Origin of the sequence: Streptomyces sp. NPDC002701 (genome assembly GCF_042889045.1) — a bacterium.
In the GTDB taxonomy this organism is placed as follows: Bacteria; Actinomycetota; Actinomycetes; order Streptomycetales; family Streptomycetaceae; genus Streptomyces.
In genome coordinates this window covers 939,491-995,457 of sequence record NZ_JBIAQL010000001.1, presented here as the reverse complement: position 1 = coordinate 995,457, position 55,967 = coordinate 939,491, and the positions used below count along the sequence as shown (strand labels likewise).

54 protein-coding genes and 2 riboswitches (2 of these 56 running past the window's edge) are annotated in these 55,967 nt (G+C 72.2%); of the genes, 20 read left to right on the top strand and 34 right to left on the bottom strand.

Features of this window, described 5'->3' with window-relative positions:
• A protein-coding gene (locus ACFYXC_RS04255) for a phytoene desaturase family protein (protein WP_389546609.1) crosses the window boundary here: on the top strand, window positions 1-1,322 show its 3' portion. Its footprint begins 193 nt before the window's first position; 1,322 of the gene's 1,515 nt are visible here — the last part of the coding sequence; its start codon lies beyond the left edge, outside the window; it ends in the stop codon at window positions 1,320-1,322.
• Between the two features lie 48 nt (window positions 1,323-1,370).
• Here ACFYXC_RS04255 and ACFYXC_RS04250 read toward each other — a convergent pair whose 3' ends face one another.
• From ACFYXC_RS04250 to ACFYXC_RS04225, 6 genes are all read right to left on the bottom strand, one after another.
• Window positions 1,371-2,342, bottom strand: a complete 972-nt coding sequence (locus ACFYXC_RS04250) for a hypothetical protein (RefSeq protein WP_389546606.1) — start codon at window positions 2,340-2,342, stop codon at window positions 1,371-1,373.
• Between the two features lie 57 nt (window positions 2,343-2,399).
• Complete coding sequence (metF, locus tag ACFYXC_RS04245; protein ID WP_389546603.1) at window positions 2,400-3,323, bottom strand: methylenetetrahydrofolate reductase [NAD(P)H]; 924 nt, start codon at window positions 3,321-3,323, stop codon at window positions 2,400-2,402.
• Window positions 3,324-3,479: 156 nt separating this feature from the next.
• Complete coding sequence (gene thiE, locus ACFYXC_RS04240; RefSeq protein ID WP_389546600.1) at window positions 3,480-4,142, bottom strand: thiamine phosphate synthase; 663 nt, start codon at window positions 4,140-4,142, stop codon at window positions 3,480-3,482.
• A gap of 104 nt (window positions 4,143-4,246) precedes the next feature.
• Complete coding sequence (locus tag ACFYXC_RS04235; protein ID WP_388919588.1) at window positions 4,247-4,618, bottom strand: Rv2175c family DNA-binding protein; 372 nt, start codon at window positions 4,616-4,618, stop codon at window positions 4,247-4,249.
• Window positions 4,619-5,021: 403 nt separating this feature from the next.
• Window positions 5,022-6,185, bottom strand: coding sequence for an NAD(P)/FAD-dependent oxidoreductase (locus tag ACFYXC_RS04230; protein WP_389546795.1), 1,164 nt, complete (start codon window positions 6,183-6,185; stop codon window positions 5,022-5,024).
• Window positions 6,186-6,317: 132 nt separating this feature from the next.
• Window positions 6,318-6,719: a hypothetical protein gene (locus ACFYXC_RS04225; RefSeq protein WP_389546598.1), complete on the bottom strand. Its 402-nt coding sequence runs from the start codon at window positions 6,717-6,719 to the stop codon at window positions 6,318-6,320.
• 51 nt (window positions 6,720-6,770) lie between these two features.
• Window positions 6,771-6,883, top strand: a riboswitch (TPP riboswitch).
• Between ACFYXC_RS04225 and thiO the strand changes: the two genes are divergently transcribed.
• The 5 genes from thiO to ACFYXC_RS04200 all read left to right on the top strand — a co-directional run bounded on the left by thiO (window position 6,881) and on the right by ACFYXC_RS04200 (window position 12,241).
• Window positions 6,881-8,197: a glycine oxidase ThiO gene (gene thiO / locus ACFYXC_RS04220; protein ID WP_389546596.1), complete on the top strand. Its 1,317-nt coding sequence runs from the start codon at window positions 6,881-6,883 to the stop codon at window positions 8,195-8,197. Its footprint overlaps the riboswitch before it by 3 nt.
• A 2-nt stretch (window positions 8,198-8,199) precedes the next feature.
• The gene (gene thiS, locus ACFYXC_RS04215; RefSeq protein WP_389546791.1) at window positions 8,200-8,400 is read left to right on the top strand and encodes a sulfur carrier protein ThiS; all 201 of its coding nucleotides are present in this window, start codon (window positions 8,200-8,202) and stop codon (window positions 8,398-8,400) included.
• 3 nt (window positions 8,401-8,403) lie between these two features.
• The gene (locus tag ACFYXC_RS04210) at window positions 8,404-9,198 is read left to right on the top strand and encodes a thiazole synthase (RefSeq protein ID WP_389546593.1); all 795 of its coding nucleotides are present in this window, start codon (window positions 8,404-8,406) and stop codon (window positions 9,196-9,198) included.
• A 153-nt stretch (window positions 9,199-9,351) separates the two neighbouring features.
• Window positions 9,352-11,307: a Stk1 family PASTA domain-containing Ser/Thr kinase gene (gene pknB, locus ACFYXC_RS04205; protein WP_388919573.1), complete on the top strand. Its 1,956-nt coding sequence runs from the start codon at window positions 9,352-9,354 to the stop codon at window positions 11,305-11,307.
• 64 nt (window positions 11,308-11,371) lie between these two features.
• Window positions 11,372-12,241 (top strand): deoxyribonuclease IV, encoded by an 870-nt coding sequence (locus ACFYXC_RS04200; RefSeq protein ID WP_389546589.1) that lies wholly within the window; start codon window positions 11,372-11,374, stop codon window positions 12,239-12,241.
• A 15-nt stretch (window positions 12,242-12,256) separates the two neighbouring features.
• Here ACFYXC_RS04200 and ACFYXC_RS04195 read toward each other — a convergent pair whose 3' ends face one another.
• From ACFYXC_RS04195 to ACFYXC_RS04170, 6 genes are all read right to left on the bottom strand, one after another.
• Entirely contained in the window at window positions 12,257-12,748 is a 492-nt protein-coding gene (locus ACFYXC_RS04195) for a Pycsar system effector family protein (protein WP_389546586.1), read from the bottom strand.
• Window positions 12,745-13,821: a hypothetical protein gene (locus ACFYXC_RS04190; RefSeq protein WP_389546583.1), complete on the bottom strand. Its 1,077-nt coding sequence runs from the start codon at window positions 13,819-13,821 to the stop codon at window positions 12,745-12,747. The genes ACFYXC_RS04195 and ACFYXC_RS04190 overlap by 4 nt, the downstream gene beginning before the upstream one ends.
• On the bottom strand, window positions 13,818-16,004 hold the full coding sequence (locus ACFYXC_RS04185; protein ID WP_389546580.1) for a hypothetical protein: 2,187 nt from the start codon (window positions 16,002-16,004) through the stop codon (window positions 13,818-13,820). The genes ACFYXC_RS04190 and ACFYXC_RS04185 overlap by 4 nt, the downstream gene beginning before the upstream one ends.
• Window positions 16,001-16,738, bottom strand: coding sequence for a hypothetical protein (locus ACFYXC_RS04180; RefSeq protein ID WP_389546577.1), 738 nt, complete (start codon window positions 16,736-16,738; stop codon window positions 16,001-16,003). Before ACFYXC_RS04180 ends, ACFYXC_RS04185 begins: the two co-directional genes overlap by 4 nt.
• A gap of 105 nt (window positions 16,739-16,843) precedes the next feature.
• Window positions 16,844-17,548 carry a Crp/Fnr family transcriptional regulator gene (locus tag ACFYXC_RS04175; protein ID WP_389546574.1) on the bottom strand — a complete coding sequence of 235 codons (705 nt, stop codon included), beginning with the start codon at window positions 17,546-17,548 and terminating at the stop codon, window positions 16,844-16,846.
• A gap of 184 nt (window positions 17,549-17,732) precedes the next feature.
• Window positions 17,733-18,365 carry a sulfite oxidase-like oxidoreductase gene (locus ACFYXC_RS04170; RefSeq protein WP_388919567.1) on the bottom strand — a complete coding sequence of 211 codons (633 nt, stop codon included), beginning with the start codon at window positions 18,363-18,365 and terminating at the stop codon, window positions 17,733-17,735.
• A 183-nt stretch (window positions 18,366-18,548) separates the two neighbouring features.
• Here ACFYXC_RS04170 and bfr point away from each other — a divergent pair, with 183 nt between their 5' ends.
• Window positions 18,549-19,028 (top strand): bacterioferritin, encoded by a 480-nt coding sequence (gene bfr, locus ACFYXC_RS04165; RefSeq protein ID WP_388919564.1) that lies wholly within the window; start codon window positions 18,549-18,551, stop codon window positions 19,026-19,028.
• Window positions 19,029-19,058: 30 nt separating this feature from the next.
• Here the strand turns inward: bfr and ACFYXC_RS04160 are convergent, their stop codons facing one another.
• Entirely contained in the window at window positions 19,059-19,292 is a 234-nt protein-coding gene (locus tag ACFYXC_RS04160; RefSeq protein ID WP_388919561.1) for a bacterioferritin-associated ferredoxin, read from the bottom strand.
• 182 nt (window positions 19,293-19,474) lie between these two features.
• Window positions 19,475-20,827 (bottom strand): class II 3-deoxy-7-phosphoheptulonate synthase, encoded by a 1,353-nt coding sequence (locus ACFYXC_RS04155; protein WP_389546569.1) that lies wholly within the window; start codon window positions 20,825-20,827, stop codon window positions 19,475-19,477.
• Window positions 20,828-20,921: 94 nt separating this feature from the next.
• Here ACFYXC_RS04155 and ACFYXC_RS04150 point away from each other — a divergent pair, with 94 nt between their 5' ends.
• Entirely contained in the window at window positions 20,922-20,984 is a 63-nt protein-coding gene (locus ACFYXC_RS04150; protein WP_384770181.1) for a trp operon leader peptide, read from the top strand.
• Between the two features lie 133 nt (window positions 20,985-21,117).
• Entirely contained in the window at window positions 21,118-23,046 is a 1,929-nt protein-coding gene (locus tag ACFYXC_RS04145) for an anthranilate synthase family protein (RefSeq protein WP_389546567.1), read from the top strand.
• Here ACFYXC_RS04145 and ACFYXC_RS04140 read toward each other — a convergent pair.
• The 5 genes from ACFYXC_RS04140 to ACFYXC_RS04120 all read right to left on the bottom strand — a co-directional run bounded on the left by ACFYXC_RS04140 (window position 22,989) and on the right by ACFYXC_RS04120 (window position 28,201).
• Entirely contained in the window at window positions 22,989-23,999 is a 1,011-nt protein-coding gene (locus ACFYXC_RS04140) for a 2-hydroxyacid dehydrogenase (protein ID WP_389546788.1), read from the bottom strand. The genes ACFYXC_RS04145 and ACFYXC_RS04140 overlap by 58 nt on opposite strands.
• 250 nt (window positions 24,000-24,249) lie before the next feature.
• Window positions 24,250-25,278, bottom strand: coding sequence for a 6-phosphofructokinase (locus tag ACFYXC_RS04135; RefSeq protein ID WP_388919552.1), 1,029 nt, complete (start codon window positions 25,276-25,278; stop codon window positions 24,250-24,252).
• A 143-nt stretch (window positions 25,279-25,421) separates the two neighbouring features.
• Window positions 25,422-26,099: a response regulator gene (locus tag ACFYXC_RS04130; RefSeq protein WP_389546564.1), complete on the bottom strand. Its 678-nt coding sequence runs from the start codon at window positions 26,097-26,099 to the stop codon at window positions 25,422-25,424.
• Complete coding sequence (macS, locus tag ACFYXC_RS04125; protein WP_389546561.1) at window positions 26,096-27,376, bottom strand: MacS family sensor histidine kinase; 1,281 nt, start codon at window positions 27,374-27,376, stop codon at window positions 26,096-26,098. The genes ACFYXC_RS04130 and macS overlap by 4 nt, the downstream gene beginning before the upstream one ends.
• A 39-nt stretch (window positions 27,377-27,415) precedes the next feature.
• The gene (locus ACFYXC_RS04120) at window positions 27,416-28,201 is read right to left on the bottom strand and encodes a lysophospholipid acyltransferase family protein (RefSeq protein ID WP_389546558.1); all 786 of its coding nucleotides are present in this window, start codon (window positions 28,199-28,201) and stop codon (window positions 27,416-27,418) included.
• A gap of 162 nt (window positions 28,202-28,363) precedes the next feature.
• Here ACFYXC_RS04120 and ACFYXC_RS04115 point away from each other — a divergent pair, with 162 nt between their 5' ends.
• Together ACFYXC_RS04115 and ACFYXC_RS04110 are read left to right on the top strand one after the other, a co-directional pair.
• The gene (locus ACFYXC_RS04115) at window positions 28,364-29,173 is read left to right on the top strand and encodes an alpha/beta hydrolase (protein ID WP_388919541.1); all 810 of its coding nucleotides are present in this window, start codon (window positions 28,364-28,366) and stop codon (window positions 29,171-29,173) included.
• A complete protein-coding gene (locus tag ACFYXC_RS04110) occupies window positions 29,166-29,855 on the top strand; it encodes a hypothetical protein (protein ID WP_389546555.1) in 690 nt (229 codons plus the stop codon). Before ACFYXC_RS04115 ends, ACFYXC_RS04110 begins: the two co-directional genes overlap by 8 nt.
• Window positions 29,856-29,899: 44 nt before the next feature.
• Here the strand turns inward: ACFYXC_RS04110 and ACFYXC_RS04105 are convergent, their stop codons facing one another.
• The 6 genes from ACFYXC_RS04105 to ACFYXC_RS04080 form a co-directional block, all read right to left on the bottom strand.
• Window positions 29,900-30,664, bottom strand: coding sequence for an endonuclease/exonuclease/phosphatase family protein (locus ACFYXC_RS04105; RefSeq protein ID WP_389546553.1), 765 nt, complete (start codon window positions 30,662-30,664; stop codon window positions 29,900-29,902).
• Between the two features lie 281 nt (window positions 30,665-30,945).
• Window positions 30,946-31,899, bottom strand: coding sequence for an ROK family glucokinase (locus ACFYXC_RS04100; protein WP_388919532.1), 954 nt, complete (start codon window positions 31,897-31,899; stop codon window positions 30,946-30,948).
• A gap of 53 nt (window positions 31,900-31,952) precedes the next feature.
• Entirely contained in the window at window positions 31,953-32,465 is a 513-nt protein-coding gene (locus tag ACFYXC_RS04095) for a DUF5304 domain-containing protein (protein ID WP_388919529.1), read from the bottom strand.
• Between the two features lie 58 nt (window positions 32,466-32,523).
• Window positions 32,524-33,723 (bottom strand): ArsA family ATPase, encoded by a 1,200-nt coding sequence (locus ACFYXC_RS04090; RefSeq protein ID WP_389546548.1) that lies wholly within the window; start codon window positions 33,721-33,723, stop codon window positions 32,524-32,526.
• A 122-nt stretch (window positions 33,724-33,845) separates the two neighbouring features.
• The gene (locus tag ACFYXC_RS04085; RefSeq protein ID WP_388919524.1) at window positions 33,846-34,313 is read right to left on the bottom strand and encodes an SRPBCC family protein; all 468 of its coding nucleotides are present in this window, start codon (window positions 34,311-34,313) and stop codon (window positions 33,846-33,848) included.
• Between the two features lie 183 nt (window positions 34,314-34,496).
• Window positions 34,497-35,309 (bottom strand): metallophosphoesterase, encoded by an 813-nt coding sequence (locus tag ACFYXC_RS04080; RefSeq protein ID WP_389546545.1) that lies wholly within the window; start codon window positions 35,307-35,309, stop codon window positions 34,497-34,499.
• A 297-nt stretch (window positions 35,310-35,606) separates the two neighbouring features.
• Between ACFYXC_RS04080 and ACFYXC_RS04075 the strand changes: the two genes are divergently transcribed.
• Entirely contained in the window at window positions 35,607-37,403 is a 1,797-nt protein-coding gene (locus ACFYXC_RS04075; RefSeq protein ID WP_389546542.1) for an AMP-dependent synthetase/ligase, read from the top strand.
• Window positions 37,404-37,557: 154 nt separating this feature from the next.
• Here ACFYXC_RS04075 and ACFYXC_RS04070 read toward each other — a convergent pair whose 3' ends face one another.
• On the bottom strand, window positions 37,558-38,700 hold the full coding sequence (locus ACFYXC_RS04070) for a glycosyltransferase family 4 protein (RefSeq protein ID WP_389546539.1): 1,143 nt from the start codon (window positions 38,698-38,700) through the stop codon (window positions 37,558-37,560).
• A gap of 123 nt (window positions 38,701-38,823) precedes the next feature.
• On the opposite strand from ACFYXC_RS04070, the gene ACFYXC_RS04065 reads away from it, so the two are divergent.
• Entirely contained in the window at window positions 38,824-40,059 is a 1,236-nt protein-coding gene (locus ACFYXC_RS04065; protein ID WP_388919515.1) for a glycosyltransferase 87 family protein, read from the top strand.
• 32 nt (window positions 40,060-40,091) lie between these two features.
• On the opposite strand, the gene ACFYXC_RS04060 is transcribed toward ACFYXC_RS04065, so the two are convergent.
• The 5 genes from ACFYXC_RS04060 to ACFYXC_RS04040 all read right to left on the bottom strand — a co-directional run bounded on the left by ACFYXC_RS04060 (window position 40,092) and on the right by ACFYXC_RS04040 (window position 45,619).
• On the bottom strand, window positions 40,092-41,336 hold the full coding sequence (locus tag ACFYXC_RS04060) for a hypothetical protein (RefSeq protein ID WP_389546535.1): 1,245 nt from the start codon (window positions 41,334-41,336) through the stop codon (window positions 40,092-40,094).
• 32 nt (window positions 41,337-41,368) lie between these two features.
• Entirely contained in the window at window positions 41,369-42,379 is a 1,011-nt protein-coding gene (locus ACFYXC_RS04055) for an NlpC/P60 family protein (RefSeq protein ID WP_388919509.1), read from the bottom strand.
• Between the two features lie 229 nt (window positions 42,380-42,608).
• Window positions 42,609-43,640, bottom strand: coding sequence for an NlpC/P60 family protein (locus ACFYXC_RS04050; RefSeq protein WP_389546530.1), 1,032 nt, complete (start codon window positions 43,638-43,640; stop codon window positions 42,609-42,611).
• A 354-nt stretch (window positions 43,641-43,994) separates the two neighbouring features.
• Window positions 43,995-45,344, bottom strand: a complete 1,350-nt coding sequence (locus ACFYXC_RS04045; RefSeq protein ID WP_389546528.1) for an NYN domain-containing protein — start codon at window positions 45,342-45,344, stop codon at window positions 43,995-43,997.
• 35 nt (window positions 45,345-45,379) lie between these two features.
• Window positions 45,380-45,619 (bottom strand): hypothetical protein, encoded by a 240-nt coding sequence (locus tag ACFYXC_RS04040; protein WP_389546525.1) that lies wholly within the window; start codon window positions 45,617-45,619, stop codon window positions 45,380-45,382.
• Window positions 45,620-45,774: 155 nt separating this feature from the next.
• On the opposite strand from ACFYXC_RS04040, the gene ACFYXC_RS04035 reads away from it, so the two are divergent.
• From ACFYXC_RS04035 to ACFYXC_RS04005, 7 genes are all read left to right on the top strand, one after another.
• Window positions 45,775-46,524, top strand: a complete 750-nt coding sequence (locus tag ACFYXC_RS04035; RefSeq protein ID WP_388919497.1) for a rhomboid family intramembrane serine protease — start codon at window positions 45,775-45,777, stop codon at window positions 46,522-46,524.
• Window positions 46,521-46,802 carry an Lrp/AsnC family transcriptional regulator gene (locus ACFYXC_RS04030; RefSeq protein ID WP_388919494.1) on the top strand — a complete coding sequence of 94 codons (282 nt, stop codon included), beginning with the start codon at window positions 46,521-46,523 and terminating at the stop codon, window positions 46,800-46,802. Before ACFYXC_RS04035 ends, ACFYXC_RS04030 begins: the two co-directional genes overlap by 4 nt.
• A gap of 118 nt (window positions 46,803-46,920) precedes the next feature.
• Window positions 46,921-47,247: a small secreted hydrophilic protein gene (locus ACFYXC_RS04025; RefSeq protein WP_389546522.1), complete on the top strand. Its 327-nt coding sequence runs from the start codon at window positions 46,921-46,923 to the stop codon at window positions 47,245-47,247.
• A 70-nt stretch (window positions 47,248-47,317) separates the two neighbouring features.
• Window positions 47,318-48,772, top strand: a complete 1,455-nt coding sequence (locus ACFYXC_RS04020) for an ATP-binding protein (protein WP_389546785.1) — start codon at window positions 47,318-47,320, stop codon at window positions 48,770-48,772.
• A gap of 58 nt (window positions 48,773-48,830) precedes the next feature.
• Window positions 48,831-49,493, top strand: a complete 663-nt coding sequence (locus tag ACFYXC_RS04015) for a response regulator transcription factor (RefSeq protein ID WP_388919486.1) — start codon at window positions 48,831-48,833, stop codon at window positions 49,491-49,493.
• A 72-nt stretch (window positions 49,494-49,565) separates the two neighbouring features.
• Window positions 49,566-50,984, top strand: a complete 1,419-nt coding sequence (locus tag ACFYXC_RS04010) for an SLC13 family permease (RefSeq protein ID WP_389546518.1) — start codon at window positions 49,566-49,568, stop codon at window positions 50,982-50,984.
• A gap of 29 nt (window positions 50,985-51,013) precedes the next feature.
• On the top strand, window positions 51,014-52,258 hold the full coding sequence (locus ACFYXC_RS04005; protein WP_389546515.1) for a glycerate kinase: 1,245 nt from the start codon (window positions 51,014-51,016) through the stop codon (window positions 52,256-52,258).
• Here ACFYXC_RS04005 and ACFYXC_RS04000 read toward each other — a convergent pair.
• The 3 genes from ACFYXC_RS04000 to ACFYXC_RS03990 all read right to left on the bottom strand — a co-directional run.
• Window positions 52,171-53,598: an aminotransferase class V-fold PLP-dependent enzyme gene (locus tag ACFYXC_RS04000; RefSeq protein ID WP_389546512.1), complete on the bottom strand. Its 1,428-nt coding sequence runs from the start codon at window positions 53,596-53,598 to the stop codon at window positions 52,171-52,173. The genes ACFYXC_RS04005 and ACFYXC_RS04000 overlap by 88 nt on opposite strands.
• Window positions 53,599-53,779: 181 nt before the next feature.
• A riboswitch (SAM riboswitch) is annotated at window positions 53,780-53,896 on the bottom strand.
• A 174-nt stretch (window positions 53,897-54,070) separates the two neighbouring features.
• A complete protein-coding gene (gene trpD / locus ACFYXC_RS03995; protein ID WP_388925146.1) occupies window positions 54,071-55,135 on the bottom strand; it encodes an anthranilate phosphoribosyltransferase in 1,065 nt (354 codons plus the stop codon).
• Window positions 55,136-55,252: 117 nt separating this feature from the next.
• Window positions 55,253-55,967, bottom strand: partial view of a cytochrome bc complex cytochrome b subunit gene (locus ACFYXC_RS03990; RefSeq protein ID WP_388925142.1) — the end only. 944 nt of this gene lie beyond the right edge of the window; the window shows 715 of its 1,659 coding nt (coding positions 945-1,659); its start codon lies off the right edge, out of view; the stop codon is at window positions 55,253-55,255.

Sequence of the window (55,967 nt, the reverse complement as noted above, 5' to 3'; positions counted from 1 at the left end):
ACCTGTTCGTCAAGACCGGCAAGGAGCCCCTGGAAGCCCGCGTCGACCTGGTCCAGGTCGATCCGGCGGCCCGGCACGTCTTCGCCGACGGCACGGAGGTCTCACTGCCCAACGCCTCGCGCGCGGGGGTCGTCTCGGCCCTGGACGAGGCCATGGGCGCGGGCGCGGGTGAGCGCTGGGGCGATTTCCTGGTCCGGGCCCGCGAGGCGTGGGACCGGACCCGGCGCCCGCTCCTGGAGGAGCCGCTGTGGCGTGACTGGCAGATCCTGGGCGAGCGCGAGCCCTACCCGGCCCTGCGGCAGCGGCGCCTGCTGCGTACGCGTACGGCGGGCCGCCTCGCGGAGGTCGGCGCATGGGAGCTGGGCGATCCCCGCCTCGCCGCCCTGCTGGAGAGTTACGCGCTGGGGTACGGCCTCGACCCGCGCGCGGTGCCGGCGAGCGCGGCCGTCCTGCCGTACATGGAGCACGCGTTCGGCGCGTGGTACGTGCGCGGCGGGATCCGCGAGCTGGCCCGGGCCGTGTACGAGCGGTGCGTGGCACGCCGGGTGGAGTTCGTCTTCGGGGCGACCGTCGAGCGGATCATCGAGAAGGACGGCCGTGCGGCGGGCCTGGAGACGGCCGACGGGACGGTCGTGGAGGCGGACTTCGTGGTGGGCGGTCCGCCGGAGCTGCTGCGGAGCCTCATGGGCCGCGGCGAGCTGTACGGCGGCGAGGCACCCGAACCGCACCCGGGATCCCGGTCCCGCGGCAGGGCCGTGGTCTGCCTCGCGCTGCGCGGACCGCGCGAGGCGGGCACGGCACACCGCACGGTGGTGCACAGCACGGACCGGGCCGGGGAACTGCACCACACCTTCGGTACGGGTGCGCCGCCACCGCACCCCACCGTGTGGGTGGACCGTCCGGACGATCCACGACTGCGCCCGGACGACGCCCACGAGTCCATGGTCCTCACCGCGACGGTGCCGTCCCTGGCGCGGTACGACTGGGCGGCGGCCGGTGCGGCCGACGCCTTCGCCGACCGTATGGTCGTCGCCGCGGAGCGGGCGGTGCCGGACCTGCGCGAGCGCGTGCTGTGGCGGGAGGTGCGGACGCCCCTGGACACGCTGCGGGAGACCGGGAGCGAGGCCGGCGGTGTGCCGGCCCCCGCGCTCGCGGGTCAGGAGGGCGTACTGCTGCGGCCGGCCAACGCCACCGCCGTACCGGGCCTGTTCGCCGTGGGCGGCTGGGCGCACCCCGGTGGCGGGCTTCCGCACGTGGGCATGTCGGGGGCGCTGGTGGCCGGACTGATCGTGGAGGGGCCGGACTTCCGGGGCTCGCAGTGACACCGGCGGGGCGGGTGTCCCGCCGTCACTCCGGCCGCGGAGCCGCTGTCAGTACCGGTACTGCTGCCCGTCGTACCCGCCCTGCTGTCCGTTGCCCTCGTAGGGGTACGGCTGCTCCGGCGGGAGTTCGCCGCCGTACGGGTCCTCGGTGGTCCGCTGCTGCGGCACCCAGACCCCGCCGGGCGGAGTCTCGCCGCCGTAGTTCCCCGTCGCGTACTGGTCCTGCCCGTAATCCTGCTGCTCCTGCTGCCCGTACTGCTGCTGCGAGGGGTCGTAGGACTGGCCGTAGGAGGCTGCGTCGTAGGACTGCGTGCCGATGTACGGGTCGGAATAGGCCGCGTACTGCTGCTGTTGCCCGGTGTCGTAGCCGTACTGCTGCTGGTCGTACCCCTGGTACCCGTCGTAGCCGTAGTTCTGCGCGAACTGGTCCTGGGCCTGGCCCTGTGACTGACCCTGGGCCTGTGCGGAGGCCGCGTACGCCGGGTCGGTGGCCGCGGCGTACGCGGTTTCGCTGTAGACGCCGTACTGGCCGGTGTCGTCGGGCAGCGGCTGCGGCTCGTAGACCGCGGCGGGTCCGGCGGCGGCCGCGGGACGCTGTCCGAAGACCGAGTCCTCCCGGCCGAAGACGTCGTCCGCGCCGAAGCTCTCGCCGCGGCCGAGGTCGCCCTGAGGATACGTTCCGCTCTCCGCGGCCTGGAGGTCCGTGACCTCCAGCGTCGGGTCCTGCCGCTCGGGTTCGCCCCGGCGGCGCTTGGTGACGCCCGGCCGTCCGGCGACGGCCCAGCCGGCCGCGAAGCCACTGCGGAACGACAGCGTGACGTACGTCTGCCCGACGGCGAAGGCGGCCGCGCCCAGACCGATGACCGGCACCGACGGGATCAGCACCCCGATGACCACCCCGAGGAAGCCGCCGAAGGCCAGCAGCCGCCAGCGCAGCCGCGCCTTGTACTGCAGCAGCACCTCGCCGAGCAGCCACAGCGCGACGATGCCGAATGCGATGTAGAGGACCGTCCAGCCCATGTACGCCCCTCTCCCAGATGACCGCTACGCAGTGTGTCGTACGACGATGCGACGGGTCTAGGCCCGCTGTGGATGATGCAGGCCCAGGTTCTCGTAGATTTCCAGCGTCGCGGTGGAGTTGTTCAGCGTAATGAAATGCAGACCGGGGACTCCCTCGGCCAGCAGCCCCGCGCAGAACTCCGTGGCGAACTCGATGCCAATGGAGCGTACAGCCGCCGGATCGTCCTTGGCTGTGAGGATCCGCTCCTTCAGGGCGTCCGGGAACGACGCGTTGCTCAGTTGCGGCAGTCGCTCCAGCATCTTCACACTGGTCACCGGCATGACCTCGGGGATGACCGGCGTGCTGCAGCCCGCCACGTCGACCCGGTCACGCAGCCGCAGGTACGCCTCCGGCTGGAAGAACATCTGCGTGATCGCGTAGTCGGCGCCGGCCCGGCACTTGTCGACGAAGTTGGCCACGTCCGTGTCCCAGTCCGCGGACCGCGGATGCATCTCCGGGAAGGCCGCGACGCCCACGCAGAAGTCGCCCGACTCCTTGATGAGCCGCACCAGTTCGGCCGCGTAGGTGAGGCCCTCGGGGTGCGCCACCCAGTCGGCCATCGGGTCGCCGGGCGGGTCGCCGCGCACGGCCAGCATGTTCCGGATCCCGGCGTCCGCGTACTGGCCGATGATGTTGCGCAGCTCCGCGACGGAGTGGTTGACGGCGGTCAGGTGGGCGACCGGGGTGAGCGTCGTGTCGGCGACGATCTGCTCCGTGGCCTTGACCGTGCCGGCCCGGGTGGTGCCGCCCGCCCCGTACGTCACGGAGACGAAGCTGGGAGCGACCGCCTCGACCCTGCGCAGCGCGTTCCACAGGTTCCGCTCGCCCTTTTCGGTCTTCGGCGCCCAGAACTCGAAGGAATACGTCGTCTTGCCGGTCGCGAGCATGTCCCGCACGGTGCGTGCGCGGTCAGTCCTGGTGGAAGCAGATCCGAGGGCCATACCCGCAGGTTAGCCAGGGCCGGACGGTCACCCAACCGGGCGCGGAGAATTCGCCCGGATTGTCGACTTGTTGTCCACTCCTCGGACAGTCGGCTCTGTAGCGGACCTCCGGCTGCCGCGTCACGCGGTCCCTGAGCCATGCCGCCTGCGTCCGGGTCACGCCGTCCGCAGGCGCTTCGCGAACTCCGCCGCCGCCGCGCCGGGGTCGTCGGCCTCGGTGATCGCCCGTACGACGACGACGCGGCGGGCGCCCGCTTCGAGCACCTCGTCGAGGTTGCCGAGGTCGATGCCGCCGATGGCGAACCACGGCCGGTCCGTGGCCAGCGCGGCCGTGTCACGGACCAGGCCGAGGCCCGGCGCTTGGCGCCCCGGCTTGGTGGGGGTCGGCCAGCAGGGGCCGGTGCAGAAGTAGTCCACGCCGTCCTGGGCGGCGGCGGCCGACGCCTCGGGACCGGCGTGGGTGGAGCGGCCGATCAGGACGTCGTCGCCGAGGATCGCCCGGGCCGCGGGGACGGGCAGGTCCCCCTGGCCGAGGTGCAGGACGTCGGCGCCGGCGGCGTGGGCGACGTCGGCGCGGTCGTTCACCGCGAGCAGCTTGCCGTGCCGGCGGCAGGCGTCCGCGAGGACGGCGAGGTGTTCGAGCTCCTCGGCCGCCTCCATGCCCTTGTCCCGCAACTGCACGATGTCCACGCCGCCGGCCAGGACCGCGTCCAGGAAGCCGGCGAGGTCGCCCTGGCGCTTGCGGGCGTCCGTGCAGAGGTAGACGCGGGCGTCGGCCAGCCGGGCGCGCGCGGATGCGGGTGCGGTGGGTGCGGGCATGCGTGGGTCCCCCGTGGCATGTCGGTGGCGTACGGGCCGCGGGAGCGCGGCCCGTACGCCGTGTGGCGTAACGCGTGGTGCGTGTCGCGTGCTGCGTGTTCGGGTCAGACGGCGAGCGCCTGGGCGCGGCGCTTCACCTCCGTGCCGCGATTCTCGCTCAGGGCCTGCGCGGGCGTACCGGGCAGGCTCTCGTCGGGGGTGAAGAGCCACTCGAGCATCTCTTCGTCGGAGAAGCCGTCGTCCCGCAGGAGCGTCAGGGTGCCGGACAGGCCCTTGACGACCTTCTGCTCGTCCGCGTCGACGAAGGCGGCGGGGACGTGCAGCGCGCGGTTCTCACCACGGCGTACGGCGATGAGCTGGCCTTCCTTGACCAACTGCCGGACGCGCGTCACCTCGACGCCGAACTGTTCGGCGATGTCGGGGAGGGTGAGCCAGGCGGGGACGAGAGCATCGATCTTTGCGTCAATCTCGGTCACGGACACAAGCGTGCCATCTCCCACTGACACTCGGTACCCGGGCCGGTCGACCGGGTCACGGCCGACCGGCCCGGTGCCGGTCCGGTCTCCCGTCCCGGGCCACCGCCGGGCGGTCGGTCGCCCGCGCCCTTTAGGGGGCGCTGCGCGTCCCCGCTCAACCCCGGCGGCCGTTCGTCACCTGCGGCCCAGTGGGGGCTGGGCGCGCAGTTCCCCGCGCCTGGGCGGGGGCCGGGGGTCCTTCGTGGGGCGCGGTGCGCAGTTGCTCGCGTGCCTGGCGGGGGCGTCTGGTGGGGCGGTGCTGGGTGGGGGCTCGGCCATTTCGGTGGGCTGTGGCCCGGTAGGGGCGCGGGGAACTGCGCGGTCAGCCCCCACCCGCCCGCGGTCGACGGGACAACCCGCGGCGCTACGCCGTCGCCTTCTTCAAGGGACGGGTCGGGTCCGGGAGCAGGGTGGGGTCCATTCGGGTGCCCGATTCGATCAGGCGGCGGCCCTGCGCCAGGTCCCGGGGCCGCCCCACGGCGAGGACGGCGACCAGCCGGCCGTCCCGGAGCCAGCACACCGACCACGCGGGCCCGTCCGGCCCGCCCCGCCACACCATGGTGTCGGCGGACCCGTGATGCCCCGCGTACTGGACGAAGCGGCCGAACTGCTCGGACCAGAAGTACGGCACCGGATCGTACGCGGCGAGCGTCTCCCCGACGATGTTCGCCGCGACCGTGCGCGGCCCCTGCAGCGCGTTGTCCCAGTGGTGGATCAGCAGACGCTCCCCGTACCGGCCCGACGGGAAGGAGGCGCAGTCGCCGACCGCGTACACGTCCGGGACGGAGGTGCGCAGACGGTCGTCCGCGACGACCTCCCGGTGGGCGCCCAGTTCGACGCCGGAGCCGGTCAGCCAGGCCGTGGCGGGCCGCGCCCCGACACCGACCACGACGGCGCCCGCGGGCAGCCGCGACCCGTCGTCCAGGACCACCGCGCCGGGCTCGACGCGCTCCACGCGCGCGTGGGTGCGCAACAAAGCCCCGCTGTCCGCGTACCAGGCGGCCATGGGGGCGGCCACCTCGGCGGGCACCGCGCCGACGAGCGGCCGCCCGGCGGCCTCGACGACGGTCACCGCGCAGCCCGCCTCCCGGGCCGCCGTGGCGAACTCCGCGCCGATCCAGCCCGCGCCCACCACCACGATGTCGTCCTGCCGGGCGAGAACCGGCCGCAGCCGCTCGGCGTCGTCGAGGGTGCGCAGCAGATGGACACCCGGTACGCCGTCGGCGCCCGGCAGCCGGATCGGTTCCGCACCCGTGGCGACGACCAGGACGCCGTACGGGACGGCGCCCTCGGCCGTGTCGAGTTCACGCCGGTCCGGGCGCAGGCCGGTCACTTCGAGCCCCAGGCGCAGCTCCACGTCGAGGGAGGCGAAGTCGACGTCGAAGGCGGAGCTCTCGGCCTTGCCGAGCAGCACGGCCTTGGACAGCGGCGGCCGGTCGTACGGCTGGTGCGGTTCCGCGCCGATCAGGGTCACGGTGCCGGTGAAGCCCTGTTCCCGCAGGGCCACGGCCGTCTGCACGCCGGCCATGCCCGCACCGACGATCACGACGCCGGGTCGCCCCGCCGGACCTGCTCCCTGTGTCAGCTCACTCACCCGATCACCTTAGGCAGTCGGGCAAATCGTCGGTCAGGGCCGCGGCCGGTGAGCTGTCACACAGCGTCAGCCCCGGGCGGCCTCAGAGACATCGCCGGCGGTGGAGTCCTCGGCGGCCTCAGCGGCCCCGGCGGCCACCTCTTCGACCACGCTCGTCCCGCTGCCCTCCTGGGACTCCCACTCCCAGGTCTCCTCCAGCCGGACCCTGCCGTCGGAGGTCTCGGCGACGAGGGACACGCAGTGCCCCGAGGAGGTGGTGCCGTCCGCCTTCAACTGCACGTAGCGGAAGTCGAGCCGGTCGCCCTCCCGGGTGCCCACGAGGTGGCCGCGGACGACGTCGCCGCCCGCGTACTCGGCCCAGATCTCGCCGTCCTGCTCGTGGTAGGCGAACCGGGTGCGCGTACCCACCTGACCGGGGGCCTGGTCGGCCACGGGGGCGAGAACGAGTCCGTCGAGCGAGCGGGCCATGCGGGGCGCTCCCTTACTGCGGTGCGGGGCGAAGAGCTAGGGTGGCCAACGTAGAGCACTCGCGGGAGCCCGGACGCACCGGGCTGAGAGGGAGGCTGGGCGGCCTCCGACCGTACGAACCTGATCCGGGTCATGCCGGCGAAGGGAGGGGCTGGACGCCCATGTCGCGTACATCGCAGGCATCTTCACCCGACGAACCGATCACCACCGGACCGGTCGCCGACGAACCGATCACCACCGGACCGGTCGCCGACAAACCGGTCACCACCAGACCGGTCGCCGACGCACCGCTCACCACCAGACCGGTCGCCGACGTCCTGGTCGTCGGGGGCGGCATCATCGGGCTGGTCACCGCCTGGCGGGCCGCGCAGCGCGGATTCACCACCGCGGTCGTGGATCCCGGACCGGGCGGCGGCGCCGCGCAGGTCGCCGCCGGGATGCTGGCCGCCGTCACCGAGCTGCACCACGGCGAGCAGACCCTGCTCGGGCTCAACCTGGCCTCGGCACGGCGCTATCCGGACTTCGTCGCCGAGCTGACCGAGGCGACCGGCCAGGACCTCGGCTACCGGCGGTGCGGCACGCTGACCGTGGCACTCGACGCCGACGACCGCGCCCATCTGCGGGAACTGCACGCCCTGCAACAGCGGTCGGGCCTGGCGTCCGAGTGGCTGAGCGGCCGCGAGTGCCGGCGCCTGGAGCCGATGCTCGCGCCCGGCGTGCGCGGCGGGCTGCGGGTGGACGGCGACCACCAGATAGATCCCCGGCGGCTCGCCGCGGCCCTGGTCACGGCCTGCGAGCGGGCCGGAGTGGTCTTCCACCGGACGCGGGCCGGGCGGCTGACCGTCACGGCGGGCCGGGCCACCGGAGTCGTCACGACGGACGGCACCGGGCTGTCCGCGGGGCAGGTGGTCCTCGCCGCGGGCAGCCTCAGCGGACGCCTCGCGGGCGTGCCCGAGGACGTACGGCCCCCGGTCCGTCCCGTGAAGGGGCAGGTGCTGCGGCTGACCATGCCGCGGCCCGGCGCGGTCCTGCCGGGCGGGACCGCGCCCTTCCTGAGCCGGACGGTGCGTGCCGTGGTCCGCGGCAGCCACGTCTACCTCGTGCCGCGCGAGAGCGGCGAGCTCGTCGTCGGCGCGACCAGCGAGGAACTGGGCTGGGACACCACGGTGACCGCGGGCGGCGTGTACGAACTGCTGCGGGACGCCCACGAACTCGTCCCCGGCATCACCGAGCTGCCGCTCACCGAGACACAGGCCGGACTGCGGCCCGGCTCCCCCGACAACGCGCCCCTGCTCGGCCCGACCGCTCTGCCCGGTCTGCTGCTGGCGACCGGCCACCACCGCAACGGCGTGCTGCTCACCCCGGTCACCGGCGACGCCCTGGCGCACGCCCTGGCCACCGGTGAGCTCACGGACGAGGCGCGCCCGTTCACCCCCGGGCGGTTCAGCGCCGCCGCACTCACGGAGCAGCCCGTATGAACATGACCGTCCTCGTCAACGGGGAGCGGCGGGAACTCGCCGCCGACACCGCCCTCGACACGCTCGTCGCCACCCTCTGCGCGGCCCCCTCCGGCGTCGCCGCCGCGCTCAACGAGACCGTCGTCCCGCGCGCGCAGTGGCCCGGGACCCTCCTGCGCGAGGGAGACCGCGTCGAGGTCCTGACCGCGGTCCAAGGAGGCTGACCCATGGCCGACGACCCCTTCGTCCTCGGCGGTACGTCCTACACGTCCCGTCTGATCATGGGCACCGGCGGTGCCCCGAGCCTCGACGTCCTGGAGCGCTCGCTCGTCGCCTCCGGCACGGAACTGACGACGGTCGCGATGCGCCGCGTGAGTCCCGGCGCCCACGGCTCGGTCCTCTCCGTGCTCGACCGGCTCGGCATCCGCGTGCTGCCCAACACCGCGGGCTGTTTCACCGCCGGGGAGGCCGTGCTGACGGCCCGCCTCGCGCGCGAGGCGCTCGGCACGGACCTGGTCAAGCTGGAGGTGATCGCCGACGAACGCACCCTGCTGCCCGATCCGGTCGAACTGCTGGACGCCGCCGAGACCCTCGTCGACGACGGCTTCACGGTCCTCCCCTACACGAACGACGACCCGGTCCTCGCGCGGAAGCTGGAGGACGTGGGGTGCGCGGCGGTCATGCCGCTCGGATCGCCCATCGGATCGGGGCTCGGGATCCGCAACCCGCACAATTTCCAGCTGATCGTGGAGCACGCGCGCGTGCCGGTGATCCTGGACGCCGGAGCCGGTACGGCGTCGGACGCCGCGCTCGCCATGGAGCTGGGCTGCGCCGGTGTGATGCTCGCCTCGGCCGTGACCCGGGCCCAGGAGCCGGTGCTCATGGCCGAGGGGATGCGGCACGCGGTCGAGGCCGGACGGCTCGCGTACCGGGCGGGACGCATTCCGCGCCGGCACTTCGCCGAAGCCTCCTCCCCGGTGGAGGGAACAGCGCGCTGGGACCCGGAACGGCCCGCTTTCTGAGAATGGGCCGGAAACCCGCTTGAACATGCGTCCGCACCGGTACGCCGTCCCGCGGCGACCGGCGTGCGAGGTGCGTCACAGCTCGGCTTCAGTACCGCCCCGGAATCGCCCGGCCGGGCGGCTCCGTCAGTGGCGGCTCGTAGACTCACCAGCGTGGACACGACCCTTCAGGACCCTTCCCCAGCCTTCGGCGGCCGGGGAGACCCCATTGTCGGGCACGTGCTCGACGGCCGGTATCACGTCGACGCGCGCATCGCGGTCGGCGGGATGGCCACGGTCTACCGGGCCGTGGACACCCGCCTCGACCGGGTGCTCGCGCTCAAGGTGATGCACCCGGCCCTGGCCGCCGACGCCTCCTTCGTCGACCGCTTCATCCGTGAGGCCAAGTCGGTGGCGAGGCTCGCCCATCCGAACGTGGTGCAGGTCTTCGACCAGGGCACCGACGGCGCCTACGTCTATCTGGCGATGGAGTACGTGGCCGGCTGCACCCTGCGCGACGTGCTGCGCGAGCGCGGGGCGCTCCAGCCGCGGGCCGCGCTGGACATCCTCGAACCGGTCCTGGCCGCGCTGGGCGCGGCGCACCGCGCCGGTTTCGTGCACCGCGACATGAAGCCGGAGAACGTCCTGATAGGGGACGACGGCCGGGTGAAGGTGGCCGACTTCGGTCTGGTACGGGCCGTGGACACCGTCACCCACACGACCGGGGCCGTGCTCGGCACCGTGTCGTACCTCGCGCCGGAGCAGATAGAGAGCGGCACGGCCGACCCGCGGGTGGACGTGTACGCGTGCGGCATCCTGCTCTTCGAGATGCTGACCGGCGACCGGCCCCACTCGGGGGACTCACCCGCCGCGGTGCTCTACAAGCACCTGCACGAGGACGTGCCCCCGCCGTCGGCGACCGTGCCCGGCCTGGCTCCCGAGCTGGACGCGCTGGTCATGTCGGCCACCGCGCGCGACCCCGGGCTCCGCCCGTACGACGCGGTGGCGCTGCTCGCGCAGGTCCTGGACGCGCAGAGCGGCCTCGGCGACGACCAGCTCGACGCCGTCCCGCCGGGGGCCGTCGCCACGGACCGCCGGGGCAGCGAGGACCGTACGAGCGTGATCCCGCGCTCGCTGTCGGTGCCGCGGCCCCTCCCGGTGAACGAGGACGACGCGGAGCTGCACCGCACGAGCTTCCTGCCGTCCCCGCCGCCCGAGCCCCCGCGGCGGCGCCGCGGCCTGGCACCGCGGCGGGGCCCGCTCGCGATCGTCGCCGTGGTGCTGCTGGTCCTCGGCCTCGGCGCCGGGGTCTGGTACATCAACTCCGGCCAGTTCACCAAGGTCCCCGCGGTGCTCGACAAGACCGAGGCGCAGGCCACGCAGCGCCTGGAGGACGCCGGCCTCGAAGTGCGCACCGTCAAGAAGGCGAACAGCGACACGGTCAAGGCCGGCCGGGTCATCAGCAGCGATCCGCAGGCCGGTGCGCGCATCCGCGCCAACGACTCCGTGACGCTGACGGTGTCCAAGGGCCCGGACATCGTGCGCGTGCCTGACCTGGGGGGCTTCGCGCTCGACAAGGCCAGGGAGCGGCTCCGGGACGAGGGCCTGGAGGCGGGGATGGTCACCAAGGCTTTCAGCGACGAGGTCACCGCGGGTTACGTGATCAGCACGAAGCCGGGGGCGGGCACCGAACGCCGTGGCGGTTCGGCGATCGCGCTCGTCGTCAGCAAGGGCAGCCCCGTGGACGTGCCCGACGTGCTCGGCGACGACCTGGACGACGCGAGGACGGAGCTGGAGGAGGCGGGCCTGACCGTCGAGGTCGCCGCCGAGCGGGTCACCTCCGAGCATGACGCCGGTCAGGTGGCCGCGCAGACGCCCGAGTCCGGACGGGAGGCGGCGCGGGGCGACACCGTCACGCTGACCGTGTCCAAGGGCCCGGAGATGATCGAGGTGCCGGACGTCACGGGCGACAGCGTCGACGACGCGCGGCAGGAGCTGGAAGCGGCCGGCTTCGAGGTCGAGGAGGACCGCGGTCTGCTCGACCTCTTCGGTGACACGGTCAAGGGCCAGTCGACGGAGGGCGGCGACACCGCCCCCAAGGGCTCGACGATCACCATCGAGATCGGCTGAGCACCGTCGGACCGTGGGGACGGCCGCCGACGCGGTGTCCGGGGCCGCGTGACACCCTTGGAGGGTGAGCATCGAGCAGTCCCGCAACCCCGTCGGCGGGCATGTCCCCGTCGCCGGAGGTCTCGCCTCCGTAGGTCTGGCGTACGCGCGCGACCTGGCCGCCGAGACCCTCCAGGTCTTCGTCGCCAATCCGCGCGGCTGGGCGACACCGCCCGGGAACCCGGCCCAGGACGAGGCGTTCCGCGCGGCCTGCGCCGCGGAGTCCCTGCCCGCCTACGTGCACGCGCCCTACCTGATCAACTTCGGTTCGCACACCATGGCGACCGTGGAGCGGTCGGTGGAGTCGCTGCGGCACTCGCTGCGCCGGGCACGCGAGATCGGCGCCCTGGGCGTGGTCGTGCACACGGGCTCGGCGACCGGCGGCCGGGAGCGCCCGGTCGCGCTGCGGCAGGTACGCGAGTACCTGCTCCCGCTGCTCGACGAGCTGACCCACGACGACGACCCCGACCTCCTGCTGGAGGGGACCGCGGGCCAGGGCGCCTCGCTCTGCTCGCGGACCTGGGACTTCGGGCCGTACTTCGCGGCGCTCGACGCCCACCCGAAGCTGGGCGTCTGCCTGGACACGTGCCACGTCTTCGCCGCGGGCCACGACCTCACCGGGCCGACCGGGATGCACCAGACGCTCGACCTGCTGGTGGACGCGGTCGGCGAGGGCCGCCTGAAACTGATCCACGCCAACGACTCCAAGGACGTGGCAGGCGCCCACAAGGACCGCCACGAGAACATCGGCGCCGGTCACATCGGCGAGGACCCCTTCCGCGCCCTGATGACCCACCCCGCCACCGAGGGCGTCCCGTTGATCATCGAGACACCCGGCGGCAAGGAGGGCCACGCGGCGGACGTGGAACGCCTGAAAAAACTCCGGGACGGCTGAAGGGTGGCTTTCGGGTCAGCCCATGGCCGGCGCCAGGGCCGCCAGCAGCAGTCCCGCCCCCAGCAGCGCCATCGAGCGGCGCAGCCAGCGGTACTTCGCCGAGAGAATGACGCTGGCGTCCTGGAACTGTGCCAGCAGCCATCCCACCCGGTCCGCGCCCGCCTCAGCGACGGCTCGGCGCAGCGCCTGCGGGTCCGTGGCGGTGAGGGCGTCGGCGTAGAACGTCGGACCGGGTACCGAGCGGACCGTACCGGTGCGGGGCACGATCACCGCCAGGAGCAGCAGTGCACCGCCCGCCCAGAGTCCCCCGCCTGCCGCGAGGAACCCCAGGGCGAGATCGGAAGTTCCGGACGGCACCCCTCTCCCGAGCACCAGCGCGGGCACCGCCACGGCGCCCGAGAGCAGGATCGACGCCTTCAGGTCCGCCCTGCCCAGGTCCTCTCGCACGGTCAGCAGCAGCCGTTCGGCGACAAAGTGCGCGGCGGCGTCCGGATCGTCCGAACTCATTCGCGCGCCCCCGCGCCGGAGTCGTTCTGGGTTCCCGCCCCCTCTCCGAGAACGAAGTCCGTGGTGTCCGCCGGCCGGGCGGGCGGGACCGGCGGTGCGTCGGACGGGATCAGCGGGAGCGCGGGCGGCATCGGCGGTATCGGCAGCGATGTCGGGGCCTGCGGCAGTCCCGCCGGGAAGACACCTGTGGCGACCGTGCGGCTGTAGTCGATCAGTGCCTGGACCTGGTCGTCGATCTGGTGACGCTGGACCACGCCCTGGTTGATCAGGTTGGTCAGGTAGTCCAGGGCACCCTGACGCTGTTCGCGGGCCTGCTGCTGGAGTACGGCCAGGATCTCGTGGGCCCGGCTCGGGTCCTGGGCGAGCATCGTGGCGTACTGGACGGTCTCGCCCGCGCCGATCAGTCTCTGCGCGTCATCGAGGTTGGCGGCGATACGCGCCTTGTGCGCGACGTCGATGGCCTCCTGGACCTTGCTGCCCTTCTCCACCGCGACCATCTGGGCCTGGTGCTCGGCGGCCGCCCGGCCGAGGTCGATACGGATGTAGACCTGGGTGGCCAGGCCGAGATCGACACCGAAGTCGTTCCACCGGCCGCTGGCCAGCTCGTTCTGGATCGCCTCGTCGACCTGTTGAGCCGAGTCCAGGCCGTAGCGCCTGCTGACCCCGCGCAGCCGGGCCTCCAGCGGTGGACGCAGCATGCGTTCCACGTCGACCACACGCTTCTCGGCGGCCAGGTAGAAGTCGCGCACCTCCCAGTGGACGTCGGCTCCCGCCTTGAAGGTCGACCGGTCGCCGTACGTGGGCAGTTCCAGCTGGAAGGACGCCTGGTGCCGGCCACGGGCGATCCAGCAGACCGAGGTGGGCCTGCCCATGAGCGGCTTGTTGACGTGCTCGGCGCCCCGGACAGTGATGACGCTGTGCCCGCCGTTCCTGTAGAAGAGCACCGAGGCCACCTGGCTGTTGCGGTGCCGGTACGCGGCTTGCGAGGCGAACTCTCGTACGAAGGGGCCTCTGAGGTCGTGCGGGAGGATGAACTCCTCGTGCTGGGGCTGGCCCCACTGGTTGTACGTCATGGTGTACTCGCTCCCTGGACAGCCCCCCGCAGGCGGCGGATCTGCTGTTCGTTCAGTGGCTGGTCGGGGTCTTCGGACAGGTCTTTGATCAAGGACAGCAGCCGGTTCCGGTCGTCGTGGCTGAGGACCAGCAGGGGCAGGAACCGTTCCAGCCACGCGGCCCAGGGCTGGTCGGCTGACCCGCGCAGCCAGCCGAAGAGGGTGTCGACGGCCGCCTCGTACGACCGGGAGGTCTGCAGCGCGGTCCACAGCAGCCCGGCGAGCTCCGCGGCCAGGGCGGGCCGGACGGCCGCCAGGGCCAGCATCAGCGGCCAGTCGCCGTAGTCCTCCAGGTCCTGGTGCCGGTTCCACAGATCGGACACGGGGACGGCAGCGAGGTAGACCGTGCTCTGCAGACCGAGGTCCTGTTGGGGCCGCCGCTCGTCGGACAGCCAGGCGCGGATCCGGCGGAGGGTCTGTCCCTCGGGGTGGGCGCCCGCGAAGTGGGCGATCTGTGCCGCCGTGTCGGCTCGCAGGCTGCCCTCGTCCCGGACGCCGATTCCGCCGAGCAGGTCCAGCGCCTCACGGACGGTGGGGGTGGCCCGGCCCCGGCCGAGTACGGCCCCCGCCGTCCAGCGCAGCTGCTCGTTCTCGTGCCCGGCCCAGGAGCCGACCAGGGCGCGGATCGCGGTGCCGACCTCGGGGGAACGGAGGGCGACATCGAGCACCGTCGCGGCGAACACGCGGCGGCGCACCCCTTCCGCCCGGGCCATGGGCTGGACCAGTTCATGCACGGTGTGCGAGCAGTCCAGGCGACACAGTTGCCCGGCCGCGACGGCGGCCCGCACCCAGACCTGGGGCCGGTTGTCCTCGCACAGTCCGGCCAGCCAGCGCAGTACGGGCCCGCGCGCGTTGTGCCGGTGCTGCCACAGGTGGCCGAGGACCGCCGGTGCCAGCGCCTCGCCCCCGAAGCGCACCGTGCGCACCGGCACCTCCTCGGTGCCGACCTCCTCCGTGCCCGGCTCGGCGACAGCGCGGGCGGAGACCAGCCGGGCGTCGACCCCGTCGCTGAACAGCGGCCGCCCCGGGACCGCCTCCGGGTCGACGGTGACGGCCAGTTCCCAGGCAAGCACCTCCGCGGCCTCGGCGACGGCACTGAGCGAGGCCCCGTCGAGCACGGCGACGGCGATACGGTAGGCCGCGTCTCGCAGTCGCTCCGGAGTCTCGGACCTGACGCCGCCGGCGAACCATTCGGCCGCCTGGTTCTCCGCGAATTTCCGGCACTCGGCGAGGAGTTCGTCGTGGGTGAGTTCGTCCCGGGAGTGCCGGGCCAGGAGCGCCGCGAAACGAGCCGCCTCCGCCGGCCGCAGCTCGTCGAGACCCGTCGCCTCCTGGACTTCGGGGTCGAGAGCCGTGGCGCGGGCCCGCTCGTACGACTCGGGTCCCCCGTCCTCGAGTTCGGCGGCGAGGTGGCCCTCCATCACGGCGTTCTGGGCCGCCGGGGTGTGGGCACGGTAGTGGCGCCCGCTCCGGGACATCACGTCACCGGGCTCGGGAGTGGCCAGCAGGACGGCGTATGCCTGCTTTCTGCCGAGTAGTTCGCAGAGCCGGTCGAGGCCGGTCTCGTCCGGCAGTCCGGTGGAGCTGGGTTCCAGCGCGTAGCCGTGGTCCGCACCGATCTGGTCGTCGTCCAGTGTGTCGAGATCGGTACGCGGGTCGAGCCGGGAGACCTGGCCGCGGGTCAGGTCGTCCAGCAGGGACAGGGCGGTGTAGGCACGGCCGGTGCCGGGCTGGCCGAGCAGCACCAGAAGCCGTCCGCCGCGCAGTTGCTCGCGGTACTCACCGTAGCCCTCCGGTTCCTGGAAGACCCGGCGCAGTCTGCGCAGTTCGTCCTCGGGCAGGGGGCCGGCGAGCAGGCGCTCGGCCCGTCGGCCGTAGATGTTGACGGCGTCGATGGATCCAGCGCTGATGAGGGTGCCGGATCCGTGTGAGCTCAGGGTCGACCGGTAGATCCGGGAGGCGGCGGCCGCGGCTCCGGGCAGCGCCTCTCCGCCGAGCGGGTCGGCTGCGGGGCCGCCGATCAGGTCGGACTGGGGCTGCTCGGGACCGGTGCCCGGCTCGGCGCCCGCCGCCTTGTCGGGTTCGGGTCTCGGCTGCTGAGGCTGCGGGTTGCCCTGCGGAGGCTGAGGGCTGTGCGCGTTCACCGGTCACCTCCCTGTGGGTTGATGTTGATGGTGTCGATGCGCCCGCCGGCGATGAACTGCCCGCTGCCGTGATGGTGGTTGTTCATCACCACGCCGTCACCGGTGACCTCGGGAGCCGGTCGGGGCGGGGTGTCCTGTCCGGACCTCGCCGGTTCGGGCGGCTGGGCCAACCCCGGGACCATGAAGTAGGCGGCCGTGCGACCCTCCTTGAGGTCCACGGTGTACCGGCGGTAGTGCTCCGGTTCCACCCAGCGTCCACCGGCGCGGATGACGTCCTCGTACAACCGGTCAGAGGCGACCACCACCAGGGGGGCGCCGTGCGCCGCCACGAGAACCGCCTTCGCGGTACCGCAGTCGCCCAAACGGCAGGCCAGGTCGACAGCGCGCCCGGAACGTCCGTGCGCGTCTGCCGTGACCGGGCCGATGTGCAGGCCCGCGCGCAGCCGCAGCGGGGTCTTCAGGCCGCGGTTGGCCTCCCGCAGGTTCTGGTGGAGGTACTCCAGCCACTCCCCCACCACCCGCCGGGGCGGCACCTCGGGCGCGAGCACGCTGAGGATGCCGTCGCCGCGGTCTTCCTGATAGAGACGGGGCGCGCGGATGCCGGCCTGTTCGAAGGCAGCGCCCGTGACGTCGTAGAGTCTGCTCCGCATCTCGGGTTTCTCGGTGTCGGACAACAGGCCCGAGCCCTGCGCGTCCACGTTGACGATGAAGCCGTACGCGGCTTCCCCCTCCATCGCTTTCTCCTCCCTGCTGTCCCGCCGACCGCCGACTCCTCGGATGCTTCCGGAGTCGACGGCTCGTCGCTGTAGCCGTTTACACAGCGCGGGGACTCGGTTCTGCTAGATTTCCGTGCCCGTGCCATGGGGCTGTCCGGCGGCGAGCAGGCGGAGCGGGTCCAGGTCGGCAACGGCGAGGGTGCCGGGGCCGGTATGGACCAGCCCCTGCTCACGCAGCAGACGCAGGGCCTTGGCGACGGCCTCACGGGTGGACCCCACGGAGGCGGCCAGCTCGTGCTGCGCGAGGGGCAGCCGTATGGTCACCGTCTCGTCCTCCTGTCGGCCGGTGCGGTCGGCGAGTTCGACCAGGCGCTCCGCCAGCCGCTGGAGCACCGTCATGGAGGCGAGAGCCCGGCGCTCGTGGTCCGCGCTGCGCAGCCGCTCGGTGAGCTGGCTCATCATCAGCGCGTTGGCGTGCGGCCTCGAGGCCAGGAATCGCCGGAAGCGCTCACCGGGTACGACCAGTGCGGTCACCGCGCCGAGCGTGCTCACCGACGCGCTGCGCGGGCGGCCGTCGAGTGCCGCCATGTCACCCACGACCTCACCGTTCCGTCGCAGCGCCAGGATCACCCGGCCGCCGCGCTCGGTAGGCGTCCACACCGTGCACCAGCCGCTGAGCAGCACCACCACGAACGTGGTGCGGTCGCCCTCCGCGAGAACCGTGTCGTAGGGCTCGTACTCGTGCCGGGTACCGAGGCCCGTCAGTGCTTCCCGGTCCGCCGGGCCGAGACCCCCCAGAAAGGTACGTCGCTCTCCGAACAGCCCCACCGTCGTCCCCCGACCGCTCGCCCCCGACCGAACCACAAGCGGAATCCCAGACACCCCACCGGTCCGTCTCCACCCGACGTCATCCGCCGTGCAAGGATCTCAGCGTAGCGCTCTGGGCACGCATTGTGCCGTCAGTTACCGGAAGGCCACCGACCCCTCACGCACACCGGTGACACCGCCGGACTCAGAGTTCGGGCCCGTCCCCCGGCTCCTCCTGGTACGAGTAGCGCTGCTCCCGCCAGGGGTCGCCGATGTTGTGGTAGCCGCGTTCCTCCCAGAAGCCGCGGCGGTCGGCCGTCATGTACTCCACGCCGCGGACCCACTTGGGGCCCTTCCAGGCGTACAGGTGCGGTACGACGAGACGCAGCGGAAAGCCGTGTTCGGCGGTCAGCAGTTCGCCGTCCTTGTGGGTGGCGAGGATGGAGCGCTCGGACGCGAAGTCGTCGAGGCGCAGATTCGAGCTGAAGCCGTACTCCGCCCAGACCATGACATGGGTGACGGCGGGTGCGGGCGGGGCGATCTCCAGGATCGTCCGGGCCGGGACACCGCCCCATTCGGCGCCGATCATGCTGAACTTCGTGACGCAGTGCAGATCGGCCACGACCGTCGCGTACGGCAGGGCGGTGATCTCGTCGTGGGTCCAGCAGTGCTTCTCGCCGTCGGCGGTGGCTCCGAAGACCCTGAACTCCCAGCGCTCGGGACGGAACTTCGGCACGGGCCCGTAGTGCGTGACCGGCCAGCCCCGCTGCAGTCGCTGTCCGGGCGGAAGCTGTGACGGTGCCGCTTCTCCAGATTCACGATCCACCGGCTGACCCATGACTCCATCCTGACAGACCCGGGAAGGTGGACATGACCAGGTCCGGACCCATTCGGTCAACTACGACAATCCGGACTAAGCCTGTACTTACTTACTAAGCATGCACTTACTGGACGATCTTCGGCGCCGGTGCAATCATGCGGCGCAACCCGCCAGTTCCCCCGCCTGGAAGGAGCCTCTGCGATGCAGGGCGACCCCGAGGTCCTCGAGTTCCTCAACGAGCAGCTGACCGCCGAGCTCACCGCGATCAACCAGTACTTCCTGCACGCGAAGATGCAGGAGAACTTCGGCTGGACGAAGCTCGCGAAATACACCCGGAGCGAGTCCTTCGACGAGATGAGGCACGCGGAGCTGCTGACCGACCGCATCCTCTTCCTGGACGGTCTGCCGAACTACCAGCGCCTCTTCCACGTCCGGGTCGGACAGACGGTCACCGAGATGTTCCAGGCGGACCGCCAGGTGGAGGTCGAGGCGATCGACCGCCTCAGGCGCGGTATCGACGTGATGCGGGCGAAGGGCGACGTCACGTCCGCGAACATCTTCGAGTCGATCCTCAAGGACGAGGAGCACCACATCGACTACCTGGACACCCAGCTGGACCTGGTGGAGAAGCTCGGCGAGGCGCTCTACATCGCGCAGCTGATCGAGCAGCCGCAGGACTAGACGGTTTTACAGGGCCGGGGGCGGCACGGGTCAGGCTGCCTCTTCCAGCCGTTCCACCTCGGCCAGTGCGGGGACGTCCTGGCCGGTCCGCTCGCGCCGCGGGAAGGTGTCCCGGCCCAGCAGCGCCTGGATGCGCCGTACGCAGGATCCGCAGTCGGTGCCCGCCTTGCAGGCGGACGCGATCTGCCGGGGGGTGCAGGCGCCGTCCGCCGCGTGCTTCTTCACCTGTGCCTCGGTCACCCCGAAGCAGTTGCAGACGAACACGCGGTGCACACCTCCCGACGGGATCCGATAGGCCGTGCCATCCCGAAGATCGGTGAGGCTAACCTAACCTTACCCGTCGGCCACGGGGCGCAAAAGTGCGGTGGGGCGCGGATCGTATGTGATCCGCGCCCCAAAAACGCTCAGGCACCAGCCGGAACGGCTGCTCGTCCGCTACCGCCGCGCTACTGGTCCCGGTACATCTCCGCCACCAGGAACGCCAGGTCAAGGGACTGGCTGCGGTTCAGCCTGGGGTCGCAGGCCGTCTCGTAGCGCTGGTGCAGGTCGTCGACGAAGATCTCGTCGCCGCCGCCCACGCACTCGGTGACATCGTCACCCGTGAGCTCGACATGGATACCGCCCGGATGGGTGCCGAGCGCCTTGTGGACCTCGAAGAAGCCCTTGACCTCGTCGAGCACGTCGTCGAAGCGGCGGGTCTTGTGGCCGGAGGCCGCCTCGTAGGTGTTGCCGTGCATCGGGTCGGTGATCCAGGCGACGGTCGCGCCCGACGCGGTGACCTTCTCGACCAGCTCGGGCAGCTTGTCGCGGACCTTGTCGGCGCCCATGCGGACGATGAAGGTCAGCCGGCCGGGCTCGCGGTCCGGGTCGAGACGCTCGATGTACTGCAGCGCGTCCTCGGCCGTCGTCGTCGGACCCAGCTTGATCCCGATCGGGTTGCGGATCCTGGAGGCGAACTCGATGTGCGCGCCGTCGAGCTGACGGGTGCGCTCACCGATCCACACCATGTGCCCCGAGACGTCGTACAGCTGCCCGGTGCGGGAGTCGACCCTGGTCAGCGCCGACTCGTAGTCGAGGAGCAGCGCCTCGTGGGAGGCGTAGAACTCGACGGTCTTGAACTCTTCGGGGTCGGCCCCGCACGCGTGCATGAAATGCAGCGCCTGGTCGATCTCGCGCGCCAGCTGCTCGTAGCGCTGCCCGGACGGCGAGGTCCTCACGAAGTCCTGGTTCCAGGCGTGCACCTGGCGCAGGTCGGCGTACCCGCCGGTGGTGAAGGCACGGACCAGGTTGAGCGTGGAGGCGGAGGCGTTGTACATCCGCTTCAGGCGCTCGGGGTCCGGGACGCGGGCCTTCTCGTTGAAGTCGAAGCCGTTGACCGAGTCGCCGCGGTAGGTCGGCAGGGTCACGCCGTCGCGGGTCTCGGTGCCCTTGGAGCGGGGCTTGGAGTACTGGCCGGCGATGCGGCCGACCTTCACGACCGGCACGGACGCCGCGTACGTGAGGACGGCGCCCATCTGGAGCAGGGTCTTGAGCTTGTTGCGGATGTGGTCGGCCGACACGGCGTCGAACGCCTCGGCGCAGTCGCCGCCCTGAAGAAGGAACGCCTCGCCCTTGGCGACGGCTCCCAGCCGGGCGCGCAGCTGGTCGCACTCGCCCGCGAAGACGAGCGGCGGATACGACTCGAGGTCCGCGATCACTTCGCGCAGAGCCTCGGCATCGGGGTACTCGGGCTGCTGCGCCGCGGGCAGGTCTCGCCAGGTGTTGCCAGCGCTCGCGCTGGACTTAGCGTTCACGGTCACGACGCCAACATTACGGGGTCGGGTCGGGCGTCCATCCACCTGCTCATCACGTGAGACGGGCCGCGCTCGATCGGATGGGTATAGAGTGCGCCGCATGTTCGCGCACTCGACCCAGATCCAGAACTGGTGGTGGACCGCTCATCCGGCGGCCCACTGACTGCGCGTACGCAACACGTCGCGAAGGCCGCCCGAGGGGCGGCCTTCGGTGTTTCCGCGACTGGGACCGTTCCTCTCCACCGCTCCGCGCCCCAGCCCATGGGGCGCCGGGACTCCGAGAAGGACCAGGACCCATGAACCTGCTCGACCTGCTGGACGACCCCCGCCCGTTCGCCCTGCTGCGCCGCCGTACCCCGGGCCACGCCACCGGAGAGGGTGACACCGTCGAGCTGCTGCTCGGCCGGGTCACCGAGCACGAGCGGCTGGCCGACCTCCCCGAGGGTCTCGTCCTCGTCCCCTACCGGCAGATCCGCGAGCGCGGTTTCGCCGCCCACGACGACGGCACCCCGCTGGCGGTGCTCGTCCCGGAGGAGTCGTACGAACTTCCGCTGGACCGGGTCCTCGCCGAACTCCCCGCGCACGACGTGCGGGTCGAGGGCGGCGGCTTCGACGTCGGGGACGAGGAGTACGCGCGGATCGTCGGACGGGTGCTGCGCGACGAGATCGGGCGCGGCGAGGGTGCCAACTTCGTCATCCGGCGGACGTACGAGGGGGAGATCCCGGGGTTCGGACGGGCCGACGCGCTGGCGCTCTTCCGGCGGCTGCTGGTGGGTGAGCGGGGCGCGTACTGGACGTTCGTCGTGCACACCGGGGACCGGACACTGGTCGGGGCGAGCCCCGAGGTGCATGTGCGGATGTCCGGCGGGACCGTCGTGATGAACCCGATCAGCGGGACGTACCGCTATCCCGCGCAGGGGCCGACGCCCGAGGACCTGCTGGAGTTCCTGGCCGACGGCAAGGAGATCGAGGAGCTCTCGATGGTCGTCGACGAGGAGCTCAAGATGATGTGCACGGTCGGCGACAGGGGCGGGGTCGTGATCGGGCCGCGCCTCAAGGAGATGGCCCATCTCGCGCACACCGAGTACGAGCTGCGGGGCCGGTCGTCGCTGGACGTGCGCGAGGTGCTGAAGGAGACCATGTTCGCCGCGACCGTCACCGGGTCGCCGGTGCAGAACGCGTGCCGGGTGATCGAGCGGTACGAACCCCTCGGGCGGGACGGCGTCGGACGCGGCTACTACGCGGGCGCCCTCGCCCTGGTCGGGCGTGACGAGGGCGGCGCCCAGACCCTCGACTCCCCCATCCTCATCCGGACCGCCGACATCGACGCGGCCGGACACCTGCGGGTGCCGGTGGGCGCCACGCTCGTCCGCGGTTCCGATCCGGCGGGCGAGGTCGCGGAGACCCACGCGAAGGCGGCGGGGGTGCTGGCGGCCCTCGGCGTACGCCCCGGGCGCCCGCGCGGGGGCGAGGCGCCGGCGGGCCTCGCGGACGACCCGCGGGTGCGGGCCGCGCTGGACGGTCGGCGGGCCTCACTGGCGCCGTTCTGGCTGCGGATGCAGGAGCCGTCGGGCGGACGGTCGGGACACGCGCTCGTCGTGGACGGGGAGGACACCTTCACGGCGATGCTCGCCCACCTGCTGCGCTCGTCCGGGCTCGCGGTGACCGTGCGGCGCTACGACGAGGCGGGGCTGCGGGAGGCGGTCCTCGCACACGGGGGGCCGCTGGTGCTGGGTCCCGGCCCGGGCGACCCGTCCGACCTGCGGGACCCGAAGATGACCTTCCTGCGCGGCCTCACCGCGGAGGTGCTCCGCGGGCACCGGCACGGCGTCCTGGGCGTCTGCCTCGGCCATGAGCTGATCGCGGCGGAGCTGGGCCTGGAGATCGTGCGCAAGGAGATCCCGTACCAGGGCGCCCAGACGGACATCGACCTGTTCGGGCGGACGGAGACCGTCGGCTTCTACAACAGCTTCGTCGCGCGCTGCGACGACGGGGCCGCCCTGGAGCTGGCGGCCCACGGCGTCGAGGTCGCCCGCGACAGGACGGGCGGCCGGCACGCGACGGACGAGGTGCACGCCCTGCGCGGGCCGGGCTTCGCCGGGGTGCAGTTCCACCCCGAGTCGGTGCTGACCCTGCGCGGCTGCGACGTCGTACGGGAGCTGGTGGATCAGGTGCGCGCGGGCGCGGGCACCAGCACGTTCTCGGAGCGGCGGCCCGCCCGGTAGTCGAGGACGTTGCGCACGGTGGTCTCGATGATCTGGCCGACCGCGTCCGCGGTGTAGTACGCCTGGTGGGAGGTGACGACGACGTTCGGGAACGTGACGAGGCGGGCCAGGGTGTCGTCGTCCACGACCTCCAGGGACTTGTCGAGGAAGAAGAGACCGGCCTCGGCCTCGTACACGTCGAGGCCGACGCCCGTGAAGCGGCCGGCGCGCAGTTCGGCGACCAGGGCCCGGCTGTCGACGAGGCCGCCGCGGCTGGAGTTCACCAGCACCGCGTCGTCCTTCATCGTGCGCAGGGCCGCCGCGTCGAGGAGGTGCTCGGTCTCGGGCAGCAGCGGTACGTGCAGGCTGACCAGGTCGGACTCGGCGAGGAGCCGTTCCTTGGACACGTACTTCATGCCGAGTTCCCGGCAGGCGGGGTTCTCGGCGGCGTCCCAGCCGAGCAGGTTCATCCCGAAGCCGTGGGCGATACGGGTGAACGCCTCGCCGATCTTGCCGGTGCCGAGGATGCCCGCGGTGCGGCCGTTCAGGTCGCGGCCCATCAGCCCGTCGAGCCGGAAGTCGAAGTCGCGGGTGCGGTTGGAGGCGCGGACGATGCGGCGGTTGACGGCCATGGCGAGGGTCCAGGCGAACTCGGCGACGGAGTGCGGCGAGTAGTACGAGACCCTCGCGACCGTCATGCCGAGCCGCTCGGCGACCTGGAGGTCGATGTTGTTGAAGCCGGTGGAGCGCTGGGCGACCAGCTGGGTGCCGCCGGCGGCGAGGGTCTGCAGGACGCGGTTGTCCAGGGCGCAGTTGACGCTGGTGGAGACCAGCTCGTAGCCGGCGGCGATGGGGGCGGTGTCCGCGTTGAGGAAGACGTCCAGGCAGCGGACCTCGTGGTGGCCCTCGGCCCGGAACGCCTCTTCGAGGAGGGGGCGCTCGTCCGACTGGACGCCGAAGGCGAGAATCTCCACGGGGCCCTCCGGGGGTTCGGCGGTTCTTTCGCTCACCCGGCGAATATACGAACCCGGGGAGCTCTCCGCCCCCGCCGCCCTTTCCCGTCCCGACCTCGGGGGCTCCGCCCCCGAACCCCCGGTCCTCAAACGCCGGACGGGCTGGATTTCCAGCCCGTCCGGCGTTCGAGGACGAGCGCGCAGCGCGACAGGGGGTCTGAGGGCGCAGCCCCTGGAAGGGACGGGTAAGGGCGGCGGGGGCGGGAAAAGGTCAGCCGAAGAAGACGCCCACCTCCGCGTACAGGCGGGGATCGACCGTCTTCAGGCGGGCCGTCGCCTCGGCGATCGGGACGCGGACGATGTCCGTGCCCTGGAGGGCCACCATCTTGCCGAAGTCACCGTCCCGGACCGCCTCGATGGCGTGCAGTCCGAACCGTGTGGCCAGCCACCGGTCGAAGGCGCTCGGAGTGCCACCCCGCTGCACGTGCCCGAGGACGGTGGTCCGCGCCTCCTTGCCCGTACGGCGTTCGATCTCCTTGGACAGCCACTCCCCGACCCCGGACAGCCGCACATGCCCGAAGGAGTCGAGCGAACCGTCCTTGAGGACCATGTCGCCGTCCTTGGGCATCGCCCCTTCGGCGACGACCACGATCGGCGCATACGACGCCTTGAAGCGCGAGGTCACCCAGGCACAGACCTGGTCGACGTCGAAGCGCTGCTCGGGGATGAGGATGACGTTGGCGCCGCCCGCGAGACCGGAGTGCAGCGCGATCCAGCCCGCGTGCCGGCCCATCACCTCGCACACCAGCACCCGCATGTGCGACTCGGCGGTGGTGTGCAGCCGGTCGATCGCCTCGGTGGCGATACCGACGGCGGTGTCGAAGCCGAAGGTGTAGTCGGTGGCGGACAGGTCGTTGTCGATGGTCTTCGGGACGCCGACGACGGGCACCCCGTACTCGTCGGTGAGACGCGCCGCGACCCCGAGGGTGTCCTCGCCGCCGATCGCGATGAGGGCGTCCACCTCGCACTTGGCGAGGTTCTCCTTGATCCGGCGGATGCCGTTCTCGGCCTTGAGGGGGTTGGTGCGCGAGGAACCGAGGATCGTGCCGCCGCGGGGCAGGATGCCCCGCACGGCGGGAATGTCGAGCCGGACGGCGTCGCCTTCCAGCGGACCCCTCCAGCCGTCCCGGAAGCCGGTGAAGTCATAGCCGTACTCCTGCACGCCCTTGCGGACGATGCCCCGGATGACGGCGTTGAGCCCGGGGCAGTCGCCGCCTCCGGTCAGTACTCCGACCCGCATGGAAAGTCCCTTCGCCGCGGTTGGCTGACGGAACTCACGCTAATAGTGATCCAGGTCACTACAGGAGAGGGCGGAAGGTCAATTCCGGTGCAATGTGCGGGAGTTGATCACCTGCCATCACTCGTTGGTGTGTATCGGTGGGTTTACGCGTCGTCGAGGCCCCGCTCTATGGCATAGCGCACCAACTCCACGCGGTTGTGCAACTGCAGCTTGCCCAGGGTGTTCTGGACGTGGTTCTGCACGGTGCGGTGGGAGATGACGAGGCGCTCGGCGATCTGCTTGTAGCTCAGGCCCTTGGCCACCAGCCGGAGCACCTCGGTCTCGCGGTCGGTGAGCTGCGGAGCCCGCGGCTCGTCGCCGCCGGTGGCGGGACCGGGGTCGGAGGCGAGCCTGCGGTACTCGCCGAGGACCAGCCCGGCGAGGCCCGGGGTGAAGACGGGGTCGCCGACGGCCGTCCGGCGCACCGCGTCGATCAGCTCCTCCGTGGAGGCCGACTTGAGCAGATAGCCGGTGGCGCCCGACTTGACCGCCTCCAGGACGTCGGCGTGCTCGCCGCTCGCGGAGAGGACCAGGACGCGCAGGGCGGGATCGTGGCCGACGAGTTCCTTGCAGACCTGCACGCCCGGCTTCGCGGGCAGGTTCAGGTCCAGGACGAGGACGTCGGGTGCGGCGGCCCGGGCCCGGCGCACCGCCTGCTCGCCGTCGCCCGCGGTCGCGACCACGTCGAACCCGGCCTCGGCCAGGTCGCGGGCGACCGCGTCCCGCCACATGGGGTGGTCGTCGACCACCATGACCCTGATCGGGCCCTGTCGCTCAGTCATGCCCTCTCCGCCTTCCCCCGCACACCCTTGACCTCCTTCGCCGCGCTCTTCGGCGCGTTCGTCCGTACGTCCGCCGGTACGTTCTTCGGTGCCCTCAGTTCGACCTCCGTGCCCTGTCCCGGTACCGAGACCAGCTCGGCGGTGCCACCGATCTCGCGCAGCCGTCCGCGGATCGACAGGGCGACGCCCAGCCGCCCCTCCCCCTCGGCCTGCGCGAGCCGGCCCTCCGGAATGCCGGGGCCGTCGTCGCGTACGGTCACGATCACCTCGTCCGGCTCGTCCTCGACGAGGATCCACGCGCGCGCGTCCGCGCCCGCGTGGCGGTGCACGTTGTCCAGCGCGGCACCGACCGCGGCGGCCAGTTCCCTCGCCGCCCCGGCCGCGAGCGGGACCGGCGTGCCCGGCGCGGAGAACGTCACCTTCGCGGTGGCGTACGGGGCGAGCAGCGGGCGCAGATCGCGGGGGGCGGTGTCGTCCTGCGGCTCGGGCTCGTCCACCGCCCGGACGACGGCGCCCTCGGTCACGTCCTCCGACACCCGCGAGACGGGTACGAGTCCGCCGGAGACCAGGGTGCGCAGCGCCACCTCCTGCTCACCGGCGAGGCGGCCCAGGTCCGCGGCCTCCCCGCCGATCGCGGAACCGCGCCGCTGCACCATGGCCAGCACCTGGAGGACGCCGTCGTGGATGTCCCGGGCGAGCCGCTCCCGCTCGCGCGTCGCCGCCTCGATCTCCAGGGCGCGGGCCAGGGTGCGCTCGGAGGCCCGGGCGACCTCGACGACGTACCCGATGGCGATGGCGGCGACCCAGACCAGCAGCACGTTGTGGAGGGTGTCCTCGCTGAGCGCGCCGCGCTGCACGACGTTGGCGACGCCGACGAGCGCCGAGGCGAAGGCCGCCCAGCGCCAGCCGCCCTTGACCGCGAACGCCAGGACGGAGCCCGCGGTCCATATGGACGGGAGGGTCGGACCGCCCGCCACGATCCGGTCGTGCGCGTCCGCGACGGGCGTGAGCAGGATGCCGGTCAGGGCGATGGTCAGGTCGGCCGCGAGGAAGGGCTTGGTGCAGCTCGCCGCGCCCGCCACCTTGGGCAGGGTCGCGAAGGTCCATGCGAAGAGCACCACGTAGTAGCCGACGGCCACTTCGGGGCGGATGAACTCGTCGTGCCTCGTGACGAAGAGCCCTGTCGCGTAGAACAGCGTCAGGACGCGGTACGCGGTGAGCGCGCGCCACAGCGGCTGCTCGACCGACATTCTCATGACTCTCTCGCGCTTGGCCATGTCCCCCACTACCCCATCCCCCGGCGGCCGCGTCCAGATCTAGGAGCCGTTCCGCGCCTGCTCGGCTTCCTCCTGCACTTCCATCTGGGCCTCCCCCTGGGCTTCCTTCTCGGCTTCCTTCAGTGCCTGCTTCTGCGCCTTCGCCGCCTCCGCGATCTGCCGCTTGGCGGCCGTCGCGTACATGTCGACGTACTCCTGTCCGGAGAGCTTCATGATCTCGTACATGACCTCGTCGGTCAGCGCGCGCAGGACGAAACGGTCGTGCTTCATGCCGCCGTAGCGGCCGAAGTCCAGCGGGCGGCCGATGCGGATGCCGGGGCGCATCAGCTTGGGCATCACCTTGCCGGGCGGCTGGATCTTCTCGGTGTCGATCATGGCGACCGGGATGACGGGCGCCCCGGTGGCCAGCGCCACGCGCGCGAGGGCGCCGGGCTTGCCGCGGTAGAGGCGGCCGTCGGGCGACCTGGTGCCCTCCGGGTAGATGCCGAACAGCTCGCCCCGCTCCAGGACGCCGATGCCGCTCCTGACCGCCGCCTCGCCGGCGCCGCGCCCTCCGGAGCGGTCCACCGGCAGCTGGCCGACGCCCTTGAAGAAGGCCGCCGTCATCCGGCCCTTGACGCCGGGCGTGGTGAAGTACTCGGCCTTCGCGATGAAGGTGACCTTGCGGTCGAGGACCGCGGGCAGGAAGAACGAGTCCGAGAACGACAGGTGGTTGCTCGCCAGGATGGCCGGACCCTCGGCGGGAATGTTCTCGAGGCCCTCCACCCAGGGTCTGAAAGCCAGCTTCAGGGGCCCTCCGACGGAGAACTTCAACGCGCCGTACATCACCCGAGTGCCTCCCGTGTCTGTCGATCAGACCTTAACCCGGAGCACTGTCAATGGGTCCGACAGCCCTGGTCGGTGTCAGTGCCGTCGCGTACGGTGAAGTACGCCTCGAAGCTGCGGGGTGATCATCGCGTCGCCCTTGAGACGAACAGGAGACCGAAGGTGCGGGTCCTTCCCGGAGCTGAGCCGTTCCACCACGAGGGCGGAGAGGTCGGGGTCCTCCTCTGCCACGGCTTCACCGGTTCCCCGCAGTCGCTGCGCCCCTGGGCGGAGTTCCTCGCGGAGCGCGGTCTGACCGTCTCGCTGCCCCTGCTGCCCGGTCACGGCACGCGCTGGGAGGACATGCAGCTGACCGGCTGGCAGGACTGGTACGCGGAGGTGGACCGCGAGCTGCGCGCCCTGCGGGAGCGCTGCGCCCACGTCTTCGTCTTCGGCCTCTCCATGGGCGGCGCGCTCACCCTGCGGCTCGCCGCGAAGCACGGGGACGAGGTCAGCGGCATCGTCGTCGTCAACCCGGCGAACAAGGTGCACGGACTGGCGGCGTACGCCCTGCCGGTGGTCCGTCACGTCGTCCGGACGGTCAAGGGCATCACCAGTGACATCGCCAAGGACGGCGGCATCGAGATCGGCTACGACAGGGTGCCCCTGCACGCGGCGCACTCGATGCGCACCTTCTACCGGCTGCTCGACGGCGAACTCCCGCAGGTGACGCAGCCGATGCTGCTCCTGCACAGCCCGCAGGACCATGTCGTGCCGCCCGCCGACTCGGCTCGCATCCTCAGCCGGGTGTCGTCCGTGGATGTCACGGAGATACTTCTGGAACAGAGCTACCACGTCGCGACGTTGGACCACGACGCGGACCGGATCTTCGAGGAGAGCTTCGCCTTCGTCTCCCGGCTCGCACCCGGTGCCGGCAAGGAGGCCGGCGCGGGCCAGGCGGGTCAGCAGGAAGGGACGGCCACTGGTGGCTGAGCACGACGCGGATCGCGAACCGGACGAGAAGGACGCGCCGCCCGGCGCGGAACAGGGCCCGTCGTTCGACGAGACGGCGGCGTGGGAGGCCATCGTGGCGGGGTACGGCGACGAACCGCCGGATCCGCCCGGTGCCAAGCCGTTCAAGTCGGTGGAGGACCTGGCGCTGCTGGAGCCCGAGACGAACGACTCCGGCGGGTCCGGCGACTCCGACACGAAGACTGCCGCGACGCCCAAGGGCGCCAAGGGGCAGCAGGGCGGTGCGGACACGGACACCGCGGGCCCGGACGCCCCGGAGGCGGCTGCCGAGGCGCAGGACGGGCCGGCCGCCGGGAAGCCGCTCGGCAGCTCGGTCGCGTTCGCGCCCGGTGTCGCCGGTCCGCGCGACTACGCGGCGCCGGAGCCCGCCGAGGAGGACTTCGACGAGGACGACGAGGGGCATTTCGTGCCGCCCGAGCCGCCGGCGCTGCCTGCCGCGGACGCGACGGCCAAGTTCGCCTGGCTGGGTGTGATCGGCGGGCCCGTGCTGCTCCTTCTCGCGGTCCTGCTGGGCTGGGAGATGACGTGGTGGCTCGCCACGCTCGGCATCGGCGGCTTCCTCGGCGGGTTCGCCACGCTGGTGGGGCGGATGCGCGGCGACGACGAGGACGAGGAGGACCCGGGGCGCGGCGCGGTGGTCTGACGCTTCCGCGTCCCCTCGGAGGTCGGGATGCAGAGGGCCGGGATTCAGGCGGCCGGGATTCTGAGGGCTGCCAGGACCGGGAGGTGGTCCGTGGCCGCCCTCAGGTCCGCCTCACTGACTCCGGGGTGACCGATCGGTACGCCGCAGCCCAGGATCTCCACGCCCGGCGTCGCGAAGAGGGCGTCGATGCGCTGGTGGGGGTCGGTGGGGGTCGAGGTGTGCTCCCCGCCCCAGGGGGCGACCGCCCAGCCGTCCTGCAGCTTCGCCGCGAGGCGCTTGAACGTGCGGCCGTCCGGTCGCTCGTTCAGGTCGCCGCCGGCGACGGCGTGCGGGGTGTCCAGGGCGGCGAGCCGGTCGAGGAGCATGCCGCCCTGGTGCCGGCGCTCGTCCTTCTGCAGGGAGAGATGGCAGCTCAGCACGCCGACGCGGGCGCCTCCGAAGCGGACCACCGCGGTCGCGAAGCCGCGTCGGTGCAGGCCCGGGGTGAGGGGGAGCAGTACGTCCTCGGTGTGTTCCACCCTGGCGCGCAGGGAGCACAGGAGGGCGGGGCCGGAGGCTGTGGCGCCGCCGGTCAGGAGGACCTGGCCGGAGGCTGCCGCCAGCCTCGCCAGCTTCTTGCGCCAGCGGAAGAAGCGGGGGGCTTCCTGGAGCAGGACGAGGTCCGGGGCGCAGGCGGTGATCACCCTGGCCAGTGCGGTGGTGTCGTCGCGGAGGGAGCGGATGTTGTAACTGAGGACGCGGATGACGGCGGACCCGTCGGCCTCGGTACGGGACGTCGGCAGCGGGCCGGTTGTCGGGCTGATCGACATACGCATCAAGATAGCGGCGACGCGGTGTCGCACCACCGGGGCGATGCCGCGCCGCGCCCCTGACGGGGCCCCCGCCGGATCCCACCCGCGGGCAGGTGGGGGTTGCCCGCGCAGTTCCCCGCGCCCCTGACGGGGCGCCCCGTCACCGCCCGGCTTTCAGGGGCACGGGGAACTGCGCGATCAGCCACCACCGGGCCGCACACACAGGACGGGCCGGGGGCGGCCGGGTACACGGACGCCCGCCGGGGTCGTGAAGGCCGGCGGGCGTCGTGGGGGTCGGGCTACATGATCGGGTCGGGCTCCCGGGCCAGGTCGGCCGCCCCCACCAGCCCCGCCTCGTTCCCCAGCCGCGCGGCGATCACGTCCGCGACGGGCCGCCAGTTCCCGCCCACCAGCCACCGCTTGTACGACTTGCGGATCGGGTCGAGCACCAGCTCCCCCTCGTCGGACAGCCCCCCGCCGACGATGAACGCGGAGGGGTCGAAGAGCGAGGCCAGGTCGGCGAGACCGGCACCGGCCCAGCGGGCCAGCTCGCGGTACGAGTCCACCGCCACCGGATCCCCCTGCCGCGCGGCCATCGAGATGTGCTTGCCCTCGATGCCGTCGGGGGAGCCGTCCCCCAGCGACAGCAGGATGTCCGCGTTCTCCGGCGTCGCGTTGGCCCGCTGCTTCGCGTACCGCACGAGCGCGCGCCCGGACGCGTACTGCTCCCAGCAGCCCTGCGAACCACAGCCGCACAGCAGCCCGTCCGGCACCATCCGGATGTGTCCGAACTCGGCGGCCACACCGAAGTGTCCGCGCCGCAGCTTGTTGCCGATGATGATGCCGCCGCCCAGGCCCGTACCGAGCGTGATGCAGATGACGTTGCGATGGCCCTTGCCCGCGCCGAACTTGTACTCGCCCCAGGCGGCCGCGTTCGCGTCGTTCTCGACCACGACCGGCAGGCCCACCCGGGCCTCCACCTCTGTCTTCAGGGGCTCCTGCCGCCAGTCGATGTTCGGCGCGAAATAGACCGTGGAGCGCTCCCGGTTGACGTATCCGGCGGCACCGATGCCCACGCCGACGATCTCGTGCCCGGCCCTGGCACCCTCGACGGCCGCCGCGATCGCGTCCACGATCGCCTGCGGCGTGGTCGGAGTCGGCACCTTGAAGGTCGAGAGGATGTTGCCTTCCTCGTCGACCACCCCGGCCGCGATCTTCGTGCCGCCGATGTCGACGCCGATGGTGAGTCCCATGAATCCCTCAGTTTCGGTCGAGCCCCGCTACGGCCAACCGTACCCGAGCGGCTTCAGTCGAGGTCGATGTGTTCCCCGCTACCCGTGCCCTCTTCCCGGGGGCGCGCTGCGGTGTCCCGGGCGGTCCAGCGCCGCTCCTGCGCCTCGACGGCGGAGCGGTACGCGGCGAGCAGTTCGGACCCGGCGCTCGCCAGGTGGTCGAACACGTCGGGGTTGCGCTCGATGACGGGCTCGACGGCGGCCCTGGCCTGCTGCACGACCTGGTTCACCATCTGCTGTGCGGCGCCGCCCGCGACCGCGCCGAGCAGCGGTGACTGCAGTCCGGACAGCTTGTCGGCGACGGTGTCGACGAGTTTGCGCAGTTCCTCGGCGGCCGAACCGGGCGGCCGGCCGTACTCGGTGCTGCGGCGGGCCTTCTCCGCGGCGAGGTCCTCGGCGCACGCCGTGGCCCAGGCGTCGTCGTCGGTCGTGCGGACCTCGTCACGCCGCTCGCCGTGCACCGTGTCGTCGTGCACCGTGCCGAGCGCGTCCTCCCCTGCGTCGGACGTGGGGCGCTCATCGCTCATGGCGGACTCCAAGCATCGGCTCTGTGTCTCTCGACGTTACCCGAACGGGGTAGGGCGTTCACTGTGTCCGCGGCCACAGATCCGGGTCGGGCGCGAACCGGACACGCAGTTCACCCTCGCGCAGGGAGGCGCCGTCCACCGCGCAGCGGCGCAGGGCGGACGGAAGGGCGACGATCCGGCGGAACTGTCCGGCGGTCACGACGAGTTCGTCGCCGCGCCGGACGAGGTCCAGCTCCTCCCGTATCGCGCCGGGCAGCGGGATGTGCCAGACGAGCACGCCGTCGTCGGCGAGGCGGTCGACGACGGGCCAGACAGGCGTGCCGGGTGTGCCGGGTGTGCCGGGCGCGTCACCCGCGGTCGGCACGGGCAGCACGGCCAGGTCTTCGGTACCGCGCGGGTCGCGGCCGAGGTGCGGGACCTCGTGCACGCCGTGCGCCCGTCCCCACGCGTCACGCCACTCGTCGAGCGCCTTGCGCTGCTGGGCGGCGAGCCCGGCCAGCCAGGTGTCGGGGGACGCGTCGGGCAGGACGCGGTTGGCGATCAGGGCGTCGGTGCGCAGGCCGCGCAGGGCGAGGCCGGTGGCGGCCGACCGTACGGTGTCGGCGCCGTACGGGCCCGGCTCGGCGACCAGCCGTACGGTCGTGGCCGGGTCGTCGACGGCCCGTTGCACCGCGGCCAGGTCGACGTCCCAGCGGGCCGCCGTCTCGTACAGCCGCTCGGTCGGCATCGGCACGCCGGCCAGACGGCCGAGGACGGGTCGCAGGGCGCGGGCCGCCTGGCGTTCCGCGGGCAGCAGGCGGCGCAGATAGCGGCGCAGCTGTTCGGGCAGGGCCAGCAGGGCGAGTGCCCGAGGAGCGGGCGGCAGGTCGACGACCAGCAGGTCGAAGGTGTCCGACGCGGCCGCGTCACGCAGGGCGCGGAGCAGGGCGAGTTCCTCGGCGCCGGGCAGTGGGGTGAGTTCCTCGGCGTCGAGGCGGACGGAGCCCAGCAGGTCGAGGGCGGCGGACGCCTGTTCCTGAAGGGCGAGGAGGTCCGCCCGGAAACTGTCGTCGGCGTCGGGGCGCCAGGCGGTGAGGCCGGGGGCGGTCTCGGCCGGCGTGCCGCCGGTCGGGGCGCCGAGGACGGTGCCGAGGGTGTCGGTGCGGTCCGCGGAGAGCACCAGGGTGCGGGTACCCCGGCGGGCGGCCGCCAGCGCGGTGGCCGCGGCGACGGTGGTGCGGCCGGCGCCGCCGGGGCCGGTGATCAGGATGGTGCGCATGCTGCTGAACGGTACGTGGTGCGGCGGTGCGGACGGCGAGCCGCCGGGCCTCGCCCCACTGGCTCCGCCCGTTCCGCCCTCTGCGGTCGCTCCGCGTACTCCGCCTACTCCACCTGCTCCGTCTACTCGGCCTTCTTGTCGGCCTTGTCGGCGTCGCCGGACTCCACGCGCTTCTTCAGGCCCGCCAGCGCGCGGTCGATGATGACCTTCTCCGCCTTGCGCTTGATCATGCCGAGCATCGGGATCTTGACGTCGACGGTGAGCCGGTAGGTGACCTCGGTGGCGCTCAGACCGGCCGGCCTCAGGGTGTACGAGCCGTCCAGCGAGCGGAGCATCTGGGACTTGACCAGGGTCCAGGAGACCTCGTGGTCGCCGGTCCAGGTGTAGCCCAGGGTCTGGTCGTCCTTGATGGCGCCGGCGTCCATGACGAGGCGCACCTGTTCGGCGCGGCCCTTCTCGTCCGTCGCGAGCACCTCCGCCTCCTTCACCTCGCCCGTCCAGTCGGGGTAGCGGGCGAAGTCGGCGATGACCGCCATGACATCGGCCGGTGCCGCCTCGATCGTGATGCTCGAGCTGGTGTGTTCCGCCATCGCCGTGGCTCCTCCAGATGCGGTCCGGACAGGGGGGTCGTGCGGGGTGCGAACGCCTTCTGCCTGTGTGCAGCGTCCTGTGTGTGCAGCGTGAAGGCTACCGCGCTGTGCGGGGCCCTCCGCTCCCGGCCCTGCGCGCGTCCGCGGCCCCGGCGGCCCCCGCCACTGCCCTCGGCACTCCCCTCACCACTCCAGCACCCACGGCTTCCCCGTCCCGGCGAAGTGACCCACGTTCACGCACTCCGTGGCGCCGACGCGCATCCGCCGGACGAGCGGCTGATGGACGTGCCCGAAGAGCGAGTAGCGCGGCCGGGTGCGCCGGATCGCGTCGAGGAGCGCCCTGCTCCCCCGCTCGAAGCGCCGCGCCACCGTGTCGTAGACGAGCTCGGGCACCTCGGGCGGGATGTGCGTGCAGAGCACGTCCACCTCCCCGACGGCCTCGATCTTCGCCGCGTACTCCTCGTCGCTGATCTCGTACGGCGTCCGCATGGGGGTACGCAGTCCGCCGCCGACGAAGCCGAAGACCCGGCCGCCGATCTCGACGCGCTGCCCGTCCAGCACGGTGGTGCCCGGGCCGGCGTACTCCGACCAGAGGGAGGGCATGTCGACATTGCCGTAGGTGGCGTACGTAGGGGTGGGGAAGGCCGCGAAGAGTTCGGCGTACTGCTTCCGTACGGCCTTCTCGATGGCGGGACCCCGGTCCACGCCCGCCCACAGCCGTGCGCCGAAGGCCCGCGCCTCCTCGTAGTGACGGGCGGTGCGGAGCTCGACGATGCGGTCCGTGTTCTCGGTGCCGAACAGGTCCGGGAAGATGCCGCGGGAGTGGTCGGCGTAGTCGATGAAGAGGACGAGATCTCCCAGACAGATCAGGGCGTCCGCGCCGTCACCGGCCCTGACCAGGTCACGGACGTTGCCGTGCACGTCGCTCACGACGTGGATCCGGGTGCGGGGGGTCTCCCGCGCGTCACTTCCGTTGCCGCCTTGTGTACCTGCCATGGCGATCAAGGGTAAGCCTGTGGAGCAAACGTGTGTAGACGCGGGCGGACCTGCGGTTACTACCCGGTCCGTGACGGCTTGGACTACTCTGCGCCAGGGAACGTCAGCACGTGTGACGCGGGGAACATCTCACCGGGCCCCCCTGTCGTAGAGGCAGTACCGGCGGGTAACGTCCGGGCAGTCCAGTCGTGCTCGGGGTTTCAACAACCGACTCCCGGAGCACCTTGCCCGAGCCTTGGACCGCTCCGTCGCATCACACGAAGTCGTGGCGTCGGCGCCCTATGAGGAGCAGCAGTCTTGCGCGAGTTCAGCCTTCCGGCTTTGTACGAGGTCCCTGCGGACGGAAATCTGACAGACATCGTCCGCAGAAACGCCGCGCAGCACCCCGACGTCGCGGTCATCGCCCGCAAGGTCGGCGGCACCTGGACGGACGTCACGGCCACCGTCTTCCTCGCCGAGGTGCAGGCCGCCGCGAAGGGCCTGATCGCGTCCGGCGTGCGGCCCGGCGACCGTGTGGGCCTGATGTCCCGCACCCGGTACGAGTGGACGCTGCTGGACTTCGCGATCTGGAGCGCGGGCGCGGTCACCGTACCGGTGTACGAGACCAGTTCCGCGGAGCAGGTGCAGTGGATCCTCGGTGACTCGGGCGCCACCGCGGTCGTCGTGGAGCTGGACGCGCACGCGGCCGCCGTGGAGTCGGTACGTGACCGGCTGCCGCGGCTCGAGCACGTCTGGCAGATCGAGGGCGGCGGTGTCGAGGAGCTCGGCCGGGCCGGCAAGGACGTCACGGACGCCGCGGTCGAGGAGCGCAGCTCGCTCGCCAAGGCCGACGACCCGGCGACGATCGTCTACACGAGCGGCACCACCGGTCGCCCCAAGGGCTGTGTGCTGACCCACCGCAGCTTCTTCGCCGAGTGCGGCAACATCGTGGAGCGGCTGCGGCCGCTGTTCCGTACCGGCGAGTGCTCGGTGCTCCTCTTCCTGCCGCTCGCACACGTCTTCGGGCGGCTGGTGCAGGTGGCGCCGATGATGGCGCCGATCAAGCTGGGCATGGTCCCGGACATCAAGAACCTCACCGAGGAGCTGGCCTCGTTCCGGCCGACGCTGATCCTCGGGGTGCCGCGCGTCTTCGAGAAGGTCTACAACTCGGCGCGGGCCAAGGCGCAGGCGGACGGCAAGGGCAAGATCTTCGACAAGGCGGCGGACACGGCGATCGCCTACAGCCGTGCGCTGGACACGGCGGCGGGCCCCTCGCTGGGTCTGAAGGTCAAGCACAAGGCGTTCGACAAGCTCGTCTACGGCAAGCTGCGCGCGGTGCTGGGCGGCAAGGGCGAGTACGCGATCTCGGGCGGGGCTCCGCTGGGCGAGCGCCTCGGCCACTTCTTCCGCGGCATCGGCTTCACGGTCCTGGAGGGCTACGGCCTGACCGAGTCCTGTGCGGCCACCGCCTTCAACCCGTGGGACCGGCAGAAGATCGGCACGGTCGGGCAGCCGCTGCCGGGCTCGGTGGTGCGCATCGCCGACGACGGCGAGGTGCTGCTGCACGGGGAGCACCTGTTCAAGGGGTACTGGAACAACGAGGCCGCGACCGAGGAGGCGCTGGCCGACGGGTGGTTCCACACCGGTGACCTCGGCACCCTCGACGAGGACGGCTACCTGCGGATCACCGGCCGCAAGAAGGAGATCATCGTCACGGCGGGCGGCAAGAACGTCGCGCCCGCGGTGATCGAGGACCGGATCCGTGCGCACGCGCTGATCGCGGAGTGCATGGTCGTCGGCGACGGGCGGCCGTTCGTGGGTGCGCTGGTCACGATCGACGAGGAGTTCCTGGGCCGCTGGGCCGAGGAACACGGGAAGCCCGCCGGCTCGACCGCGGTGTCGCTGGGGCAGGACGCGGATCTGCTCGCGGCGGTCCAGAGCGCGGTGGACGACGGCAACGCGGCGGTGTCGAAGGCGGAGTCGGTACGCAAGTTCCGGGTGCTGCCGCACCAGTTCACGGAGGACTCCGGTCATCTGACGCCGTCGCTGAAGCTGAAGCGGAGCGTGGTGGCGAAGGACTACGCCGCCGAGATCGAGGCGATCTACCAGGGCTAGGCCCGCCCCTCTGAACGACCTTCGGCTCTCCCACCGCCGTGGCCGCTCGTGCAGTTACCCGCGCCCCTGGGTACCCAGGGGCGCGGGTAACTGCACGACAAGCCCCCACCGGCCCGCAGCCGCCAAGGCCACCGCAGTCGCACCCCCGTAGGCGCTAGAGCAACTCACGCAACCGTTCCGCCAGCAGGTCCCAGCGCCACTTCTCCTCCACCCACTCCCGCCCCCGCTCCCCCATCCGGCGGCGCAACTCCCCGTCCGCCAGCAGCGTCACGATCCGGTCCGCCGCCTCGTCCGGTGAGCCGCCCCGCACGACCCATCCCGTCTCACCGTCGAGGACGGCGTCCGGCGCGCCCCCCGAGTCCCCCGCGACCACGGGAAGCCCCGTCGCGGACGCCTCCAGGTACACGATGCCGAGCCCCTCCACGTCCAGCCCGCCACGCCGCGTCCGGCAGGGCATGGCGAAGACGTCCCCCGCGCCGTAGTGGGCCGGCAGCTCCGACCAGGGCACCGCGCCGGTGAAGCGCACCGAGCCGGCGACCCCGGTCTCGTACGCGAGCCGCCGCAGTTCCTTCTCGTACGGCCCGCCCCCCACGACCAGCAGCACCGCCTCGGGCTCGCTCGCCAGGATCCGCGGCATGGCGAGGATGAGCGTGTCCTGCCCCTTGCGCGGGACGAGACGCGACACGCAGACCACCACCGGCCGGTCGGTGAGGCCGAGACGGGCCCGCACGGCGTCCCCGCCGGAGCCGGGGTGGAAGGTCTTCTCGTCGACCCCGGGGGGCAGTTGCGCCATCCGCGCCGCCGCCTCGGGCGTCAGCGCGGCCGCGATCCGCGAGCGCGTGTACTCCCCGAGGTACGTGATCGTGTCCGTCGACTCACCGATCCGGCGCAGCAGTTGCCGCGCGGCGGGCAACTGCGCCCACCCCGCCTCGTGCCCGTGCGTGGTGGCCACGAGCCGCTCCGCGCCCGCCGTGCGCAGCGCGGGCGCGAGCAGCCCGAGCGGCGCCGCCGCCCCGAACCACACCGACGTGCACCCGTGCTCCCGCAGCAGCCCCACGGCCCGCCGGGAGACCCCCGGAGTCGGCAGCAGCATGGTTGTTCGGTCGCGTACGATGACGAAGGGCTGTTCGGCGTCGAAGGCGGCTGTGGCCTCGGCTCCTTCCCGGCCCCGCTTCCATGTGGAGGCGTAGACGACGAGCCGTTCGGGGTCCAGGCGCAACGCCATGTTGTGCAGGAACGCCTGGATGCCGCCCGGTCTCGGCGGAAAGTCGTTGGTCACGATCAGGGTCTTGTGCATCGCCGTCGACAGTACCGAACCCGCACCCGGCAGCTCCGCCCGGCCGCGCTTCACCGCTCTCGCACAGCCGCGCGGGGGATCATGGCCGTTCAAGGGATCCGTACGGACAAGGGGCAGGTGGGCATGGCGGCAGTCAGGGGGCCGAGGTTCCCGTTTCCGATGCTGCTCGTCTGGGTCCTGACGAGGCTGCTCCTGCTGCTCTTCGTCTTCAAGGTGTTCGTGTTCCCCGGCCCGGACGTCACGAGCGACGTCGCCGTGACCTACCAGAACTGGTACGAGGTCCTGCGCACCGGCACCTTCCCGCTGGACGACGTGACCTGGCAGTATCCGCCGGCCGCCGCGCTCGCGATCCTCTCCCCCGCGCTGCTGCCGTTCCTCGCCTACACGGAGGCGTTCTTCGTCCTCGCGTTCGCCGCCGACCTGTTCGCCCTCGCCCTGCTCCTGTACGCGGGCCGGCGCCCCGACAGGTCGCGGCGCGGCGCCTGGGTGTGGGTGGTGGGCGTGCCCCTGCTCGGGCCGACGGTGTACTCGCGGTACGACGTCATGGTGACCGCCGTCGCGGTGGCCGCGCTCCTCGCGGGCGTCCGGCACCCGAGGGTGATGGGCGTGTTCGCCGCGTTCGGCGCGCTGCTGAAGGTGTGGCCGCTGCTGCTGCTCGTGGGCACGACCGGGCGCCGGGCCTGGGGTGCCGCGGCGGCGACGGCCGCGGGCATCGCGCTGCTGTTCACCGCGGTGATGCCGGGCGCGTTCGCGTTCCTGACCTTCCAGCGTGACCGCGGTACCGAGGTCGAGTCCCTCGGCTCGCTGGTCTTCCACGTCGCCCGGCACCACGGCTGGGAGGGCCAGGTCCTGCTCAACTACGGCTCGGTGGAGTTCCTCGGCCCGTACGTCGACGTGGTGAGCACGGTGGCGCTGATGCTGACCGGGCTCGCGTTCGGCTGGGTGCTCCTGTGGCGGCTGTGCGCGACCCGGTTCCTGGTGCACACGGCCGCGGACGCCGCGTTCGTGGCGGTGCTCCTGTTCACCACGACGAGCCGGGTCATCAGCCCCCAGTACCTGGTGTGGCTGGTCGGTCTGGCCGCCGTGTGCCTGGTCTTCCGCGGCAGCCGGATGGGGCTGCCGGCGGGGATGGTGGTGGCTGCGAGCTTCTTCACCGTCCTGGAGTTCCCCGTCTACTTCTCGGACGTCGTCGGCAGCAGCCCCTTCGGGATCACCCTGCTCGTGATCCGCAACGGCCTGCTGGTCGCCGCGACCGTCACCGCGGGCGTGCTCCTGTGGCGCGACACCGTGTCGTACGCGGATCCGGCCCCGGCGCCCAGCCGGGCGACCCCCGCGGACGAGGAGTCCCTCACCCCCTGACCGCCCCTCGCCACGCGTCGCCCGTAAGCCATTCACCCGTCACCCGCCTCGGCGCTCTCACCCGCCCCGAGCCGGTCCCGCAGGTACTCCCGCCACAGTTCCGTGAACTCCTCCGGGGACGTGTCCAGGACCTCCCGCATCCCCGCCTCCACCGCCCCCGCCCGCTTCTCGTGGCCGCCCACGGCCCGGTAGAACTCGCCCAGCCGCACCTCGCCCCAGCGCTCGGCGATCATCCGGCAGGCCAGCCACCCGCTCTCGTAGGCCCGCGCCAGCTTCCCCGCGTCGCCGCCGAACCCGAAGTCCTTGTCGGCGGGCAGCGCGGCAGGGACCTGCCCGTCGGCCACCGCCCGTGTCAGCTCGGGCGCGGCCTGCACCGCCGAGCGGCCGGTGCCCCGGTAGCCGACCCAGTCCGCGTACCCCTCCGACAGCCACAGCGGGGTGGCCGCCGAGGTCGCGGCACGGGTGGCGACATGGGTCGTCTCGTGGGTGAGCACGACCTGCCGGCCGAAGGAGCCCAGCACCCCGTACGCCTCCGGGTTGACGATGATCCGGTCGGCGGGCGCCTCCCCCGCACCGCCCGCCTCGCCCGTGGTGACCGCGGCGATCCCCCGGTACCCGGACGCGGGCGCCCCCAGCAGCTCCGCCATCCCCTTCAGCGACTCCGGTACGAGGACGACGACCCGCCCCGGCCAGTCACCGCCCCACGCCTCCCGCACCGCGGGCACCGCGCGGTCGGCCAGGCCCGCATGACCGCGCAGGGCGCCGAGGGACTGCCCGACGCCCAGCACCAGGCTGTGCTCGCCGCGTACGGCCACCACGGTCCCCTGCTCCCACAGCTGCCGGCCGGAGTCGCCGGCGGGCCGGTCGTCGGTCACGTACCAGCGCCCCTCGACGCGGGTCAGGTTCAGCGTGCGGGCGGTGACGACGGGCGACCTGTCGTAGCCCGCTATGCGGTAGCGGAGGTCCGCGTCGGCCGTGGCGCGGTCGCCGGAGCGGCGCAGGCCGGTCACGCGGTACGACCAGTCGGCCAGCGGGACCGCCCGCAGGTTCCTGAACGCGGTGCGCGCCTCGGCCCGTTCGCCGGCGGCTGCGGGGCCCGGCGCCGCCGTCGCCACGAAGACCTTCTCGCTGCCGTCGCGGACGGCCGCCGCCCGCCGGTCGAGCACGCGCTGGACGTCGGCGGACGCGCTGTCGGTCCCCGAGGTGCCGCCGCAGCCGACCAGACCGGCCAGCAACAGCCCCACGACCCATTTCGGCGCACGTCCACGACCAGCCACGATCCAGATCGTACGGCGTCGGACCCGGTGGGTCAGGGGCGCGTCACGGCGGAGACGGGCATCATGCCCACCGGGTCGTAGCGCACGGGGGCGCCCGGGTAGGGCGCGTGGATCACCTGGCCGTTGCCGACGTACATGCCGACATGGCTGGCGTCGTCCCGGTAGGTGACGATGTCACCGGGCTGCGCCTGCGACAGCGGCACCTGCCGCCCGGCGTGCGCCTGGGCCTGCGAGGTGCGTGGCAGACCGACACCGGCCTGCGCGTACGACCACTGCGTCAGGCCCGAACAGTCGAAGCCGGAGGGCCCGTTGGCACCCCAGACGTACGGGCGGCCGACGGCGGAGCGGGCGGCCGCGACGGCGGCGGCGGCCCGGCCGGAGGACGGGACGGCTCCGGTGAGGTCGGGGGTCCGGCCGGAGCGGGAGGCCCGGTCGTAGGCGGCGCGGTCGTCGTCCGGCATCGAGTTGAGCAGCTGCCGCGCCTTGGACAGCTTCCGCTCGACGGTGCGCTTGTGCCGGGCGACCGCCGCACGGCTCCTGTCCAGTTCGGAGAGCTTGCGGGTGGCCTCCGCGCGGTCCTGGCCCAGGTCGCGCATGGCGGTCTGGAGTTCTCTGAGCTCCCCGGCCTGGCGGGCGCTGATGCGCTCGATCGCGGCCGCCTTGTCGAGGTAGTCGTCGGGATCGTCGGAGAACATCAGTGCCAGCGACGGGTCGAGGCCGCCGGAGCGGTACTGGGCCCCGGCAAGCGAACCGAGCGCGTCCCGCATGGTGTTGATGCGGTCCTGCTGGCGGGCGATCCGGTCCTGCGCCCTGTCCACCTCGTCGTGCAGGGTGTCGGCGCGCTCGTCGGCCCTGTTGTACGACTCGGTGGCCTTCTCGGCCTCCTCGTACAGCCGGTCCACCTCGGCGCGCTTGTCGTCCTGCGGCGCGGCGCCGGCCGGCAGGACACCGAGGGCCGCGGCCGCGGCGGTCAGTACGCAGAGGGTGGCGCCTCGTGCGCCCCGGTCGAAGCCGGACGGTGCCGGGCGGCGATGAAACCCCACAGGAAGCCGCTCTCCCTTCCGCTGACGGTCCCCCGGAGTTGGGGGAAACGCGCCAGAGAGTAGCCGTGCGACTACGCGGAGACCAAAGACCGTGACGGGCACACAACGTGACGCCCCGCCTCAGACGCAGGTCATGGGCGGGGCACGGGGTCAGCGGGGGCCACGGGAATTCGCCCGTTCGGGCGGCGTGGCGGTCGGCCTTCAGGGGGATCCCGGAGGGCTGCTTCCGTCAGACGCGGACGCCGAACTGGAAGGAGCCGATCGTGCTCATCGACTCGAGGCGGACGACGGTGCCCGGCTTCGGGGCGTGCAGCACCACGCCGTTGCCGGCGTACAGGCCGACGTGCGCCAGGCTGTTGAAGAAGACCAGGTCGCCGGGCTTGAGCGCGCTGCGGCCGATCTTCACGCCGTCGTTCTGCTGGGTGTACGTGGTCCGGGTGATCGACACACCGGCCTGGCTGTACGCCCACTGCGTGAGACCGGAGCAGTCGTAGGAGTTGGGGCCGCTGCCACCGGAGACGTACGGCTTGCCCATCTGGGTCTTCGCGGCGGCGAGGGCGGCGGCACCGCGCTCGGAGGCCGGGACCTCGTTGCCGAGTTCGACGCGGTCACCGGCGGAGCGGCTGGCACGCTCGTCCGCCTTGGTGATGGCCGCCTTCTCCGTGGCGGTCAGGCTGTTGAGCAGCCGCTGCGCGTCGGCGAGCTTGCTCTGGACTTCCTTCTTCTTCTTGCCCAGGGTCTTGCGGGTGTCGGAGAGCTCCTTGAGCTTGCCGGCCGCTTCCTGACGCTGCTGGGCGAGGACCCGCTGCTTCTCCTGGACCTTCTTCAGCGCCTCGACCTGCTGGGCGCTCAACTGGTCGATGGTGGACGCCTTGTCGAGGTAGTCGTCCGGGTCCGAGGAGAGGAAGAGCTGCACGGAGGGGTCGATGGCACCCGTCCGGTACTGGGAGCTGGCCATCAGACCGAGGCCGTCACGCATGGAGTTGAGGTCGTCCTGGCCGCGGGCGACCTGGTCCTGGAGAGTGTCGATCTCCTTCTCCAGCTTCTCCTGCTTCTCCTCGGCGCCGTTGGCCTTGTCGGTGGCGCGCTCGACCTCTTCGTAGAGCTTGTCGACCTTGGCCTTGACCTCGTCCTTGCTGGGCTTCTCGCTGGGCGCGGCGTTGGCCGCCTGCGAGCTGAGGGCGACGGCCGCGGCTGCGGCTGTGGTGAGCACGGTCACGCGGGTGCGGCTCGGCTGCTTCGGTCGACGGTGGGACGCCACGGAGGCGAGCTCCTTCATTACCTCAGCCGCCCACCGAAGACGCCGGTTGGCGGTGCCCCTCCACCGTCACTCCCAATGAGTGATCACCCGAGTGGAGGTTCGACGCCTGACCCTAGTGATGATCCTGTGATCAGTTCAAATCCTCCTCGGAAAAATCTCGGCCCTCGAGCGTTTTCTTTGCACTCGACTCACCTGCGGTGACGCCCACTTGACGCTACGTGGCCCACAGGTCACGTCAATCAGGGCAAGGAGACCATGCGTTGCTCTTGGGACGTCCGGAACCTATGTGACGTACGGGACAGAAGGGGGGCCGCTGATCAGCGGCGCGTCCTGGTTACCCGCACCGGCCGGATCTCAACCCCTGGAGAGGCGCTTGAGCAGCACCGCGGAAGCCACCGGGCGGGCCCCCGCGCTCGCCACGCCGTCGGCCACCTCGCGGTCCGTGGAGACGACGATGACGGGCCGCCCGGGCGGTTCCGCGCGCACGAGCTGGCGGATCAGCTCGTCCGCGGTGACCCCCGGCTTGGAGAACAGCACCCGCACCCCGCGGGGCGGCGCGAGCAGCACCGGGGCGGCCAGCTCGGCGCCGTCGAAGACACAGGTGACCTCGGCGCCGGTCTGCGCGGCCAGTTGCGAGAGCTGACCGAGGAGCCGCAGCCGCTGCTTCTCCAGCGGCATCTGCGGATAGCCGGTCTTGGTGACGTTGTAGCCGTCGACGACCAGATGCGCCTGCGGCAGCGCGAGCAACTGGTCGAGGATGGCGGGGTCGTTCTCGGACAGCGCCCGGGCCGCGATGTCCTTCGGCGTCATCCGTCCCGGTTCGACCGCGTCGACGGTCTCCGCGGGGCGCACCGACACCGGCGGCAGGGCGAGTTCGCGGCGCAGCCCCTGCGCCGCGTCGAGCACGGTGTCGAGGAGCAGCCGTACCCGCATGTCCTCGACGCTGCGTCCCTCGCGGGCCGCGCGGCGGGTGGCCTCCAGGGACGCCTCGACCTCGCCGAGCCGCTGTTTGAGCCGCCGCGTCTCGCTCTCGGCGGCCGACACCTGGGCCTGCCCCTCGGCCCGTACGGAGTCCATCTCGCCCCGCAGCTTGCGCAGGGCGGCCTCGCCGCGCTTGACGTCGCTGAGGGCCCCGCGCAGCTTGCGGTGAAGCGATTCCGCTTCCTTCTTCGCCGCGTCCAGTTCGGTCCGCAGCCGTTCCGTCTCGACGCGGATCTGGCCACGGGCCCCGGCGAGTTCCTCGCGCAGCCGCTCCAGCTCGGCGCGGCTCTCCTCGTCGGCGCGCTCGGCGTCCGCCCGCAGGGCCTCTTCGCCCGCGGCGGTCACCAGCTTCACCCAGCCCGGGGGCCGCAGCACATAGGCCGCGGCGGCCACGTCCAGCGGATCGGCGGCCGGCGGGGGCGCGCCGGAGTCGAGGGCGCCGGCCAGCTCGGCCTGCGCCTCTCTGAGCTTCTCGGCGATGCGCTGTCTGAACAGCGGGTCGGTCTCCATGGCCGCCGCCATCGCGGTACCCGCGAACTTGGCACGGCGGTTGGGGGCGAAGCGGGCATACTGTCGCAACTGGGTGGGCAGTTCGGACACGGTCAGCCCGCCGAAGCCGTCGGAGACGATCTGGACGACCCGGCGGCGCACACCGTCGGGCAGCGGACGGTCGAGCACCTCGGCGTCGCCGTCGTCCGGCTCCCCGCCTGTGGTCTCGGCCATCCTTCACCCCATCGTCCGTGCGGGGCCCGCTCCTGTCAGGAGCCGGCGCCCGGCCTGTCCACCAGTTCCACCTGATCCACCGCGTTGCACCACCGGCAGCGCACGGACTCGATGGTCTCACTGACCACCTCGCGCTCCTCGATCTCCGGTTCCCCCGCCAGGTCCAGATGCACGTACTCGACGACCTTCGACGAACGCGTCACGTCGAAGCGCGTGAGGTTGCCGCAGAGCGTGCAGCGCCACCGGGTCTCGGCGGTCGGGGAGGGAACCGTCATCGTGGCAGTCGCTCTCTTTCCTCGGTCTTCGTGCCGCACCAGTGTCCTGGAGCGTGTGGCTCGTAACCCTACGGCCTGGCGGGTACTCGACGCCCGTCCGCCGGAAGCGGCGAGGCGCTCTGCACTGTTCGGTCCCGTTACGTCATGCTCTGCTCATGTTCGGCAACCGGGGTACCTCCGCCACCAGGGCGGTCAGAGCGGTCGGGACGGCCCGGGGGCACGCCGCCCCGGTGACCCACGGGCTGATCGCCCTGTGCTGTCTGCTCTTCGTGATCGGCCCGGCCTCGGGCCTCAGTCCTTCGTACGGCACCGGTGACGAACTCCTGTCCGCGCAGCGCGCCTATTTCGAGCGGTGGGGCGTGGTGCCCGTCGAACTGTTCCGGGGGACGCCGCGGGCCGCCGCGACCCCGGCCACCGCGCTGTTCGTGCACGGCAGCTGGCTGCATCTGCTGGGCAACATGCTCTTCCTCTACGTCTTCGGCGCGATGGCCGAGGAGAGGATGGGCCACTTCCGGTTCGTCCTCTTCTACGTCGGCTGCGGCTGTCTCGCCCTGCTCGGGTACGCGGGGGCCCACGCCGACTCCGCGCAGGCCCTCGTCGGCGCCTCGGGAGCGATCTCCGCGGTCCTCGGCGCGTTCCTCTACCTGTTCCCCAAAGCCCGGGTGACCAGTCTTTTCCCGTTCCTCTTCTTCCTGCCGCTGCGGTTCCCCGCCTGGGTGGTGCTGCCGTTCTGGGTGTCGCTGCAGTGGCTGGCCGCGGGGCGCGCGACCCAGGGCCCCGGAGTCGCCTATCTGGCGCACCTGCTGGGCTTCTCCGCGGGCTTCCTCTGCGCGTGGGTGCTGTACGGGCGTCCGGCTAGAGTGAAATCCCCAGCGCCGGCCACCGAGGGAGAAAACCAGCCGTGATCACCGCGATCGTGCTCATCAAGACCAGCGTGGACCGGATTCCCGAGATCGCCGAGTCGATCGCGGCGCTGGACAGCGTCAGCGAGGTCTTCTCGGTGACCGGGACCTACGACCTGATCGCCATGGTCCGGGTGACGGCCCACGACGACCTGGCCGATGTCATTCCCGGCATGATCAGCAAGATCCCCGGGGTGCAGGGCACGGACACGCACGTGGCGTTCCGCACGTACTCGCAGCACGACCTGGAGGCGGCGTTCGCGATCGGGCTGGACAACTAGCCCGTCAGGGAGCCGTGCCCCGGTGCGGGAGCGGGGTGGGATCGGGTGCGGGGTGGGATGAAGAGTTCTTCATCGTGCGCTCATGCGCGGCGGCCGGTGCCCGCCGCAGGATCGCCCCATGGTCTTCTCCCATCGGATCGCGGCCCTCGCCGCCGTCGTGGTGATTCCCCTGGGGATCGCCGCCACCAGTTACGCCCTCACCGACAGTCCTGAGGCCCCGAAGGTGCCGCCCAAGGTGGAGCTGGGCAGCGGTTCCCCCTCCGCCACACCCGGCACCGCGGAGCCGGCCCCGGCTCCGACCGCGACCCCGACAGCGACACCGACCCCCAGCGACGAGGTCGTGTCACGACCTCCGGTGAGTGACGACGATGACGACGACGGACCCGGTGACGACGGCGCGGGGGACGACGGACCGGGGGACGACGGACCGGGGGACGACGGCTGACGCCGCCCCCGGCCGGGTGCGCCGGCGGGTCTCGGCCCGGGTCCGCATCCTGCTCTGGCTGCTCCTCGTGATGACCGTGGCCTTCGCCGCCGTGGCCACGACCACCCGCTCGATCCTGCTGCGGGACGTCGACTCCCGGGTCAGCGGCCTGCTGGCCCAGGAGACCGGCGAGTTCGCGCACTTCGAGGAGCGGGGGGTGGACCCCGCGACCGGGCAGCCGTTCGACGACCCCGGACGTCTGCTGCGCGTCTTCCTGGAGCGGCAGTACGCCGACCCCGACGAGGAACTGCTGGGCCTGCTGGCGGGCCCCGCGGGAGCGGCCCCGGCCAAGCTCGTCCAGGACCGGGAGATCCCCGTGGAACTGCCCCTGCACCGGGACGCGGCGAGCCGGCGCCGGATCCTCGCGTCCACCGCCTCCACGGGTACGCTGCACCGCGCCGCCGGGGACGTCCGGTGGGCCAAGGTGTCCATCGCCCGCCCGGGCGGGGAGCCGGAGGCCGCCTTCGTCGTCGCGTTCCACCCGGGGCGCGAACAGGCCCGCGCGAACGAGGTGTTCCGCATCCTGCTCGCCATCTGCGGGGTGGCGCTGCTGATGACGACGGGGATCGGCTGGGTGGTGGCCGGCCGCATCCTGAAGCCCGTACGGCTGGTCCGCACCGCCGCCGCGCAGCTCACCGAGCAGGACCTCACCCGGCGCATCCCGGTCCGCGGCCACGACGACATAGCCGCGCTGGCCGAGACGTTCAACGCCATGCTGGACCGCCTGGAGCGCGCCTTCGCCGCCCAGCGGGAGTTCGTCGACGACGCGGGCCACGAGCTGCGCACCCCGATCACCATCGTGCGCGGCCACCTGGAGCTGATGGGCGACGATCCGGCCGAGCGCGAGGAGACCGTCCGCCTGGTCACCGACGAGCTGGACCGGATGAGCCGCATCGTCGAGGACCTGCTGCTCCTCGCCAAGGCCGAGCGCCCCGACTTCGTCGCCCCGGAGCCGGTCCAGCTCGCGGAGCTCACCGCCGACGTCTTCGTCAAGGCCCGCACGCTCGGCGACCGCCACTGGGAGCTGGCCGAGGTCGCCGAGGGCGAGGCCCGGCTGGACCCGCAGCGCATCACCCAGGCGATGGTGCAGCTCGCGCAGAACGCCGTCCAGCACACCGCTCCCGGCCAGACGATCCGTATCGGCTCGCGTCTCCTCGGCCCGCACGGTCCCGTCCCGCACACCCATGGCGCACGCGTCGAGCTGTACGTGTCCGACTCCGGCCCCGGTGTGCAGCCGCAGGACGCCGAGGTCATCTTCGAACGCTTCCGCCGCGGCACCGCCCGGCGCGGCACCCGGGGCACCGGCGCGGGCCTCGGTCTGTCGATCGTGCGGGCGATCGCGGAGGGGCACCGCGGCGGCCGGGTACTGCTGCGCGAGACCGAGGGCGGCGGGGCCACCTTCGCCCTCCTGCTCACGCCGGACATCACCCCGGAACCCGCCCCAGGATCCACCCGGGAACTCCCCCCGGAAGAGGAACGCCCATGACCGGAAGACCCACGCCCGGAACTCCCATGACAGGAACGCCCATGACAGGACGGCACGCGTGAAACGGATCCTCATCGTCGAGGACGAGGAGCGCATCGCCTCCTTCGTGGAGAAGGGCCTGCGCGCCGGCGGCTTCACCACGACCGTCGTGGCGGACGGCGACACGGCCTACGAATACGCCCTGACCGGCGGCTTCGACCTGGTCGTCCTCGACATCGGGCTGCCCGGGCGGGACGGCTTCACCGTGCTGCGCGAACTGCGCGAAGCCCGGGTCACCGTCCCGGTGATCGTGCTGACCGCCCGGGACTCCGTACGCGACACGGTGGCCGGCCTGGAGGGCGGCGCCGACGACTGGATGACCAAGCCGTTCCGCTTCGAGGAACTCCTCGCGCGGGTGCGGCTGCGGCTGCGCACGGCGGCGGGGGCACCCGAGGTCACCGTGCTGCGCGGCGGCGACCTCACCCTCGACCTGCGGACGCGGCGGGCCCGGGCGGGTGAGCGGACGGTCGACCTGACGGCCCGTGAGTTCGTGCTGCTCGAACTGTTCCTGCGGCACCCCGGGCAGGTGCTGTCGCGGGAGCAGATCCTGTCCCACGTGTGGGGGTACGACTTCGACCCGGGCTCCAACATCGTCGACGTGTACGTGCGGGCGCTGCGGAAGAAGCTGGGAGCGGAGCGGGTGGAGACCGTGCGGGGCATGGGGTACCGGCTCCCGGCCTGACGGGCGCGGGGGTGAAGTTTCCTTCATGCGGGGCTCATCCAGGGCTCACCGCCCGGCTGAACTCTGGGTGTCGTGAGCCTGAACCCCCGTCAAGCCGCCACCCTCTGCGTGGCCCTGAGTCTCTGTGCCCTGCTGTGCGTGCCCGGGAACTTCCCCGGTCTCGGCGGTGACGCGCGGCTGACCCTCGCCGTCTTCGCGCTGGCGACCTGCGCGTGGATCGGCACCCCCATCGACGACACGTACATCGCCCTGGGCGCGGGACTCGCGCTGACCGTGACCGGCGTGATCAACAGCGAGACGCTCTTCGGCACCCTCGGTGACTCGACGGTCTGGCTGCTGATCTGCGCCTTCGTGCTCGCGGCCGCGGTGACCCGGACCGGGCTCGCGGGGCGGGCGGCGGCGTTCCTGGTGGGCGGGGCCCGGACCGTGCGCCAACTCGTGCATCTGACCACGGCGGCGCTGGTCGTCACGGCGTTCGCGGTGCCCGCCACCTCCGGCCGGGCCGCGCTCGCGCTGCCGGTGTTCCTCGCGCTCGCCAAGGTGCTGGCCGACCGGAGACGACTGGTCGTGATGCTGGCGCTGCTCTTTCCGACCGTGATCCTTCTGTCGGCGGTGGCGACCCTGATCGGCGCGGGCGCACATCTGATCACGGTGTCGGTGCTGTGGGAGACGACCGGGGAGCGTATCGACTTCACCCAGTGGCTGCTGCTCGGTCTGCCGCTGGCCGTGGTGTCCTCCCATCTGGCGGCCGAGACCGTGCTGCTGACGACCACCCGGTGGGCGGACCGCCGAACTCCCGTACGCGTCACGGCCGACGACATCCAGCAGCACAGCGAGCAGCCGGTCACCGGCCCCTGGTCGCCCGCCGAGTCGCGCTGCGCGCTGCTGCTCGCCACGGTGGTCGTGCTGTGGTGCAGCGAGCCGCTCCACCAGGTGTCCCCCGCCGTCGTCGCCCTGATCGGCGCGGTCGTCGCGGCCTCACCCGCCCTCGGCACGGTGCGCCTCAAGGACGCCCTGCGGACCGTGCCCTGGTCGCTGCTCCTGTTCATGGCCGCGACGATGGCGATGGGCGTCGCACTCGCCGACTCGGGGGCGGCGCGGTGGCTGGTGTCCGGCCTGCCCGCGGACGTGGACCCGTGGCTCTTCCTGGCGCTGGTCGTCGTGGTGAGCACGGCGGCCCACCTCGTGCTCCAGTCCCGCTCGGCCCGCTCGTCCGTCCTCGTCCCGCTGGTGGTCGCGGCGGCCGTGGGCGCGGGCGTCAACCCGGTGGCCGCCGCGCTGGCGTCCACCGCGGCGGCGGGCTTCTGCCACACCCTGCCGGCCTCGGCCAAGCCGGTCACGCTCTTCGCCGACCTGCCCGGCACACCGACGTACACCCCGCGCGACCTGCTGCGCCTGTCCGCGGTCCTCGCCCCGCTGACGGCCGCCCTCGTCCTGCTCTTCGCCCTCGCCGTGTGGCCGCTGCTCGGCGTCCCCGTCCTCACCCCCTGAAGCACCGAAGCTCTGAAGGAGCCCTGTTCATGCTGACCCGTTTCGCCGTCGCCCCCAGCGGTTTCAAGGAGTCCCTGTCCGCCCCGGCCGCGGCCGAGGCCATCGCGGCGGGCGTCCTGCGTGTCGTCCCGGACGCCGAGGTCGACCTCATCCCGCTGGTGGACGGCGGCGAGGGCACCGCCAGGGCCCTCGCCTCGGCCACCGGCGGCCGGCTGGTGGCCCTGCCCGCCACCGGCCCGCTAGGCGAACCCGTCGGGACGCACTTCGCGCTGCTCGGCGCGGGCGGCACGGCGGTGGTGGAGATGGCGGCCGTGGCGGGCCTCTCCCTCGTCCCGCACGGCCTGCGCGACCCGGGCGCCACCACCACGTACGGCGTGGGCGAGCTGATCGGCGCGGCCCTCGACAAGGGCGTACGCCGGGTGCTCGTCGGCTGCGGCGACTCCGGTACGTCGGACGGCGGCGCGGGCGCCCTCCAGGCGCTCGGGGCCCGGCTGCTCGACGCGGACGGTTTCGAACTCCCGCGGGGTGGCGGGGAGCTGGTGCGTCTCAGCCGTATCGACCCGTCGGGCCTCGACCCCCGGCTCGCGGACGTGGAACTGCTGGTCGCCTGCAATCCGTACAACGTGCTCTGCGGTGAACTGGGCGTGGCCCGGGTCTTCGGTCCGCAGAAGGGGGCGCCGCCCGCCCAGGTCGAGCTGCTGGCGGACGGCCTGGAGAACTGGGCCCGCGTCCTCACCCGGGACCTCCGTGTCACCGGCGACCTGTACGGCGGCGCGGGTACGGGGGCCTCCGGCGGTCTGGGCGCGGGTCTCGCCGCTCTCGGCGCCCGGCTCCTCCCCCGCTTCGAGGTGCTCCTGGACCATCTCGACCTGGACGCCCGGCTGGCCCGCGCCGACCTGGTCCTCACCGCCGAGGGCTCCCTGGACCACCAGACCCCGCGGGGCAAGGTCCCGGCGGAGGTGGCCCGGCGGGCCAAGCTGCACGGGCGCCCGGTGCTGGCCCTGGCGGGCACCCTCGGCGAGGGCGCGCACACCGTGCCCGGCGTGGACGCCTGCAGCGGGATCCTGCCCGCCCCGATGGCGCCGGCCGAGGCGTTCCTGCGCGCCGGGGAGCTCCTCACCGACGCGACGGAGCGGGCGCTGCGCATGGTGGTGCTCGGCGCCCGGCTGCCCGCCGGGCCCCGGCCTCAGACGGCCGGACCGGTGCCCGAACGGGTCCCCGCGGGGTTCTCCGTACCGGCGTCCGGGACGCACCGCCCGTCCTCCGTACGGTAGTTCCAGCGGGCGCCGTCCGTGACGAGCTCCTTCACCGCCCGCAGGAACCGCTCCACGTGCTCGTCGGGGGTGCCCGCGCCGAAGCTGACCCGGATGGCGTTCAGCGACTTCTCGCCGGGCGCGGCCTCGGGGGCGCCGCACTCGCCCTGGGACTGCGGGTCGCTGCCGAGGAGCGTACGGACGAGGGGATGGGCGCAGAAGAGGCCGTCGCGGACGCCGATGCCGTACTCGGCGGAGAGCGCGGCGGCGAAGTGCGAGCTGTTCCAGCCGTCGACGACGAAGGAGATCACGCCGACGCGCGGGGCGTCGTCGCCGAAGAGCGAGAGCACGCGGACCTCTGGCACCTCGGCGAGGCCCCGGCGGACGGCGTCGACGAGGTGCTGCTCACGGGCGACCAGCGTGTCGAAGCCGGCCTCGGTGAGGGCCTTGCAGGCGGAGGCGATGGAGTAGGCGCCGATGACGTTGGGCGAGCCGGCCTCGTGCCGCGCGGCACTCTCGTGCCACTCGACGTCGACCCCGCCGTCCGTACGCCGCGACACCTTCCGCGAGGCGCCCCCGCCGGCGAGGTACGGGGCGGCCTCGCGCAGCCAGTCGAAGCGCCCCGCGAGCACACCGGAGCCGAAGGGCGCGTACAGCTTGTGTCCGGAGAACGCGACCCAGTCCACGTCCAGTTCCCGTACGGACACGGGGTGGTGGGGCGCGAGCTGGGCCGCGTCGAGCACGATCCGGGCGCCGTGCGCGTGGGCGGCGGCGGCCAGTTCCGTCACGGGCCACAGCTCGCCGGTGACGTTCGAGGCGCCGGTGACGCACACGAGGGCCGGCCCGTGCGGGTCGCGTCCGGCGAGTGCCCGCTCCAGCGTCGCGACGGCCTCGGCCGGGGTGCGCGGCGCGTCGAGGTACGTGACGCGGGCGTCCTGCCACGGCAGCAGGGACGCGTGGTGCTCGGTCTCGAAGACGAAGACCTGGCAGCCGGCCGGCAGGGCGGTGGCGAGGAGGTTCAGGGAGTCGGTGGTGGACCGGGTGAAGACGACCTCGTCGTCGTCGCGGCAGCCGAGGAACTCCGCGACGGTCCTGCGCGCGTTCTCGAAGAGGTCGGTGGAGAGCTGGGAGAGGTATCCGGCGCCCCGGTGCACGCTCCCGTAGTACGGGGCGTACGCGGCCACGTCGTCCCACACCCGCTGGAGGGCGGGGGCGCTGGCGGCGTAGTCGAGCGCTGCGTAGGTGACCTCGCCACCGGTCACGAGCGGGACGGTGACGTCGCGGCCGAGCACCGGCAGGGGCTCGGCGGTGCCGGTGGCACAGAGGGCGGTCCGGTCGGCGGCAGCGGTGGAGACAGACATGGCGAGCTCCTGTGGGGCAGGCGGAGTCACTGCGCGAGCGGGCGGGCGGCTCGGCACAGGGAAGTGAACGGGAAGGGGGTACGCGGAGGTGGGGCTCGGCGCCCTATCGCATTCGCTTGCTCATGAAAGGCTCCCTCGAACGACCAGGACCCCTGGTGTCTCCGCCCACTGAGCGGCGAGGGGTCCGCGCTTGCCGTAGACCTCACTGCCTACGACCTGGTCTTCACCCGGGGCACCCCGCCACGGACGGAGGGTTGCCGGACAGTCGGCCGGGGCCTCATGACTGTCACTCATGACCTGCCAGAATCCTGCCATACGATCACCACGACGCAACCCGGTGTCCGCGATGCGGGACGAGAATCGCGGTCGGACGCGGGCACGTCGTGGCTGATCGCGCAGTTCCCCGCGCCCCTGGGTACCTGAGGGCGCGGGGAACTGCGCGACAAGCCCCCACCGGCCCGCGGACGACGTACTACGAGTTGGACGCGGCCACCCACCGCTCAAGCACCTTCAACGCGGCGCCCGAATCGATCGCCTCCGCGGCGCGAGCCATCCCCGCCCGGATCTGGTCCGCGAGCGAAGCGGAACCGGGCGACAGAGCCACCAGCGCGGCGGCCGAGTTCAGCAGCACCGCGTCCCGCACGGGCCCCCGCTCACCCCCCAGCAACCGCCGCGCGACATCCGCGTTGTACGAGGCGTCGGCCCCCCGCAGCGCCTCCACCGGCACCAGGTCGATCCCCACGTCCCGCGGGTCGAAGCGCTCCTCACGCACCGCCCCGTCCCGTACGACCCACACCCGGGACGTGGACGTGGTGGTCAGCTCGTCGAGGCCGTCGTCGCCGCGGAAGACGAGCGAGGAGTTGCCGCGCTCGGCGAGGACTCCGGCCACGATCGGTGCCATCGGCGCGTGCGCCACCCCGACCGCCTGCGCCCGCACCCGCGCGGGGTTGGTGAGCGGGCCGAGGAAGTTGAAGGTCGTGCGGATCCCCAACTGCCCCCGCGCCGCGGCCACATGGCGCAGCGCCGGATGGAACTTCACCGCGAAGCAGAAGGTGATCCCGGCCTCCTCGGCCACCTCGGCCACCCGCCGCGGTGTCAGCTCCAGATTGACGCCGAGCTTCTCCAGCACGTCCGAGGCACCGGACGCGGAGGACGCCGCGCGGTTGCCGTGCTTGACGACCTTGGCACCCGTACCGGCGATGACGACGGCCGACATCGTGGAGATGTTGACGGTCTTCGCGCCGTCCCCGCCCGTGCCGACGATGTCGACGGTCTCCCCCGGCACCTCGATCACGTTGGCGTGCGCGTACATCGTGCGGACCATGCCGGAGATCTCGTCGACGGTCTCGCCCTTGGCGCGCAGGGCGACCGCGAACCCGGCGATCTGGGCGTCGGTCGCCTCGCCCCGCATGATCAGGTCCATCGCCCAGGCCGTGTCGTCGGCGCCGAGGTCGCGCCCCTCCAGCAGGCCGTTCAGGAGGGCGGGCCAGGAACGGCCCGCCGCGAAGTCGCCTCCAGCGGGGGTCACAGCACTCATCTGCCGCTCCTGGGTTCGTGTTCGTGGACGTGGGTCCACCCTATCCAGCCCCCGGGACGGCAAAGAGCCCCGTCCATCGAATGGACGGGGCTCCTGCCGTGGCGAACGGGGCGGGGATCAGTGGTGGCCGTGGCCGCTCGTGATCTCCTTGTACTCCTCGGCGGTGGGCTTCGGGATCTGGCTGTCCTCGCCGTAGTAGGCGTTGCTCAGCTTGGCCCGGAGCTTCTGCGGGGCCTTCACCTTGCGCTCGACACCGTTCTCGTCGACCGCGGGGCCGATCTCGGCCGGCTTGTACTGCTCGTGCGCCGTGAGGGTGTGCATGGCCTCCTGGCTGAGCGGCTCGTGCACCTCGACGAACTCACCGTGCGGCAGGCGCTTGATGATGCCCGACTCGCGGCCGTGCAGCACCTTGTCCCGGTCCCGGCGCTGCAGGCCGAGGCAGATCCGCTTGGTGACGACGAACGCGATGACCGGTCCGACGAAGAAGCCGATCCGGACGAACCAGGTGACCGCGTTGATCGACAGATGGAAGTGCGTGGCGACGATGTCGTTGCCACCACCGATCAGCATGATCATGTACGCGGTGACCCAGGCGACGCCGAAGGCCGTACGGGTCGGGGCGTTGCGCGGCCGGTCCAGGATGTGGTGCTCGCGCTTGTCCCCGGTGACCCAGGACTCGATGAACGGGTAGAGCGCGATGATCGCCAGGAAGAGGCCGAAGACCACCAGCGGGATCAGCACACCGAGGACCAGGGTGTGGCCCCAGAAGTTGATCTCCCAGCCGGGCATGGCCCGGATCAGCCCCTCGGCGAAGCCCATGTACCAGTCGGGC

Coding starts and splice junctions, on each gene's coding strand:
- ACFYXC_RS04250 (WP_389546606.1), bottom strand. CDS start 2,342: ATGGGCTGGACGGTCCTCTACATCGCATTCGGCATCGTCGCGCTGTGG.
- metF (WP_389546603.1), bottom strand. CDS start 3,323: ATGGCCCTCGGATCTGCTTCCACCAGGACTGACCGCGCACGCACCGTG.
- thiE (WP_389546600.1), bottom strand. CDS start 4,142: ATGCCCGCACCCACCGCACCCGCATCCGCGCGCGCCCGGCTGGCCGAC.
- ACFYXC_RS04230 (WP_389546795.1), bottom strand. CDS start 6,185: ATGGCCGGCGTGCAGACGGCCGTGGCCCTGCGGGAACAGGGCTTCACC.
- ACFYXC_RS04225 (WP_389546598.1), bottom strand. CDS start 6,719: ATGGCCCGCTCGCTCGACGGACTCGTTCTCGCCCCCGTGGCCGACCAG.
- thiO (WP_389546596.1), top strand. CDS start 6,881: ATGTCGCGTACATCGCAGGCATCTTCACCCGACGAACCGATCACCACC.
- thiS (WP_389546791.1), top strand. CDS start 8,200: ATGACCGTCCTCGTCAACGGGGAGCGGCGGGAACTCGCCGCCGACACC.
- ACFYXC_RS04210 (WP_389546593.1), top strand. CDS start 8,404: ATGGCCGACGACCCCTTCGTCCTCGGCGGTACGTCCTACACGTCCCGT.
- ACFYXC_RS04195 (WP_389546586.1), bottom strand. CDS start 12,748: ATGAGTTCGGACGATCCGGACGCCGCCGCGCACTTTGTCGCCGAACGG.
- ACFYXC_RS04190 (WP_389546583.1), bottom strand. CDS start 13,821: ATGACGTACAACCAGTGGGGCCAGCCCCAGCACGAGGAGTTCATCCTC.
- ACFYXC_RS04180 (WP_389546577.1), bottom strand. CDS start 16,738: ATGGAGGGGGAAGCCGCGTACGGCTTCATCGTCAACGTGGACGCGCAG.
- ACFYXC_RS04170 (WP_388919567.1), bottom strand. CDS start 18,365: ATGGGTCAGCCGGTGGATCGTGAATCTGGAGAAGCGGCACCGTCACAG.
- bfr (WP_388919564.1), top strand. CDS start 18,549: ATGCAGGGCGACCCCGAGGTCCTCGAGTTCCTCAACGAGCAGCTGACC.
- ACFYXC_RS04145 (WP_389546567.1), top strand. CDS start 21,118: ATGAACCTGCTCGACCTGCTGGACGACCCCCGCCCGTTCGCCCTGCTG.
- ACFYXC_RS04135 (WP_388919552.1), bottom strand. CDS start 25,278: ATGCGGGTCGGAGTACTGACCGGAGGCGGCGACTGCCCCGGGCTCAAC.
- ACFYXC_RS04130 (WP_389546564.1), bottom strand. CDS start 26,099: ATGACTGAGCGACAGGGCCCGATCAGGGTCATGGTGGTCGACGACCAC.
- macS (WP_389546561.1), bottom strand. CDS start 27,376: ATGGCCAAGCGCGAGAGAGTCATGAGAATGTCGGTCGAGCAGCCGCTG.
- ACFYXC_RS04120 (WP_389546558.1), bottom strand. CDS start 28,201: ATGTACGGCGCGTTGAAGTTCTCCGTCGGAGGGCCCCTGAAGCTGGCT.
- ACFYXC_RS04105 (WP_389546553.1), bottom strand. CDS start 30,664: ATGTCGATCAGCCCGACAACCGGCCCGCTGCCGACGTCCCGTACCGAG.
- ACFYXC_RS04100 (WP_388919532.1), bottom strand. CDS start 31,899: ATGGGACTCACCATCGGCGTCGACATCGGCGGCACGAAGATCGCGGCC.
- ACFYXC_RS04095 (WP_388919529.1), bottom strand. CDS start 32,465: ATGAGCGATGAGCGCCCCACGTCCGACGCAGGGGAGGACGCGCTCGGC.
- ACFYXC_RS04090 (WP_389546548.1), bottom strand. CDS start 33,723: ATGCGCACCATCCTGATCACCGGCCCCGGCGGCGCCGGCCGCACCACC.
- ACFYXC_RS04085 (WP_388919524.1), bottom strand. CDS start 34,313: ATGGCGGAACACACCAGCTCGAGCATCACGATCGAGGCGGCACCGGCC.
- ACFYXC_RS04080 (WP_389546545.1), bottom strand. CDS start 35,309: ATGGCAGGTACACAAGGCGGCAACGGAAGTGACGCGCGGGAGACCCCC.
- ACFYXC_RS04070 (WP_389546539.1), bottom strand. CDS start 38,700: ATGCACAAGACCCTGATCGTGACCAACGACTTTCCGCCGAGACCGGGC.
- ACFYXC_RS04065 (WP_388919515.1), top strand. CDS start 38,824: ATGGCGGCAGTCAGGGGGCCGAGGTTCCCGTTTCCGATGCTGCTCGTC.
- ACFYXC_RS04045 (WP_389546528.1), bottom strand. CDS start 45,344: ATGGCCGAGACCACAGGCGGGGAGCCGGACGACGGCGACGCCGAGGTG.
- ACFYXC_RS04040 (WP_389546525.1), bottom strand. CDS start 45,619: ATGACGGTTCCCTCCCCGACCGCCGAGACCCGGTGGCGCTGCACGCTC.
- ACFYXC_RS04035 (WP_388919497.1), top strand. CDS start 45,775: ATGTTCGGCAACCGGGGTACCTCCGCCACCAGGGCGGTCAGAGCGGTC.
- ACFYXC_RS04025 (WP_389546522.1), top strand. CDS start 46,921: ATGGTCTTCTCCCATCGGATCGCGGCCCTCGCCGCCGTCGTGGTGATT.
- ACFYXC_RS04020 (WP_389546785.1), top strand. CDS start 47,318: ATGACCGTGGCCTTCGCCGCCGTGGCCACGACCACCCGCTCGATCCTG.
- ACFYXC_RS04005 (WP_389546515.1), top strand. CDS start 51,014: ATGCTGACCCGTTTCGCCGTCGCCCCCAGCGGTTTCAAGGAGTCCCTG.
- ACFYXC_RS04000 (WP_389546512.1), bottom strand. CDS start 53,598: ATGTCTGTCTCCACCGCTGCCGCCGACCGGACCGCCCTCTGTGCCACC.
- trpD (WP_388925146.1), bottom strand. CDS start 55,135: ATGAGTGCTGTGACCCCCGCTGGAGGCGACTTCGCGGCGGGCCGTTCC.